General features: G+C 42.6%; 42 protein-coding genes (1 of these 42 cut by a window edge). 15 read left to right on the top strand and 27 right to left on the bottom strand.

The features are described from left to right. Positions 1-1,155, top strand: partial view of an LTA synthase family protein gene (locus tag MKY99_RS09550; RefSeq protein WP_339270126.1) — the 3' portion only. 732 nt of this gene lie to the left of the window's left edge; only the last 1,155 of its 1,887 coding nucleotides appear in the window; its start codon lies off the left edge, out of view; the stop codon is at positions 1,153-1,155. Positions 1,156-1,223: 68 nt separating this feature from the next. Here MKY99_RS09550 and MKY99_RS09545 read toward each other — a convergent pair whose 3' ends face one another. Beyond that, positions 1,224-2,945 carry an alpha-glucosidase gene (locus tag MKY99_RS09545; protein WP_339270124.1) on the bottom strand — a complete coding sequence of 574 codons (1,722 nt, stop codon included), beginning with the start codon at positions 2,943-2,945 and terminating at the stop codon, positions 1,224-1,226. A gap of 260 nt (positions 2,946-3,205) precedes the next feature. Between MKY99_RS09545 and MKY99_RS09540 the strand changes: the two genes are divergently transcribed. Next, a complete protein-coding gene (locus tag MKY99_RS09540; protein WP_339270123.1) occupies positions 3,206-4,213 on the top strand; it encodes a LacI family DNA-binding transcriptional regulator in 1,008 nt (335 codons plus the stop codon). Between the two features lie 39 nt (positions 4,214-4,252). On the opposite strand, the gene MKY99_RS09535 is transcribed toward MKY99_RS09540, so the two are convergent. Both MKY99_RS09535 and clpP read right to left on the bottom strand, forming a co-directional pair. Further along, a complete protein-coding gene (locus MKY99_RS09535) occupies positions 4,253-4,462 on the bottom strand; it encodes a hypothetical protein (RefSeq protein ID WP_339270122.1) in 210 nt (69 codons plus the stop codon). Positions 4,463-4,480: 18 nt separating this feature from the next. After that, positions 4,481-5,062 carry an ATP-dependent Clp endopeptidase proteolytic subunit ClpP gene (clpP, locus tag MKY99_RS09530; protein WP_042186692.1) on the bottom strand — a complete coding sequence of 194 codons (582 nt, stop codon included), beginning with the start codon at positions 5,060-5,062 and terminating at the stop codon, positions 4,481-4,483. Between the two features lie 182 nt (positions 5,063-5,244). Between clpP and MKY99_RS09525 the strand changes: the two genes are divergently transcribed. Both MKY99_RS09525 and MKY99_RS09520 read left to right on the top strand, forming a co-directional pair. Further along, a complete protein-coding gene (locus MKY99_RS09525; protein WP_339270120.1) occupies positions 5,245-6,144 on the top strand; it encodes an RNA polymerase sigma factor in 900 nt (299 codons plus the stop codon). A gap of 505 nt (positions 6,145-6,649) precedes the next feature. Continuing rightward, a complete protein-coding gene (locus MKY99_RS09520) occupies positions 6,650-7,540 on the top strand; it encodes an NAD-dependent epimerase/dehydratase family protein (protein WP_339270118.1) in 891 nt (296 codons plus the stop codon). A gap of 417 nt (positions 7,541-7,957) precedes the next feature. Here the strand turns inward: MKY99_RS09520 and MKY99_RS09515 are convergent, their stop codons facing one another. Then, positions 7,958-9,739: a methyl-accepting chemotaxis protein gene (locus tag MKY99_RS09515; RefSeq protein WP_339270116.1), complete on the bottom strand. Its 1,782-nt coding sequence runs from the start codon at positions 9,737-9,739 to the stop codon at positions 7,958-7,960. A gap of 247 nt (positions 9,740-9,986) precedes the next feature. Between MKY99_RS09515 and MKY99_RS09510 the strand changes: the two genes are divergently transcribed. Further along, positions 9,987-10,916: a MerR family transcriptional regulator gene (locus tag MKY99_RS09510; protein WP_339270114.1), complete on the top strand. Its 930-nt coding sequence runs from the start codon at positions 9,987-9,989 to the stop codon at positions 10,914-10,916. Between the two features lie 73 nt (positions 10,917-10,989). Here MKY99_RS09510 and MKY99_RS09505 read toward each other — a convergent pair whose 3' ends face one another. Together MKY99_RS09505 and MKY99_RS09500 are read right to left on the bottom strand one after the other, a co-directional pair. Continuing rightward, the gene (locus MKY99_RS09505; protein ID WP_339270112.1) at positions 10,990-15,081 is read right to left on the bottom strand and encodes a choice-of-anchor I family protein; all 4,092 of its coding nucleotides are present in this window, start codon (positions 15,079-15,081) and stop codon (positions 10,990-10,992) included. A gap of 92 nt (positions 15,082-15,173) precedes the next feature. Further along, on the bottom strand, positions 15,174-15,632 hold the full coding sequence (locus MKY99_RS09500) for a DUF2798 domain-containing protein (RefSeq protein ID WP_149643876.1): 459 nt from the start codon (positions 15,630-15,632) through the stop codon (positions 15,174-15,176). A gap of 137 nt (positions 15,633-15,769) precedes the next feature. Here MKY99_RS09500 and MKY99_RS09495 point away from each other — a divergent pair, with 137 nt between their 5' ends. Beyond that, positions 15,770-16,186 carry a MarR family transcriptional regulator gene (locus MKY99_RS09495; RefSeq protein WP_339270109.1) on the top strand — a complete coding sequence of 139 codons (417 nt, stop codon included), beginning with the start codon at positions 15,770-15,772 and terminating at the stop codon, positions 16,184-16,186. Positions 16,187-16,259: 73 nt separating this feature from the next. Here the strand turns inward: MKY99_RS09495 and MKY99_RS09490 are convergent, their stop codons facing one another. From MKY99_RS09490 to MKY99_RS09470, 5 genes are all read right to left on the bottom strand, one after another. Next, entirely contained in the window at positions 16,260-18,197 is a 1,938-nt protein-coding gene (locus MKY99_RS09490) for an FAD-dependent oxidoreductase (protein WP_339270108.1), read from the bottom strand. Positions 18,198-18,400: 203 nt separating this feature from the next. Further along, positions 18,401-19,213: a MerR family transcriptional regulator gene (locus MKY99_RS09485; RefSeq protein WP_339270106.1), complete on the bottom strand. Its 813-nt coding sequence runs from the start codon at positions 19,211-19,213 to the stop codon at positions 18,401-18,403. A 113-nt stretch (positions 19,214-19,326) separates the two neighbouring features. After that, a complete protein-coding gene (locus MKY99_RS09480; protein WP_042186676.1) occupies positions 19,327-20,370 on the bottom strand; it encodes a YeiH family protein in 1,044 nt (347 codons plus the stop codon). A 581-nt stretch (positions 20,371-20,951) separates the two neighbouring features. Beyond that, complete coding sequence (locus MKY99_RS09475; protein WP_339270104.1) at positions 20,952-22,931, bottom strand: ATP-dependent DNA helicase; 1,980 nt, start codon at positions 22,929-22,931, stop codon at positions 20,952-20,954. A 92-nt stretch (positions 22,932-23,023) separates the two neighbouring features. Next, complete coding sequence (locus tag MKY99_RS09470; protein ID WP_339270102.1) at positions 23,024-23,875, bottom strand: aldo/keto reductase; 852 nt, start codon at positions 23,873-23,875, stop codon at positions 23,024-23,026. A 190-nt stretch (positions 23,876-24,065) separates the two neighbouring features. Between MKY99_RS09470 and MKY99_RS09465 the strand changes: the two genes are divergently transcribed. Further along, on the top strand, positions 24,066-24,959 hold the full coding sequence (locus MKY99_RS09465; protein ID WP_339270100.1) for an AraC family transcriptional regulator: 894 nt from the start codon (positions 24,066-24,068) through the stop codon (positions 24,957-24,959). A gap of 106 nt (positions 24,960-25,065) precedes the next feature. Here MKY99_RS09465 and MKY99_RS09460 read toward each other — a convergent pair whose 3' ends face one another. From MKY99_RS09460 to MKY99_RS09450, 3 genes are all read right to left on the bottom strand, one after another. Then, complete coding sequence (locus tag MKY99_RS09460) at positions 25,066-25,287, bottom strand: hypothetical protein (protein ID WP_339270098.1); 222 nt, start codon at positions 25,285-25,287, stop codon at positions 25,066-25,068. 103 nt (positions 25,288-25,390) lie between these two features. Then, entirely contained in the window at positions 25,391-26,896 is a 1,506-nt protein-coding gene (locus MKY99_RS09455) for a dienelactone hydrolase (protein WP_339270096.1), read from the bottom strand. A 200-nt stretch (positions 26,897-27,096) separates the two neighbouring features. Then, positions 27,097-28,020 carry a 2-dehydropantoate 2-reductase N-terminal domain-containing protein gene (locus MKY99_RS09450; protein WP_339270094.1) on the bottom strand — a complete coding sequence of 308 codons (924 nt, stop codon included), beginning with the start codon at positions 28,018-28,020 and terminating at the stop codon, positions 27,097-27,099. Between the two features lie 148 nt (positions 28,021-28,168). Here MKY99_RS09450 and MKY99_RS09445 point away from each other — a divergent pair, with 148 nt between their 5' ends. After that, the gene (locus MKY99_RS09445; protein ID WP_339270092.1) at positions 28,169-28,720 is read left to right on the top strand and encodes a TetR/AcrR family transcriptional regulator; all 552 of its coding nucleotides are present in this window, start codon (positions 28,169-28,171) and stop codon (positions 28,718-28,720) included. Between the two features lie 61 nt (positions 28,721-28,781). Here the strand turns inward: MKY99_RS09445 and MKY99_RS09440 are convergent, their stop codons facing one another. Both MKY99_RS09440 and MKY99_RS09435 read right to left on the bottom strand, forming a co-directional pair. Beyond that, positions 28,782-28,928 carry a hypothetical protein gene (locus MKY99_RS09440; protein WP_339270090.1) on the bottom strand — a complete coding sequence of 49 codons (147 nt, stop codon included), beginning with the start codon at positions 28,926-28,928 and terminating at the stop codon, positions 28,782-28,784. A gap of 214 nt (positions 28,929-29,142) precedes the next feature. After that, positions 29,143-31,653, bottom strand: a complete 2,511-nt coding sequence (locus MKY99_RS09435; protein WP_339270088.1) for a DUF4855 domain-containing protein — start codon at positions 31,651-31,653, stop codon at positions 29,143-29,145. Positions 31,654-32,152: 499 nt separating this feature from the next. On the opposite strand from MKY99_RS09435, the gene MKY99_RS09430 reads away from it, so the two are divergent. After that, positions 32,153-32,299, top strand: coding sequence for a hypothetical protein (locus tag MKY99_RS09430; protein ID WP_223178916.1), 147 nt, complete (start codon positions 32,153-32,155; stop codon positions 32,297-32,299). Between the two features lie 315 nt (positions 32,300-32,614). On the opposite strand, the gene MKY99_RS09425 is transcribed toward MKY99_RS09430, so the two are convergent. The 9 genes from MKY99_RS09425 to MKY99_RS09385 form a co-directional block, all read right to left on the bottom strand. Further along, entirely contained in the window at positions 32,615-33,571 is a 957-nt protein-coding gene (locus MKY99_RS09425; protein ID WP_339270085.1) for a pectinesterase family protein, read from the bottom strand. 27 nt (positions 33,572-33,598) lie between these two features. Beyond that, positions 33,599-34,489, bottom strand: coding sequence for a prolyl oligopeptidase family serine peptidase (locus tag MKY99_RS09420; protein ID WP_339270084.1), 891 nt, complete (start codon positions 34,487-34,489; stop codon positions 33,599-33,601). A gap of 11 nt (positions 34,490-34,500) precedes the next feature. Then, positions 34,501-35,862 carry a glycoside hydrolase family 28 protein gene (locus MKY99_RS09415; protein WP_339270083.1) on the bottom strand — a complete coding sequence of 454 codons (1,362 nt, stop codon included), beginning with the start codon at positions 35,860-35,862 and terminating at the stop codon, positions 34,501-34,503. A gap of 22 nt (positions 35,863-35,884) precedes the next feature. After that, on the bottom strand, positions 35,885-37,006 hold the full coding sequence (locus MKY99_RS09410; RefSeq protein ID WP_339270081.1) for a glycoside hydrolase family 88 protein: 1,122 nt from the start codon (positions 37,004-37,006) through the stop codon (positions 35,885-35,887). Positions 37,007-37,115: 109 nt separating this feature from the next. Continuing rightward, a complete protein-coding gene (locus MKY99_RS09405) occupies positions 37,116-38,219 on the bottom strand; it encodes a glycoside hydrolase family 88 protein (RefSeq protein WP_339270079.1) in 1,104 nt (367 codons plus the stop codon). A 41-nt stretch (positions 38,220-38,260) separates the two neighbouring features. Beyond that, entirely contained in the window at positions 38,261-39,136 is an 876-nt protein-coding gene (locus MKY99_RS09400) for a carbohydrate ABC transporter permease (RefSeq protein WP_042186649.1), read from the bottom strand. 21 nt (positions 39,137-39,157) lie between these two features. Next, on the bottom strand, positions 39,158-40,126 hold the full coding sequence (locus MKY99_RS09395; RefSeq protein WP_042186647.1) for a sugar ABC transporter permease: 969 nt from the start codon (positions 40,124-40,126) through the stop codon (positions 39,158-39,160). Positions 40,127-40,230: 104 nt separating this feature from the next. Then, positions 40,231-41,793: an extracellular solute-binding protein gene (locus MKY99_RS09390; protein ID WP_339270077.1), complete on the bottom strand. Its 1,563-nt coding sequence runs from the start codon at positions 41,791-41,793 to the stop codon at positions 40,231-40,233. A gap of 177 nt (positions 41,794-41,970) precedes the next feature. Continuing rightward, positions 41,971-43,488 carry an extracellular solute-binding protein gene (locus MKY99_RS09385; RefSeq protein WP_339270075.1) on the bottom strand — a complete coding sequence of 506 codons (1,518 nt, stop codon included), beginning with the start codon at positions 43,486-43,488 and terminating at the stop codon, positions 41,971-41,973. Positions 43,489-43,667: 179 nt separating this feature from the next. On the opposite strand from MKY99_RS09385, the gene MKY99_RS09380 reads away from it, so the two are divergent. The 6 genes from MKY99_RS09380 (at position 43,668) to MKY99_RS09355 (ending at position 50,510) form a co-directional block, all read left to right on the top strand. Then, a complete protein-coding gene (locus MKY99_RS09380; RefSeq protein ID WP_339270073.1) occupies positions 43,668-46,013 on the top strand; it encodes a helix-turn-helix domain-containing protein in 2,346 nt (781 codons plus the stop codon). 529 nt (positions 46,014-46,542) lie between these two features. Further along, complete coding sequence (locus MKY99_RS09375; protein ID WP_339270071.1) at positions 46,543-47,259, top strand: rhamnogalacturonan acetylesterase; 717 nt, start codon at positions 46,543-46,545, stop codon at positions 47,257-47,259. Continuing rightward, on the top strand, positions 47,246-47,386 hold the full coding sequence (locus tag MKY99_RS09370) for a hypothetical protein (RefSeq protein ID WP_339270069.1): 141 nt from the start codon (positions 47,246-47,248) through the stop codon (positions 47,384-47,386). The genes MKY99_RS09375 and MKY99_RS09370 overlap by 14 nt, the downstream gene beginning before the upstream one ends. 35 nt (positions 47,387-47,421) lie before the next feature. Beyond that, on the top strand, positions 47,422-48,345 hold the full coding sequence (locus MKY99_RS09365) for a mandelate racemase/muconate lactonizing enzyme family protein (protein ID WP_339271570.1): 924 nt from the start codon (positions 47,422-47,424) through the stop codon (positions 48,343-48,345). A 17-nt stretch (positions 48,346-48,362) separates the two neighbouring features. Next, the gene (locus MKY99_RS09360; RefSeq protein ID WP_339270068.1) at positions 48,363-49,205 is read left to right on the top strand and encodes a sugar phosphate isomerase/epimerase; all 843 of its coding nucleotides are present in this window, start codon (positions 48,363-48,365) and stop codon (positions 49,203-49,205) included. A gap of 144 nt (positions 49,206-49,349) precedes the next feature. Further along, positions 49,350-50,510 (top strand): glycosyltransferase family 1 protein, encoded by a 1,161-nt coding sequence (locus MKY99_RS09355; RefSeq protein ID WP_339270066.1) that lies wholly within the window; start codon positions 49,350-49,352, stop codon positions 50,508-50,510. Here MKY99_RS09355 and MKY99_RS09350 read toward each other — a convergent pair. Together MKY99_RS09350 and MKY99_RS09345 are read right to left on the bottom strand one after the other, a co-directional pair. Further along, positions 50,482-50,946: a DUF2269 family protein gene (locus MKY99_RS09350; protein WP_339270064.1), complete on the bottom strand. Its 465-nt coding sequence runs from the start codon at positions 50,944-50,946 to the stop codon at positions 50,482-50,484. The two genes, MKY99_RS09355 and MKY99_RS09350, sit on opposite strands and share 29 nt — an antisense overlap. A gap of 148 nt (positions 50,947-51,094) precedes the next feature. Further along, entirely contained in the window at positions 51,095-57,283 is a 6,189-nt protein-coding gene (locus MKY99_RS09345; protein WP_339270062.1) for an SGNH/GDSL hydrolase family protein, read from the bottom strand. Positions 57,284-57,671 lie beyond the last annotated feature (388 nt).

Here is a 57,671-nt window from a genome sequence, read left to right as displayed (position 1 = left end):
GAATCTTTTCAGAATTTCCTGCTTGGCTTAAGCATTGACGGACAGGAAGTAACTCCCAATCTAAATAAACTTATTTCAAGCGAACATTATTTCAATAACTTCTATACAAATGCGGGGCAAGGAACAACATCGGATGCTGAGTTTGTTGTGAACACCTCTCTATATGTTCCTCATCACGAAGTAGCCACTTCGTCCAACTATATGACTAAGGAACTTCCAAGTCTGCCTAAGCTGATGAAAGCTAATGGATATAACACGGCCACCTTTCACACCAATAGCGTAGAATTCTGGAACCGCAAAACCTTATACAAGGTGCTAGGCTTTGATAAATACTACGATCAGTCCTTCTATGGAGATGATGATCATATTGCATTCGGATCTTCCGATGAGGTGCTGTATGCCAAGACTGTTCCTGAATTAGTCAAAATGGATGCGAAAGACGATCCTTTTTACGCGATGGTCATTTCTATGAGTGCTCATCACCCTTATAAAATGCCAGAATCTAAATTTAAAATGACGCTGCCTAAACGGTACGAAGGGACCTTAGTCGGCGACTATATTTTAGCCCAAAATTATGCGGATTACGCCATGGGACAATTTCTAGACGAACTGAAGTCCAGCGGGTTATGGGACGATAGCGTGATTGTCTTCTACGGAGATCATCAAGGTGTATCCCTGTATTCCCTTGACGGCAATGAGAAATCATTAATGGAAGAAATGGTCGGACACGAGTATGGATATACCGATATGTTCAACGTTCCTTTCATAGTTCATGCCCCGGGTATAGACCAACCTTCTGTGTATACCCAAACTGGCGGTCAGATTGACATCTTACCAACTGTAGCTAATCTGTTAGGTATTTCTATGAAGGACCAGCTCCACTTCGGAGAAGATCTGATGAATCAACAGACCAATCTGCTACCTGTTAGACATTTTCTTCCTACTGGTTCTTTTATTAATGACACAAGCTTGTACTTGACTGGTGTCGATTACGATGATGGAAATAACTATAACCTAATCGACGGCTCTGAAACTGAGGGCGGTTCGACACAAGCGCAATTTGATGCCGTTCAGCGGCTCCTGAATATGTCTAATAGTTATATTCTGCAACGGCCGGATTTATCTTCTACGGATGATGGCGAACAGAGCAAATAATTGATAATTAATAAAAAGAATGCCCCTTAGCCATTGGCCGAGGGGCATTCTTGCATTTATTAAAATAATTAAACCGTTGTTGCAGGCACACTCTTAAGAATTGCCTCTTGCTCTACAGGCGCGTTAACCAGCATATACACACGAGATTCGTAAGGGCGTAATGCCACTGTCTCGATCTTCTCGGCAGGGTCAACTTCATAGTTATTCAACAGCAACTCACTGGAGTCAAATTCCAAATCAAACGGAAGGTCGAACAGCGCTTCCTCTGAAGTCAGGTTTGACATGACCAGCAATTTCTCATTGCCAAGTGTACGAGTATAAGCGTAGATTCGTTCATCTTCAGGCAGGATCAAATCATAGGTTCCATAAACGGTAATAGGATTAGCAGCCCGAAGTGCGATTAGCTTTTTATAATGATGATAGATGGAATCAGGATCCTGCTTCGCACGCTCCACATTGATCTCCGTGAAATTAGGATTGACCTTCATCCAAGGCTTGCCGCTACTGAAACCAGCGTTCTCAGAGTCATCCCATTGCATTGGCGTTCTAGAATTGTCGCGACCGTTCTTCCAGATAACCTCCATGACTTCTTCATGTGATTTTCCGGCTTCTGTCTCTAAACGATACAGGTTCTTCATCGCCACATCATCATAATCATCCATGGAATCAAATCGTACATTAGTCATCCCAATTTCTTGACCTTGATAAATAAACGGTGTTCCTTGCATTAGGAAATACATTGTAGCCAGCGATTTGGCCGATGTCTTCCAATACTCGCCATCATTTCCCCAAGTGGAAACTGAACGTGGTTGGTCGTGATTCTCGATAAATAATGCATTCCAGCCTCTACCCTCAAGACCTTTTTGCCAGCGGGAAAGTGCTGATTTCAGCTGCAGAACATCCAAGCCACCCGTAACACTCTTATTCCAAAGAGCTAAATGCTCGAATTGAAAAATCATATTGAATTTGCCCTGCTCCTCGCCTACCCACATTTCCGCTTGATCGACACTAACACCACTCGCTTCACCAACGGTCATAATGTCATAACGATCAAATGTTTCCTGTTTCAGCTCCTGAAGAAAATCGTGAATTCCTTCCCGATTCATATGACCCGCGCCGGACGAAACGAACGGAAGATTATCTGGATTTGGCAGATCAGGAAGACCTGGAATTTTCTTAATATGTGAAATAGCATCCACTCGGAAGCCGTCGATCCCTTTATCTAGCCACCAATTGACCATACCGTATAATTCCTGACGCACTTCAGGATTCTCCCAGTTGAGATCAGGCTGTCTTTTGGAGAAGACATGCATGAAATATTGCTCTGTAGCAGGGTCAAGCTCCCAGATCGAACCGCTAAAAATACTCTCCCAGTTATTCGGTTCCTTACCGTCCTTAGGATCTCTCCAAATATAATAATCGCGTTTCGCATTATCCTTGCTGGAACGTGCTTCTACAAACCAAGGATGTTCGTCAGAAGTATGGTTAATGACAAGATCCAGAATCAGCTTCATGCCCCGTGCATGAACCTCGCTTAATAGCTGATCGAAATCAGCCATACTGCCGAACTCCGCCATAATATCCTGGTAATCTGAAATATCATATCCATTATCATCGTTCGGGGATTTATAAATAGGACAGATCCAAATGACATTAATACCAAGGTCCTGTAAATAATCAAGTTTTGAGATGACTCCCTGCAGATCTCCAACACCATCGCCATTGCTGTCCATAAAGCTCCGTGGGTAAATTTGATACGCTGTGGCTTCTTTCCACCATGTTCTGTTCAATGTATGCAGCTCCTTCGTATTCATATACCCTCTTAGGAAAATATTTTCCTACTTAATTCACAAATTAGTGATTTTCATAATAAAACTTAAGATTATCGACTAAAAAACTATCTATTTAGAGTTTATTCAAGGAAATTATTTTCCTATGCGATCATTATAGGATCTTTTATTTTCCTGGTCAATAACAATCTTTTGGATTCTTGAAGCTATCCGTGATATGCTTGCGATATATTCTAGAACGAATACAAGATTGGAAAGTTATGGTGATATTCTTGAAGGTAAAAATTAAAGATATAGCCAAAATGGCTGACGTTTCAATAGCTACCGTTTCAAGGGTTGTCAATAACAGCAAACCGGTAAACGAGGAAGTTCGTAAGCGTGTATTGGAAGCCATGAAACAAATGAATTACCGTCCTAATGTCATCGGTTCAGATGCAGGTAGACCGGATACACCTCTGATTGGTGTCATTATTCCGCAGAACAGTAATACCGTGCTTGATGATTTCAATATTGGCATACGTGATCTCGCCGAGCTATATGGTTATGATGTTTTGGTCGGGTTAACAGACGGAAGTGTTAATAGTGAACTTCATTATTTGAACTTATTCCACCATATGGGGACTGAGGGTTATATATATGTAGGCTCGGTTCCGAGTAAGGAGCACTTGGAGATTATCCAGAAATCCGGGTCACCTTGCGTGTTAGTTGGAGAACAATCTCAGATTGATTCGATCCCTTCTGTCCATCTGGATAATGTTACCGCCTCCTATGAAGCCGTTACTTATCTGATTCAAAAAGGACATAGAAGTATCGGCATGATCCGGGTATCTGGAGATAATGCAGTGGGTGGCGATCGATATCGCGGCTATCAACAAGCGCTTATGGATGCAGGCATTACCTTAAGAGAAGAATGGGTAGTAGAAAGTGGAATGGCCGTAGAAGATGGAAGTGACGCTATGCGCCGGATTAAGGATAGCGGGGAGCTACCTACTGCGGTTTTTTGCTCCACAGATTGGATAGCTGTAGGGGCGATGAATTTTCTGATTGATAACGGTATTCGGGTGCCAGAGGATGTTGCGGTGTTCGGATTCGATAATAGCTTTATCGCTTCTGTCGTTCGTCCCAAGCTGTCCTCGGTGGAATACTCCGGAACGGAGATTGGAATGACTGCTACCCGAACTTTAATCAAGCTGATTAAAGGGGAGACTGGTATTCAGCATCATGCAAATGTAGCTCATTATTTGGCAATTCGTGAAAGTACGGGTTAGGGAAAGCTTCCCTAACCCTATTTTAAAATCTGATAATGGTTATTGTGTAAATCCTACACGGGCGCGTTCCCGTCCTTTAGTATCTAGTGTAATGGAACAGACGGAAGTTATGGGAATATAAAGCTCCTCAAATTCTGTCCGATATTTGATAAACTTCTCAGTTACCGTTTCCAAAATGCCTTTTCTAGCGTTAGAGCCATCTACAAAATAAATGGTTACCTCTTTGCCCTGCAAAGCTTCCAGCATCATTCACTTCACTCCTTCGACTTACAGATTTGTGATAACTTTGTCGATAATCCCGTACTCCACTGCTTCCTCGGCTGACATGAAATAATCCCGATCCATGTCTTGTTGTACCTTCTCCACCGTCTGTCCGGTTCGGTCCGCTGTAATCTGGACAAGCACTTCCCGTAGCTTCAAAATACGTTTGGCTCTAATCGCAATATCACTGGCCTGCCCCTGCGCACCACCATGTGGCTGGTGAATCATAATCTCACTATTCGGCAGCGCATAACGTTTACCTTTAGCCCCAGCTAACAATAGAAGTGAACCAAAGGAAGCCGCCATACCTGTGCAGATCGTATTTACTTGCGGTTTAATGAGCTGCATTGTGTCATAAATACTTAATCCCGCTGTTACGGAGCCCCCTGGACTATTGATATACATATGTATATCTTTATCTGGATCCTCAGCTGATAAGAACAGCAATTGGGCAACAACACTATTCGCTAATTGATCCTCAATCTCCGCCCCTACAAACACAATTCGGTCCTTTAAGAGCCGCGAATAAATATCGTAGGATCTTTCCCCTTGATTCGTTTGTTCAATGACATAAGGAATGTACGCCATGCGTATGCGACCTCCATCCGTTTATTTTATTTGAAATCTACCCTGTAAACGGATTAGTCTATGGATAGGATACGTTAAGCGGGCAAAATATTATTTTTATTATTGCGTATCTTAATTTGGAGCTCATTCGTTTATTATTAGAAGTAACCGAAAGCACTTTACCGGAAAAGGGGTTATGCAGAGTGACCAGCCTTGAGAAGCTTAGCGCCGGCCATGAACCGGATGAGAATCATACCACGTCTTTGCAAATGGCCCTGAAGCGGTATTGCCTTACACTGACACAATCCCCGTGGGAAGCCGAAGATTTGGCTCAGGATACGTGGGTCAAAGCACTGGGCTATATGAGGACTTCCAAACATTCGAAGGAAATGAATGAACACAACCAAATGAACGATACAGGCAAAATGAACAATACAGGTCAACTGAACAATTCAGATCATATGAACAATTCAGATCATATGAACAAGTCAAATCTTACTAGTAGTACAAATTCCACAACACTAACGAATCACCCCAATCCCGAAGCACTGCTCCTGCGGATTGCCAGAAATACCTGGACAGATATTATGCGGCGAAAAGCCACGTTGTCACGAGTGCTGGAAATGGATCAACCACGGACAGAGGAAGCAGCAGAGTATGGTTTATTTGAGATTGAGGCTGCTTTTCAAGCCTTACAGAAGCATCTGTCTCCACTGCAGCAAGCAGTGTTCCTGCTCCGCGATGTATTCGAGCACTCCGGAAGCGAAGCTGCCGAAATCCTCGACACCACAGAAGGAGCCATCAAAGCTGCTCTGCATCGAGCTCGGCAAGCCCTCCGTTCAGTCAGACAAGAGCTTCTTCAATCTAACGGCCCCTCCATACTGCAGGATACGGAACTACAGATTGCCTTGAATCGTCTTGCATCCGCCTATGAACAAGGACAAATCGCCGAGTTGATTGAGCTTGTCCTTGCAGATGAAAGTCAAGAAACTCTAATGGCCGTGTCCAGCCAAAACTTCCAAAGCGTTCAACCTTTCCAATCTGGCGGATTCAGCTCTATGGGCTGGAACTATTCCGAGCCAGGAATGCGGATGGTGGCTTAGTCTTTCGTGACGCTATCTAGTAATACTGGAGTAAGCTTAGCTAAATGAAGCACATTACGTTACGTTATAACCGAACAAATATTAGTTTTGAAAAGTATGAGTTTGATGAGATAGGTATGTTTTGTGAGTTAGGTCAGTTTGATGAGTTGTATAGTTGGGTGATGTTTTAGCTTTGAGCTAGTGACGTTGCAAAATGTGCAACAGAATCCATGAAATCAACGCTAAAAAACGAATCTACTGCACTATCTGCAATAGATTCTTAATAAAAGTGACTTTTAAGTCAATTTCTCATCTTTTGATTGTATAAAGTGCAATAGAATCAAATAATGTCCTATATAGTTTAAATTCTATTGCATAAAGTACAATCACACTAATGAAATCTCCTCACATATCTTTATGCTTCATTCATCACCACTCATCACTCTTGAAGGTACAATTCCCCTGCTACGGAAACCTTTAATTAGACTTATAAATAAACATTAATGTTAGTTAGGAGTGATATTTTATGAGGAAAATTCTTATCTTAGGCGGCACGCGCTTTTTTGGAAAAAGGTTAGTTGAACGATTGCTACAAGATTCCATAAACGACGTAACAATACTTACACGCGGGGAAACTAGCGATTCCTTTGGAGATCACGTTCAACGGATCCATGCGGACCGTTTCCAAGCAAACGAGCTCGCTCAGGCGGTAGGAGATACACTATGGGATGTCGTGTTCGATAATATTTGTTATTCACCGGACGAAGCGGATCAGGCACGCCGGATTTTTGATGGTAAAACGAAAAGGTATATCCTCACCTCAAGTTTATCCGTCTATGATTTCAGCGAAGAAGCGCTGACCGAGGACATTTTCGATCCTGAAACTCACCCTATCCGCCACGGAGGGCGAAATGATTTCACCTATCAAGAAGGAAAAAGACTGGCGGAAGCCGTCTTCATGCAGCAGGCTAGCTTTCCAGTCGCTGCGGTTCGCTTTCCAATTGTGCTGGGCATAGATGATTATACGCGAAGACTTCATTTTCATATTGAGCATGTCCGTAATGAGTTGCCGATTGGTATACCGAATCCCGAAGCACATATCTCCTTTATCCGTTCGGATGAAGCTGCTGATTTCCTATATTGGCTAGGCTGCAGCTCTACTATGACAGGACCGTTCAACGCTTGTTCAGACGGTACGGTTAGAATTAAGGATATTCTCACAATGATTGCAGAAGAAACAGAGAAACACGCCATCATCCAGAAGCAAACCGCAGACGAGCATATGTCACCCTTCGGAATTGAACAATCCTGGTTTATGGATACGACAAAAGCCCGGTCGGCGGGGTACAAGTTTCTCAATCTAAAGAACTGGCTCCCAGAGCTAGTTAGCTCTCTGAACAAAACCTACGAGGAATAACTTCTCCCACACACAAGCCCTCTTCACTCATTCATCTATGTGACAAAAGCTACCCCTAAGTAGATATCTTCTGCGAAGGTGGTAGCTTTTTCATTTCACAAAACCTCTGCGAACATTTCAGATAACTGCACTCTATACAACTAAATCAAGCTAGCCAAGCTTATTCTCGACTTTAGTTGTATTCATTGCAATTAAAAACTAGCTAAACACCACTGACAGTCATTTCTCGGAGAAATAACTGCACTAAATACAACTAAACACTCTTTAAGGAAAACACATCCTTCAATAGCTGCATTAAATACACTTAAAGTGCAAAAAAGGTAGTTAGAAGAATCTCTCCTCTAAGCTACCTTTTTACGTTACAGAATTAGTGAATCAAGTCGCTTCCGATGTGCGGGCAGTCAATCAAATCTTCCCCTATGCGGAGATTGTCAAATAAGAGCGTTCTTCAGGTGTTTCATCGCCAGATGTGTCACTGTCATCTCCAGCGATAATCTCGTCTGCTATGTCCGAATTAATCTTGAAGACGTTGATTTCCTTGAATAATTTTTGCGAAATCTCATTTATCTCAACGGCTTGGCGGGCAATGTCGTGGATCGCGTTGTCCTGCTGCACACTAGAGGCATTCACTTCCTGAACCCCTGCCGCAGTTTCCTCAGCAATGGCAGCCACGTTGTGAACAGACTCTGCGAGTCTACGATTCATAGTCTGTGTCATATCTACCTTGTCATGGATTTGCCCAATCTGCTTACTAATCTCAACGATCGACTGATCTATCGCTTCAAAAGACGACAACGTTTCTGCCACTTTTTGATCCTGCTCTTCAAGATTTCCTTTGGTCTCCAGCATATATTGCTGAAATTCATCCATCCCTGCTTGCAGCTCGTTAATAATCTGACTGATATGTACGGAGGACTCTTTGGTCTGATCAGATAATTGTCTCACTTCATCTGCTATGACAGCAAAGCCCTTCCCATAAACTCCCGCCCGCGCTGCTTCAATCGCTGCATTTAGTGAGAGAATGTTGGTCTGGTTTGAAATGTTTGTGATCGATTTGGTAATTCTGGAGATATCCTTCGATTGGTCGCTCAATTTGGTTAAAGCAAGATATACTTTATTCACAGACTCACGTGAGTGCTCTGATACCTCGCGCAAAGCGATGACGGACTCGGAACCTTTTCGAGTATTGTGATTAGCCGTTTGACTTGTCGAGAGCATAACCTCGGTATATTCCGTAATTTCATGAACTTCCCGTTCCAATTCCTGAATCAAGCTTGCGCTCTGCTCAGATTGTCCGGCTTGCTGCTCAGCGCCTACAGAGATTTCCTGTATTGTGCTTACGATTTCTTGATTCGTATGAGCGGTGATCGATGAAGATTGTTGAAAAGAGTGCGAATAAGTCGCGAGCGAAGAAGCTACCGATTGGGTCTGCTGAAGCATCTCTCGAACCCGCAACACCATATGGTCGAAATGATGACTCAGACTTCCCAGCTCATCGTTATATGGCGAATTAATCTGCTGCCGCAAATCTCCCTCAGCAATATTACGTAGAGCAACTTGCAGCTTATTTATAGGGTTCAGGAAGGAACGAATAAGCATAACAGCAATAATAAGTGTGAAAATGAATACTAGTATTGCTGCATAAGCCCCCATAGAACTAGTCAGATTTAACAAATCAAAAGAATAGTCTTGAGCCTTTTCTGCGTTCTCTGCTGCTGCTGTATATAGTTTCTCATTGGTCTCCAGCATAGCTTTATTCATAGCCAATGCCTTCGTATGTAATTCATCAATTCGTTCCAGAACGGCCATGGGATCAAGCTGCTCATCCTTTAGGGTATTCACTAATCCGTCAAAATAGCCTGTATATCCTCCAACTTGATTATGTAACTGTTCTAACTCCTTAGACGCTGGCGAATCTGCTTCAAACTTCACTTTACCCAATTCTTCCATTAGCTTTGTCTGCTTGTCTTTAAAAGGTTGGGTAAATTCTAAATCGCTAGAACCCGCTAGAGAGGTCTCCACACTGTTCATTTCTTGAAGCAGTTGAGTAATGGTGGATACTGTAATTCTTTTTTCCATCTCCATTTTTTGTGTTTCCATAGAGATTTCTACTTGATTGATTTTATAGTTTTGGTATAGCGCTACCCCTAGAAAGAATAGTACCACGGCAGAAAAACTCAAGATCAACTTCCACTTCATTGATAGATGCATAGACCTAGCCTTCAACAATATCATCCTCCGTATAAAGCCTCATATGGCAATAGGTACTTTTTACTAATATCTAAATTGTAGAAGCTGTACATTAAATACCAGACACAGTTTTGTATGAGAAATGTAAATTTTGTCGAGTACACGTTCACAACTATCCTATTGCAATTGACGTAACGTTAAGTGCTAAAATACTTCTTATAGGGCGCCTTATCAATCAATAGAACGGGAGTTGTCTATGAGTGGATTTGTGACCATTGATAAGCTTTCTACGCAAATCGGACTGACGAGTCGGACGTTGCGTCACTGGGAAGCACAAGGATTATTTGAAAGCCACCGTGAGGCTAGCTCGGGTTGGCGAATTTATGATGAGCACGCAATTCTTGCCATTCAAATCACTGCATTATTAAGAAAGCTTGATATTAGTATTAAAGATATCGGAACCGTTCTAAAGAACATGTCCGTACAGTCCTTGTATGAAACACTTCTTCAGCAATCCGCTTCAATTCATAATGAGAAATCCAAGCTAACACAAAAAGATCGCGAAATCCGCTTCTTATTACAATTAATATCCGCACGTACGGAGGAGTCCATAACTAACCATTTGTTATTAGAGCTGAATGAAGAATCATGCAATACATTGGATGATTTGAATGAGAATGAGGAGGTTCTATCTATGACAACAATTAAACACTCTCCACCTATCCATGTAAGATTCATTACACTTCCAACTATGAGATTTGCTTATAACATTGCAGTCAGTACATCCCCAGAGGATGAAGCTATGCTACCTGTCTTGGAATGGTTGGAAGCTAGCCACCTCTTGGGGACGGCACGTTTATTTGGCGGGAATACAAATCCGCATCCTAGTGGTGAGAATAACCCTTATGGCTATGGATTCTGTGCCTCCATTCCTGAAAATGTAGAAATACCAAGCCACCTTAAAGAGATGCGGTTCGACGGCGGTCTCTATGCGATGACGGAAAGCAGTGATGATATCTACGGCTCATGGCAAGCACTGATGAGTTTTTTGGATAATAACCTTGATTATCAAGCTGACCACGATTCAAGATTATGTCTTGAAGAGCATATCCGTAACGATAGTCCCAAAGGCAGCGGAAATGAGTATGTATTAAATCTGCTCGAACCTGTAAAAAAGAGAGCTTAAAACAAAACGCTCTCCTTTGCCCATCATGGCATTGGAGAGCGTTTCTATTATCATCAAAAAATATGATGATCGCTTAAGATTGACTCAGCTTTAACAGCTTCGCTAACATTTGAGCTATTTCTTCACGAGTCGCTGTATCTTTTGGAGCAAAGTTAAGCCCCGTACTTTCTGCAACAGGCTTGCCTGAAATAATTCCTGCCTGCTGAGCAGCTGCGGCTGCTTCAAGAGCATAAGAGCTTATCGACTTCTGATCCGCAAAAGCTGAACTGTCGCCACTTACAGGCAATGTCCAGTTCATAGCTTTCGCTAATCGCACGATCATGACAGAGAGCTGCTCACGAGTTACATTAACCCGAGGATTGAACTGTCCATCACTCACGCCGGTAACAATTCCCTTGCGATTAGCCCACGCTACCGCTGCCGCATAATAATCGTCAGCCTTAACATCTGTGAAGTTTCCTGCTCCTTCTGCGCCCAGATTAACACCAGCCAATCGAGCTAGGAGCAAGGTAACATCTGCTCTGGTTAGTTGACTCTTAGCTCCGAACTTACCTTCACCAATGCCGGTAATTACATCACGAGCTGCCAAATACGTAATAGAATCTTTAGCAAAGCTGCTGCCAATATCAGAGAAGCTCACTTTGTTGTACCCTACTGCATACGTGGAGAATTGTGAAGTTTGGAAATTCAGTTGTCCCTTTGCTGCGTTATAGCTACTGCCTGCTAGTACAACCGCTTGCCCCGCATTCGTCAAATCATAAGCTACGACTGCATTAGCATCTTCATTTGCTCCTAGTGTATACGGCACTGTTATTGTTGCAAAACCAGCACCTAGATTAGATAGACGCTGACTGCCAGCGGAAATCGCCAGGTTTATTACTGGACGACTGCCAACCACAGCCTGAGCTTTGCCTTTCCCATCCGTGTCCACACTGCCGATGGACAGCTTAATGTCCTCACCCTTTGCTGCTGTGTGCACAGCCGAGAGTGCATTACGATCCAATGTTATCGTACTAGCTCCTGCTTCAACTACAACTGACTTTGCAATACTACCTGTAAGTGCCGCAAAAGCACTCGATGGGAAGTTAAGTAGAACTTCACCTGAAGCTGCATCAACCTTAGAGCGGAATATCAACTGACCATTAGCATTATTCGCCAGAGACCTAAGTCCCTCTGTAACCATATCCAAAGTAACGGAGGCAACTAACTTACCTTCTGCATCCGCTGAAGCCTTAACCTCTACGATAATCTTATTACCTTCTGTGGTTACAGCTGGTGTTGTCGCCTGTTTAACTGGATCTTTAGTCGTTACCGTTGTACCAGGTCCCGGATTTGAAATCACCGGATCTACTGCGGATACGGTCACAGTAGATTCAGCTACGCCATAACCATCTGCGCTATAGGCGGAGATAACCGCTGTTCCCTTTGCCAAGGGAGTGACCTTTCCGTTGTTATCAACGGAAGCAACACTTGGATTCGAAGAACTCCAAGTTACCACATTCGATCCACCCTCAGCAGGAACTACGCTAGCCTCAAGCGTTGCTGAAGCTTCGCCAACCTTCAATGACAAAGAAGTCCGATTCAGTGTTACCTTCGATACATTCAATTGATAAATGGCCACCGTACCACCAACTTCATTCGCTACGAGTACTAATGGCAATCCAGTCGGGCTTGATGTTGCCGAAATAAATTCGATACCTTCTGGACCAGTGTCCGTTTCAATGGTGTTCGCAGGTGTGAATTGACGTGTATTTATATAGTTCACAAAGTTCGGTTCCTCTGGATTCGTCACATCATAAGTCATCAGACCACCGATTCGCTCTAGACCAATAAAGGCCAGCGCTTTTTGTCCAACCTTGCCTACCTTGACATACTCAGGCTCCGGTCCTTTTTTGGTACTACGGTTATCCATGGTCGTGTTACTGTTGCTTGCATTGAAATATTCTGGCAGGCGTTCTCCGGTAATCTTTTCAAAGTCGCTGCCACTATCGTAGACCTGTTCCATAGAATCTGCTTCCCAAATGGAAAATGAACGGCCACCGTACAAGTAAATTCCATCATTGCCCATGTCAGACATAACTTCTACACTATCATATTTATCTTTATTTTTATTCAGAAACTTAGCCGCATCTGATTCCGGATCTAATGAGCCCTTCATTTTTTTGACTGAGCTCACGTTCACTTTACTATCCCATTCCGTTGCGTCACCTTCGTTGGCCGTGAACAGATAAGTTTTACCTCCGACCGTGTACTGATCTATACCATCAGGCATATACGTACCGAAGAATGGAACATTTTCTAAATTCACTTTATTATCTTTTACCAGGTCCAGAGCATTGTTAGGAAGGCTTAAGTCCTTGAAACCTAATCCTTTAACCCATAGAACCTGCTTGGAGGCAATATCGATGGCAGCAATAGCATTATTCTCTTGAAGCGCTACATAAGCAATGGTCTGGTCATCAGAAAGCACGACAAACTCCGGCTCCAGATCACGTATCGCATCCTTTTTTTCGCCTTTGCCCGTAATCTGTTTAGTTACCGGATCAGCTACTCCACGAATATGGACAAGATCGTCAATTACATCAGGGTTATCGAACTTCACCTGAATCGAAGTGTCCTTGAGCGTATCAATGATCGTTACACTACCTTCAGGATCACCGACAGTCGTGCGTGGTTCAGCTTCGTCCGCTGTCAAAATGTAACGGCCATCATCGGTATACTTCACCATGTCCGGTTGTACTCCAGCTTCATAAGAAGCCAACATTTTACCATCATAATCGAGTACAAGAACCTTACCGTTCTTCATAGCATCTTCTTCTTGAATGGCTACAGCGATCCGTTTAGTAGCGGTGTTGATATCTACACTCGTCAGGTCTCCGTATGTAAATCCATCCACTTCGGATAGCTGTTCTACATTAATACTATATTCTTTTTGCGGATTAGAAGGGTCCTTGAGATTCACAATATCAACTGTTGCAGGGTGAGATGAACCATTAACGAGGTAGAACTTGCCGTTATCACGGTTAAACTTCACGATCTCCGCCACGCCGCCATCTTTATTGGTCACGCCTACAGCGTATCCGCCGATCTTAGTTACACTAAGTAGATCTGGAGTCAAAGGTGCTGCGGCTTCCGCCACATTCAGTGGTACTATAGCTTCTGTCTTCTTCCGGGGTGTCGAACTGTCATACACTGCGATACTTACGGTGGCCGCCCCTACTTTCGTAGGAGTTCCACTAATATTCCCAGATGCTGCATCCAATGATAGTCCGTCCGGTAAACCCGTAGCTTCAAAAGAATAAGGCTGTACTCCCCCATAAACGGACAATGTTACCGAATAAGGCGATCCGAGCTTTGCTTCTGAAAGATTCTGAGTTGCGATGCCAAGATCGCCTACATTTATTCCCCATTGTCCATCTGCGCTGTTATGCGGCTTTGCCAAGGCCAAAGCTGAAGCATCTAAGGCATCAAAGCTAATCTGTTTGAAATCTGCTTTATTGTTGTCTGAATCTACGAAAGCAACGCGTCGAACGGACTTTTGTTTAGAAGTACCTTCCGCTTTCCCCGTAGGATAGTCCGTCTCGTATCCATCTATCTTAGCATTATCATCATTTGCTGCTACACCAATCATGTCCACGTAACTACTTGACATTGTTTGAAATGGATTCACAACCTGCAGCAAGTCTGTACTGCTTAGCAGAACAACCTTCATGCCTTTGTTATTAAAATACATCCCCGGCCAGGACTGATCGCCTTTGGCACTGATATCGTTTTTGTGATCCTTGTTGTTGGCATCATCGGTGATGAGATAAGAAGAATGAGCTTTAATGGTTCCGTTCAAATCCAACTTGCTCCATTGCCCAGCGAGCTTAGGATCCGAATATTGTACAGACCAACCTACTAAACTCACATCGGAATCAGTTGGGTTATATAATTCAATGTAACCTTTCGAGAAAAATCCACCTGATGCATCGGCAGTGTTACCCCCACCATAAACTTGATTAACAATAATATGAGGAATCTTCACATTGTATTGACCGTCTGCCGTATAAGGCGTACCTGATTGAACGGATGCAGCCACTGCTGGACCTGCCATCCAAGCGGAACCTAACAACATCTCAGCTGTAAGCATAAGAGAAACAATAGCTTTACCAGTGGGTTTCAAGTAGATTTTCACTCCTATTGATAGTTTCTATCAATATAGAGTAATAGTATTACCTAACCTGCAGATTTGCGTAATGGTGATGTAAACATTCTCTATGCAGTAGCAGGAGTTATTTTCACAAATATAAATCGTGTAAGAGGCCCGACTAATAGAATTTGCAGTGGAAGTGCAACAATGAAATTCTTACCTATCGCAGACAGATAAGCCATCGGTAGTGCTGAGGTGAACCCTACATGAAGAAGTGCGCCATAGAAGGACATAAACAGCACCATTCCGGTCACCATAAAAAAGGAGATGAACATGATTTTTTTGATCATCGGATCATTCTCTTTTACCAGCTTATGTGCGATCCCTTTCGCAACTTTCCCTACAACAAAGACATCCAGAATAAAAGCAACTACAAACGCAGGTACGTAGCCGATGATCACATCTTTAACTAACGTACCTGACCAGCCCTCCATCAGCGCTACATTGTAAATGCTCATACCCAGCACCATCAAAGCACACATGATGAATGTAAATAATAATGCTTCTTTTTTGTTTCTTCCCATCTTCAAGCTCCTTTTATCTCTCAGTATTGTCAACCTGGATTACAATATCACAGCCATTCGAACTAAGTCAACCAAGTTGACAATGAATACAAATGACTTATACTTGGATTAATGAGCGATGATTTAGGAGTGTTCACATGGATAACCATCTGCAAGAAATGAATCTTATTGATTTACTTAGTGAGAAACATCTAGCCCTACGTAAAATAGTGACTGACCAAGACCCGGACCAAATTAATAAGACTGAATCCCATATCCTAGCAGTTCTTGAAAAACATGAAATGCTCACAATCTCAGAAATCAGTAGAATTATTCATATTTCAAGACAGGGTACGCATAAAAGTATTCAAGGACTGTTATCCCTCAACTATGTAGAAGCCGTGGAGGTCAAAGGAAATCAACGTGACAAAAACATCATCCTTACCCAGAAGGGTATCGAATGCAATCAAAGAATGATGATCACCAAAATCGAATTAGAGCAAAGAATCGCTAACAAGCTTGGGGCAGCTAACGTAGAGCATCTCAAATCTTTGTTAAAAGAAGAATGGCTCTAAGCTCAAGCAAAAAAGACGCAGGGCTCCACCCTGCGTCTTTAAAAATCTTCAATTATTTTCCGGGAAATTGTCGTTAATTAGCTTTCAAAGCACTGTTTGCCGCGCTCTCCCCACCAAGACGACCTGAGGTAAAGGAGTACCCAATACCAACGCCGTTTCCAACATAAGTATCGTTAAACAACACGCCTTCAGATTCAAGACCTACAGCAAACAATCCTTTCACTGGCGTCCGTTTATCATTCAGAACTTGGAACTTTGTATTTACTAGCAAGCCCCCAACAGAACCCAAGTTATTGATTTCAGCAATGATTGCATAATATGGACCTTCTTCACCCATAGGTTCTAAATACTCAGCAGCTTTACCAAATTCAGAGTCAACACCAGTTTTTGTCGCTTCTTTATAACTATTGTAATTTTCTACAAACACGTCAACATCCATTCCTGCATTCGTAGCTAATTCTTCAATCGTATTTCCTTTGAAGCCATCTCCGTTCTCCACCATCGAATCAAATACTTTCCCGACATTTGCCCAAGGGTTCTCAAGTGTAAATTGATCCGCAAATTCAGCATAGAATTCCGGTGGCATTCCTGGAAGACTTGGTGCATGAACACCGTTCATTCCTTTGGTCTGAAGTGCATCCAATTGGGATTTCGAGACAATAACCATATGATAGGGTCCATTAAATGCACTTGTATTCGCTGCTGCAACCGAAGTTAGAGTCGCTGCTTCATCTCTGAATCTTGCGCCAGAAGTACCTACATTCATGAAATTCGGAAGATAAGTCAACATTAGTGGATAACTTGCTTCAAAAAGCTCATATTGTGCTTTTAGACCTTGTGTTGCTCTAGCTAATGTTTGGTGAAGCATTTGTCCACCGAAGTTGTCCGGTACCTTGGCTCCAGCTTCCCATGCCATTTCGAGACCTTCCCCTACGTTTTGTCCTAATCCACCGTTAACCCCTTCGAAACCAAAAGCCTCTTTAACCATCTCTTTATTTGCAGCATAACCACCCGTTGCCATTATGACACTCTTCGCTGAAATTTCTAGCGTTGTACCGTCTGCTTTCTCAGCGACTACTCCCGTAACTTCTCCAGCTTCATTCGTAATCAGCTTCTTGGCAGTCGTTTCTGTGATCACTTGTCCGCCATGTTGCTCAACCGATTCGGACAACATTTTCCGAAGGATCTCTTCACGGGTTTCATAAGCCGGCAACACATGTAATTGTTCGCCGAAGAAGTTCAGGAAGCTAGTTTTATATCCTTTTTCGGCTAACCAATCGTAAGTTTCACCGGATTTAGTAACATATTGTCTAATCGCTGCTGCATCCACTCTCCAGTGATTGTTGACAATCCAATCCGCAATTTCTTTTTCCACATTTACTTTTAGATTATTACTAGTAGCAGCAGAGGAGTTGTAGAACTTACCTGCCCAAGACAGATTACTTGCTCCCCCGATGACACCAGTTTTTTCTATAATAATAACCTTCGCACCTTTATCAGCTGCTGTAACCGCCGCAGATACACCGGATGCTCCAGCGCCCACTACAACAACGTCGGTTTCCAGTTTTTCTGTTTTCCCTTCACCGGCTTTTTTGACACCTCCAGCTTTGAGGACTTCTAGATTACCTCCACCTTTGGTTACGGCATCCTCTACAGCGGCAAGCATGGCTTCACTGGAAAGACTGGCACCACTAACAGCATCAACCGCCAAGGTTTGTCCTTCTAGAATTTGTTCTTTCATTTTTTCAAGTGCGTTATCGCCTAGGCCCCCTGTTTCCGATTGGCTTACAATCTTAATATCTTTAATTTTATCGGGCTCATCCATAGTTACTTCTACCTTAATAATTCCCTCTTTACCTTCCGCTTCCCCAGTGAACGTACCCGCTTTAAAGGACGATGACGACGAATTAGCCGACTCCCCATTTCCCGTACATCCGCTCAGCATGGAAACGATCAGCACCATACAAAAAGATAACATGAGCATTTTCTTAACGAAATTTCTGTTCCGCATTCTGTTCTCCCCCAGTGTCTAATATCTTATAACCTGATGCAGATAACGTGATAATTTTCACAAACTCAATGATTAATCAACAACGCAATCTGACAGGCTATATACCGAAGTCTAAACCTTGGTGCTGCACCAAGGTCAATGTATACTTTTTGTCCAACTAGAAAAAAACATCTGCTCAAAGAGCAGATGTTTAATAAGAGAAGCTATTGGATTGGGATATTCACTTCCAAATAAGATCTATTCTGGCCTTCGATTTTCTCAGTAAGCAATAATTTCCCGACCACATCTCCCGCTATGGCATAATGATTAGCCTCGATATAGTCGATCATGAACTCCAAAGAGTTCTTCGTGATATATTTTTCATCCGGACATAATATGGTAGCTGAGATACAATGACTTGGGCTAATATACTCTGCATATTCTTCGCTATCCATTTCGAATTTTTGCGCTTCTTCCTCTAGTAAGGTAAGGCCCCAGCTGTAATCAAAATTATTGTTTTCGCTGACAAAGTTATCTGTATCTTCAATTCTAAAAGAATAAAATGCATAAGGAAGTAAATCCATCCAAGTGTTGACCAAACTTTTAACCATATCATTTTTTATTAATGCATTCTTATCCGTTTGCTTTAGTCTGTACATACCTGGCAGTTGTTTAAGTTTACACGTATATAAAGAGGACTCTAATCCCCTGAGTTCTTTATGAATTTCATTCATCTTATTAAGCAGCATCGTCTTCTGCTTGATCTCTTCTTCTAAATTCAATGCTGTTTCTTGCATCCTACCCATAACTTGCTCTGAAGAAGACTCCTTCATGAGGTTTGCCACTTCCGGTAATGGAATTCCCATACTTCTGTACCATCTACTCATAAGTAAATCTCTTGCATCTAAATCATTAAAATATCTGTAATTATTGCTGTTATCTTTAGTGGGCCTAACAATATCATGTTTCTCGTATAACCTCAGCGTATCCGCAGTCACACCGAGAATGGAAGCAAATTCCCCTATGCAATATTTCAACTGATGTTCCTCCATCCATATCATGCATACCCAGCCACATGAAATGATACACAGAAGGACCATTTTTAGATATGAAGTAGTTCATTTCTTACGATTCTAATGTATGCAAAAGATCATGCCAGACCAAACCAGTGAACTAATGTAAATCCAACTAAGGACAACAAGACCGAACCTATAAGCCCTGCTGCAAAAGATTTCATCCCCAGTCGTCTAAATGCGGCCAAATCAACGTTTAAACCAAGTCCAGCCATCGCCATAGCGATTAGCATATAAGCTATCGTTACAATTCCATTTGCCACTGATGCTGATACGATCCCTAATGAATTCACACCACTGACGAGTAAGAAGCCTAGAATAAACCAAGGAATAGGAATGCTTTTCCATGAGGCTTTAGATTGTCCACCTTGCACTTTTCTTTCTGCACGATTGGTCCAAACCCCAATTAAGATAGCAACAGGAACGAGTAAGGCCACCCGAGTCAATTTAACGATAACCGCCATATCTACTGCTGCGCTCCCACCTGCATCTGCTGCTGCGATGACGTGAGCAATTTCATGTAAGGTAGCTCCAGAGAAAACCCCATAGCCTAGATTCGATAAGCCTAGTAAAGGATACAAAAATGTATATAGCAACGTGAATATTGTACCTAAAATTGCAACTATCGCTGCGCCAATCGCAGTTTCGTCGTCTTTGGCTTTGATTTGTGGGGCTATCGCCACCACCGCTGCCGCACCGCAGATCGCTGTTCCGCAGGCGGTTAAGATACTGAGTCGCTTATCAACTTTGAATAGTCGGGCAAGTCCGTATACAACAGAGATCGTAAATACGATCACAATCACAGCCAGTAGAAATACCCGTGGACCTGCAGCAACAATATCCATTAAATTCAACCGCATACCGAGCAGGATAATCCCTAGACGTAGCAACTTTTTGCTGGAAAAATCAGTGCCATGGGTGATCGTACCCGGCACTCCGACTGTTGCCCGCCAAATAATTCCGATTAAGATGGCAATGACCAATTGGCCCATAATAGAGAGAAATGGAAAGCCTGCTAAATATTTTGCGACTAATGCAATGATTAAGGTTAACCCAATCCCAAGTGCAAAACCAACCTGTTTCTTATTGTTCGATTGGTATAATCCCTGTGAATCCCCCATGTCGTGTACACCCCTTGTATGAATCTCTAGATGACGGAGGTATGTATTTCCCTTCCCCCATGAATCAACAATAATACGCCATGGCTCGAAAGTTAAATACCAATATACTATCCGTAAGATTAGTAATCCTTATGCTTGAATCCATGCAAAAACTCATTTATGTACATGAGCGCCATTTCATTATTAAATGTTATTCGCTCTCCCCATCTGCGACTGACAATGATCCGGCATACACTTATCCAATCCATGACCGAATTAGTGAATTCCTGCTAAAGTACATCAAATGTTCTGATATCCTCTTTCACATCGGTAAATACTGCAAAAATACAGCAATCCCCCCGCTTATCACTTGAAAATGAATTCTGACGCAAGTATTACTGCAGATCCGCATGAATAAGTCGGTTAGCGATTGCTTATATAAATAAAAGATGTATTTTTGCAGGTTTATCCTCTACCCGTCATCTCAATTAGCTACTTTATTTCCTCACATTCACACAAAAAAGCTCCTTCGAGAAGGAGAATGCCGAAGCATCCACCTCTCCAAAAGAGCAATTGTGTTCCTATATTAATTTTTTTTAAATTTACACTTCAAGCTTCTGGAGCTTAGTTCCCTTCGGGAGTACAGAAGTTATATACTCGTGAACGGGATGTTGTCCTTCAGCTTCCGCAAGCACCGTCACAATTCCTTGGTCCGTACCCGTTCTGATCAGACGTCCCATTCCTTGTTTAAGTCTTAGCAGCATGTAAGGTAAATCCACATCTTCAAAAGGATTGGAAGTCTCCGCACGTTTTGCCATAAATACAGGGTCAAGCGGAGGATAAGGCAGCGACCAAATGATCACATTAGATAGTGAAGGTCCTGGTATATCTAATCCTTCCCACAGTGTCACCGCACAAAGCACACTATGCTCATCCCGCTGAAAAGCTGAGATCAGATAGCTGATCTCTTGATCCCCCTCATAGAGGAAAGAATACTTGCTGGATTCTGCTCTCTGCGAGCTGAGCTGCTTGAACTGCAGAAGTTCTTCGCGAGTACGGAATAACAACAGGGCTCTTCCTTCTGTCTGCTGGATAAGCTTCAGGGAGATCTTCATTTTCTCAGCAAAATCACCGCTCTGAAGCTCAGGTACATAGATACTCATCTGGTGCTCATAATCATAAGGTGAGTCTACAGAGAAAGACAGGAAGTCGTGTATCCCAAGACTATCCTTCAAGTATTGGAATGATTTATCCACGGATAATGTAGCCGAAGAGAATACGATTGGCATTTTTTGCGTGAATAAGCTGTCTTGAAGTACTTCCTTAACATTACGCGGCATGACCGACAGCGTTAAGCCATCGCTATCTTCTGTCGCCCAGCAGATTAATGCACCTGAATCCTCAAACAACCTCAATGCGATCTCTATGGTCTCCAAACGTTCTTCCACAATCCGCAATTGATATTCATCAATCGTGTACAGTCCACTTTCGAATACTAATTCTTCTTCAATAGCGGCAATTACACTACGCATGCGATGCACCTCACGGATTAGCGATGCATTTAGCTCAATGCTTTTTCGATCCGATCCAGGAATGGTGCGGCATTGACGACGAATGTATTTAAACATTTGCTCACTTTGCATAATCGCTTCATCGATAAGAACAGCAAGCGTTTCACGAATCTCATTCTGTAACAGACGAGAGATTAGTTCTTCAAAGACAACATGCTTCATTTTATAGCCTAACGCCTTCATGGCGGCAGATTCTAACAAATGCCCTTCGTCAAACACAACTGCACAATGCTCTGGAAGCAGAGGAATTTGACCCTCTCGTTTACGCGCTTCATAAGTCCAGACATGCTCCATGTAATAATCGTGGGAACAAATGATCAGGTCGCTTGATTTCCGGTAATGATCACGGGACAACGTTTGTCCACAGCGATGACGCATATCACAAGTAAAACAATCCTGAAACGTATCCCAGTTGATCTTATTCCATTGTTCATCATTCAGATCTGGATAATCCCTACGGTCGCCATAGGCATGGAATTGCTGCATCGGTGCATGAGAATGTACAAAATCAGGTAAAGTACCATATAAACTCTCCAGCGGCAAGCTCCCATCATCATTGTTGCGAGCATGATCCAGCTTTTTCAGACACATATATTTATCTGGAGATTTCGCTAGTCTGGCATCAATATTCATATTCAGATGCTTCGCAAGCTTGGCAATATCACCCTCTGGCTTCACCAACTGCTCAATCAAGGACTCGTCCGCACAAGCGATAATCGCAGGTTTACCCATATACCGCGCATAACAAATGCTATATAACAAATACACTAAAGTCTTACCCGTACCGACCCCTGCCTCAGCAAAAATCGTCTTCTTCTCAGCAAAAGCTCGCTCCACCTGAAACGCCATGTAAATCTGTTCATCACGAACTTCAAATCCTGCCTCAGGAAGAATTTCATAGAATACATCGCCGACCCATTCCCCTACTTGCTCCATAAAAGGTCTGGTCCGATCATATTCAAAAGGATACTGTGTCGCCAACAAGCCTACCTCCAATATTTGATCAGGCATATCACGTTATGCCATGAAAAATAGAATCAACGGAAAAACTCTATTATCTCATAAGATTGGAGTAATTACAAAGTAGTTCATTCGAAAATATGTTAGATATCGAGTTTACGAGTACCAATCCATTTCACCATTTCAGGATCCCGATGTGAAAAGAACAAACTCTGATTCGTATCTAACGTAGCAATGGATGCCATATCCTCTTGGCTTAATTCAAAATCAAAGATATTGAAGTTTTCGATAATTCTTTCTTTACGAACTGACTTCGGAATCACAACGATTTCTCTTTGTGTGAGCCACCGTAAAATCACCTGAGCCACGGATTTATTATACTTTTCAGCTATGGATACCAGTAACTCATTCTGGAACAAATTATTTTTCCCTTCAGCAAAAGGTGCCCATGACTCGATTTGAACATTATTTTCAGTCATAAATTCCGCATTTTCGATTTGCTGGTTGAAAGGATGCGTTTCAACCTGATTTACAGCTGGGACTACTTCATTATGAAGAATTAAATCAATCAAACGATCCTCATGAAAATTACTAACGCCGATAGCACGGATCTTGCCCTCACGATATAATTCCTCCATCGCACGCCAAGAGCCATACACATCGCCAAATGGCTGATGAATTAAATACAAATCTAAATAATCAAGCTGCAATCGGTTCAGTGATTGTTCAAATGCTTTCTTTGTGCGTTCATAACCCGCATCTTGAACCCAGAGCTTTGTAGTGATAAATAATTCCTCTCTTGCTACACCACTCCGTTTAATTGCTCTACCAACTGCTTCTTCATTTTGATAAGAGGCTGCAGTATCAATTAGGCGATAACCTGCCATAATAGCGTCATAAACGCTTTGCTCACATTCGTTTGCATCTTGAATCTGAAAAACACCAAAACCGAGTATAGGCATTTCAACATTATTGTTCAAAACTACTTTTTGCATGATATTACCCTCCAGGTTTTCAATGATTGTGTGTAATTTCCCCTTGTACATCCTTATTATGTACCAGATGACAAAGCGACCGTTATCCCATTCTTGCCAAATGTTTGCCTAATCCTCTCACTACCACTTCTGTATCGTATGAATATGGACTATAATCAGACTATTAAAAATGAGGGAATGATAGGATCAAATGTCTGAAATAATCACTAAACAGCAGAACGAACTCCTAAAAATTATTGATTGTTACTCAGAACAGGACGGTGTTCACCAAACTGCTATACCGTCTTTATTTTTCATGCGTGACTCGAATGCGTCCATACCAAGACATGGAGTTTATAAACCTTCCTTTTGTATGGTGGTTCAAGGGGCTAAAGAGGTATGGCTGGCACAGGAGCGTTTTAGATACACCCCCTCCGATTACCTCATTGCATCCGTTCACCTGCCAGTTATCGCCCAAGTCACCGAAGCTACTCCCGATGTTCCATATTTAGGCTTCAAGCTTGAATTTACACCAAGTCAAATTTTAGAGGTTTTACAGAATACTGAAGTTCGAGTTTACGCTAAAGAAAATCCTAAGCGAGCTATGTTTGTTAGCCAGATGGAGTCTTCTTTAATGGACGCCGTCCTCAGGTTGGCTCGTTTGTTAGATCAGCCTAAAGACATTCCAGTGCTAGCTCCATTATTTACAAAAGAGATTATTTACCGGGTGCTACAAGGGCAGAATGGGATTGCATTGGAACATATTGTAATGGAAGGAAGCTCAACTCATCAAATCAAAGATGTTATTGAACATATCATGAATAACTATGCTAGTTCTTTTAAGATTGAGGAGCTTGCCGAAATAGCGAATATGAGTGTTTCTTCGTTTCATCGGTACTTTAAGGAAGTTACTGCAATGAGCCCTATTCAGTTCCAAAAACATCTGAGACTTCAGGAAGCCCGCCGGTTATTACTAATCGAGTCAGCAGATGCCACCGATGTGGCATTTCGAGTAGGCTATGAAAGCCCTTCGCAATTTAGCCGTGAGTATTCCCGGATGTTTGGTTTTCCGCCTAAACAGGATGTAAAGCGTCTGAAGGCATAACACGTTTAGATAAAACCTAATCTTAAATAGTAACTAACCCAAATAAGGGCGAGCATAGCTAACTGTAAGAAACGATAACTAAGTAAGACTAGTAGGCAGCCGGTCATCACGACAGCCAGATGCCGCAAGCTTGCAGGTCGATCAATACCTCGTCGGGTGCCAATAACGGAACTTCCGTCGTTGCGACTCTGAAATTCTGCGGTCCAACGACTCTAATTTGTTTCATATACCCTCCGTTCAATAGCAACAAGCTTGACGAGTCTGTGAGTCGGATCTTCAAGCAAATTAGGATTAACAGAACACTGCTTAAAGCGAATGGGAACATCATTCTTCTTAGACAAAATAAAAACTCCCCTTCAAGTAAGGGTTATTAATTAAACCTTTGTCTACTTGAAGAGGAGCTTATCAAAATCGGTAGCCTGTTACGTAATTTATAATAGTGAGGTTACGAACTTCACCTCCGGAAAGCCGCTATTCGGTCCTTTCATTAAGATTCCGCCTTTATTTTTCAGATACATATCGAAGAAATCAAGCATATAGGCATTAATAACGGAGTTTGCTCTTTCGGGAGCAATCTTTCCGGTAACGCCCAGTATTTTGAATATCGGAGTAATGAACTGTACGTCGGTAAAATTCAAATGCTCCGTATTTTCGATATAGAGAATCTTTCCCCCTTCGTCGACTGTCTGGCGCATCCGTTCAAGTTCCAACTTTTTATCTTCCGTTACTTTATCCTCCCACTCTCTTGTTGAGCCCATACGGTTAAGCTCTGAATCCGTGTAGACCCGGTTATCCATCACCATTTTTAATTTTTCAAATTCGCTTTCCGAGTTGATGAACAAAAACGGCTTACGCAGACCCTCTCTTTCACGCAAACGATAAAGCCCTCCATCAAAGTCTATTCCAACCGCGATTCGCGGATCGTAAGAGGCGTCATAGGCCGTCGCTCCGCCGATGGAATGACCGAATACACCGACATTACCGAGATTAATTCTCCCTTTTAGATGACTTGGAATCTTCCCCGATTGGATGAGCTCGAATTGGTCCAGCACAAACGCCACATCGTCGGTTAAAACTTTACCCAACTTGTCGCGATTACCTCTTTCTGTCTGGTAATCATGGTCAGGCGAGAATAAATCGTTAGTTGTGCTGGTCGTGATTCGACCGTCTGGAAACTTGGTTGCAAATGTATTGTAGGTGTGGTCAATCACTGCCACGATATATCCGTGACTCGCGAGATATTCAGCTTGCGCCGTGTGGAGGAACCTGGAAGAGCCGAAGCCGGGATTCGCAAGGATCAGTGGGTATGAAGTCTGTGCAGAAGAGACTTCAGCCCCCGAATAAGCATGACTGGATACGTACTTTAGGTGTTGTAAAGTAAACCCGGGAAGGCCATAGTTCGTAGCCATATAACGTAAAATCTGGGTATCTGGAATAAAGGGAGCGTACTTGCCAGTGCCATCTTGAGCCGGATACCATACCTGAACCATCAATTCTCTCTTGCCTGTCGCGGTTTTGCTAAATGTTTCATCCCGGTTTTGGTCTATGAAATGAAAGATTTTCGTGCCTACCTGCAACTCGCCGGTTGGCGCCGGAAAGTCGAATACAGGAAACACATATAGGAAGCACCCCGTTACGATTAGCCCAATCACGATAAAAAGGCGGCCCAGCACCCTACGAATTCGCGAGGCAGTCCGAGCGACTTTCCGCTTTATGAAAACGTCCATAAGCGAAAGCATAAGCATCAGGATCGTAAATCCGTATAAAAATACAAGCTGAACCCTGTATCCTTCGACAAGCAAATGTATCACTAAAAAAATGGAGCCTGCTCCGCTTGTCAGGAGCAAAGCAGATCTTCGAATACGTTGATTTAAAATGAACAGGAGTGCCAAAAAACTAACATTTGAAAAGAATAACAGCATTTCAAAAAACCTCACGACAAACTCCCCCTTAAAAATAATCCTATCAATGGGTTAGTATAGAGGAGCTGCTAGGTTGATGCCATTGATCTAGATGACAATCACCTAACACTTTTGTAAGGTTTCGTGACGATGGCGCAGTGCAATATGCTGATATGTAGGGGAAAGAAATGCCCCATCTGCCGCATGTCATGCCCAAGGGATATTGACAAAATTAATTACTGAACATGTATTTCCGATTTGATATCATGTTGACTTAAAAATTTCATTAAATCATTACTAAGCTGCACAATCTCATTGTTAGCATTATTCGCATAATCCGGCAACATCATATCCCTAACCATTTTAGTTCGTAGCCATATCATAAAAAAAAGGTCCAAAAATAAGTTTGGAAATTTAAGCACCATTTTAAGCATTGAAGGATCAATTGAAACGCCAGCTTTTTGTATTGCCCTTAGATACGCTTTTAAAATGAATGTTATTTTGCGTGCCGTCTTTCTAGTTCTGGCTGTTTTTTTGTCAATGATCTTATTCTCAGAATGCAAAAAGCTCAACATGGCAATGTCTGATACGGAATGTGTGATTAGATACGCTTGCATATCTTTTTTAATAACGTAGGGAAGCTTTGCAGTTTTAAATAATTTCGCAAGGTTTTCTATGCGTTCTGTCACTACACCATTAATTTCTCCAAATGCAGTTGCCGCTATAAACTTTGGTAGAAATCGAGCATGCAATACTCCGTCTTTAATCTGTCCGCCGAAGCCGGGAAAAGCTGGTAAAAGTCTATCCCCTACGATATCCAGCCACGAAGAAAATCCAATTGAATTACTAGTCATCGTAACTATATTTTTGCTTTGATTATCTTTGAGCGCTAACAACGCTGCTTCGGACCGATCATAACGAACGGTAACGAAAATAAAATCGTATACATCGTCATTTTCGAGCGTATCAATGACATTCACTTGTATCGATCTAACTGTACCTTTTTCTATATACTGCAGGCCATTTTCTCTTAATGATTTATATCTATTCGAATGTGCAAACAGGCTAACGTCAAACCCTGCTTCAATAAGCTTAATTGCGTACATGCTCCCGATGACACCTGCACCAAAAATTAAAATTCTATATTGTTTTGCTGACATATAAACCACCCCTACTTATTAATATTCCCTTTGGAATATCCGACAACGTGTTGTATGATGTGATTATAAATCTTCATTATTCCTTGATCAACCATCAGTTTTTCATGATTTGTCGGATGATATTCTTATTCACTAATAGGAGGGAAACATGAAAAAGCAACCCCAAATAACGGAGAAAACAAAACAAAAGTTTGTAGAAGTTTTTTGTGAGTTATATAGCCAAAAGCCGATTGAGAAAATTTCGATTCAGGAAATTTCGAATAAGTCAGGATATAACCGCAGCACCTTTTATCAATACTTTACTGATATTTACGAATTGTTAGACTCTGTTGAAAATGACCTATTGAATGAAATGAAAAAAGAATTGGCAAATAAAGAGCTATCGATGGATACAGTTCAAGATACGCTCTATTGTCTGGATAAAAAAGAACATCTCCTGGTTCTTAATGCCCTTTTGGGTGATTATGGAAGTGCCCGTTTTTTAAAACGCTTAAAAAAAGAAATCACTTTGGATCAATTAAAATTAAACGTTCCGCAAAACCAATCCTTAACGCCATACTTCATTGAGTTTTACCTGACAACTGCCCTTTCTTTATTTCGTCTTTGGCTCCAGCGTCAAAAGGATTTATCGTCAGAAGAATTTTTCAAGTTAGTAGAGAACCTATATTCAAAAGGGATTACACCCTATTTTAAAGAATGAGTCTGTCATTCAAACCAAATCCATATGTTGTATAACAATAAAAAAGCGCGCATAGGCTTGTTTACACAATATACTCCATAAAGACTGACCTACTCTTAATGGTCCGCATTCTGTAAATACAGACTTCTGCAAGTTTTTCTTCAGAGAAATTGCCTCTATTTGTGATACGGTTCACCGCGCTGTCTGTAATGGCAAGTTTTTGAGCCATCCTTTGCGGGAGTGTCATATTTTTCCAAATACGCAGTCCCGCCGACACGTGCCCACCAGCAAATCCGGTCAACTAATAGCCGAGATATTGGATATATTCCGCCTGACATGTGATGGGGTCCAAGCTAAACAAGCCCGGCACAGTGTTTCGTGCATGGGCTTGTTTTGTTATTTGGGATGAGAACCCCATATTAGGCTTTACGTATGCTAATGGATCAGCTGCCATAAACTTCGAACTCATAAAGAGAATACCAGTCGCCTGTGCCTCGATCTGTCGCATGCATCCTTATATACCTTGCATTTACCGGTTCAAAGTAGATATCGTCTATACCACCGTCTCCATTCGTTGTCATGTATATATCCGTCCAGTTGGTTGCATCGTTCGACACCTGAATCTTATAGCCCTTAGCATGAGCATACTCCCAGTTGAGTTTGACATTGTTGACGCGGGTTTCCTGTCCGAGGTCTACATAGATCCATTGCGGATTTGAATACAGGCTGGCCCATCTTGTCGTTACATTACCATCCACCGCTTTATCGGCCGTTAATGTAGATGTCTCGTTGGAAGAGGATGTTGCCGATTTGTTTAACGCTAGATTCGGTTTGCCATAAACCTGGAATTCATATAAGGAATAGCCATAGAAGGAGTAAGCTCTTTGGGTTCCGTACATTCTTACATACCTTGCATTTACGGCAGTAAAGAATATATCGTCAATCCCCCCGTCTCCATTCGTTGTCGTATACACATCCATCCAGTTGACAGTGTCATTCGATACTTGAATCTTGTAGCCTTTGCCATAGGCAAGCTCCCAATTCAATATAACTCGATTTATGTTATAAGCCTGCCCAAGGTCGATCGTAATCCATTGCGGGTCTGCAAACTGACTGGCCCATCTTGTCGTCACGTTACCGTCAACCGCATTATTCGGAGAAAGAGCTGCCTCTTGATTGGAAGATGACGTAGCTGTATTATTTAACGCCAAATTTGTTGTAGTAGCGGATCCGACGCTGTCTCCATATACTTGAAACTCATAAATAGAGTAACCATAGCTCGTGCCCCTCTCTGTTGCGTGCATTCTCACGTATCTTGCCGTTGTAGGCACAAAGCCTATATCGTCTACACCTCCGTTGCCTGTCGTTGTCGAATACACATCGGTCCAATTGACCGCATCATTCGATACTTGAATTTTGTAGCTCTTGCCGTAAGCATACTCCCAGTTAAGTTTAACGCGTTTGATGTTATTAGCTTGCCCGAGATCGACGTAAATCCACTCTGTACTTGAATACTGTTGGCTTGACCACCGTGTACCCGGCAAATTGTCAACAGCTTTAGCAGCGGATAGAGAAGAACTTTGGTTGGATGAGGCTACTGCCGATTTACCGCTTGCAAGATTAACTGGAATGGTATACGTTCCTTTAACAAATTTGTAGATATCTTCATACATCTGTCTCCCGTCATAAACTCCGTTTACACCGTTGTTATTCTTGTTTTTATACAAGTTGTATATCCCAAAAATATCTTGATACCAACCCTTGACCGCTCCCGTCATGTATCCGTATTCTACGCCGGCCTTTAAGTAATTATCGAATCTGTTTTTAAAATCGGGGTCGAACATCGCTCTTTCGTCAAACTCCATTTCGATGCCCTTATTATATGTTTGAGCTTGAGTCGATACATTCGTCATTCTCGAATAATCAGTCTCCGGAACGAAATAGTGATTGGGCTGCTGGATGCTAAAATCGATTGCATAATTATTCCGGTTGTTGCTTTGTCCGGCACCAAAGTATGGAATCCAGGCAAGTTTCAGACCAAGCGTATGAAGATAGTTACCAGAGTTATTAATTGCATTTACTTCACCCGGATTGCCGGGATCAATATCTTCATGGAACCAGTAGAAGCCTTTTAATTCAAGGTTGCTGTATTGGGCTTGATTCCATCTGCTTAATACGGTGTCGATATACCATTTGGTTACCTTCGTCATATTGCTAGGCATCGAATTCAGATTTTCGCTGATTCCGTCGTTATCGACATCTCCGAAATTGGTGATTTCGCTATTAGGATAAGGCAGCATAATATATACTTTGGATTTGTAATTTGTTAGGTTTAGTGTGGTTGCAACTTGCTGGGTTGCTTGATTGAGGGCATCGAGCTGTTGATTAGAGGTGAAAATGCGGTTTATATACCATTCCCAATCCGCCTTATAGGTCCACTTGGCAGGGTCCGCTGTATCACCAAAATCTCTATAGTCAGATGTGTTGATTCCTAGAAATAGAAATGAATCGAAAAAGGTGTCATCCATCACATTATTACTGTTGTAGTGCGCAACATAGGGCAAAAGCGTATTCTTGTCATACGTGCCGATTTCTCTTCCCTCGTATGTCGTTCGTCCACCGTAATATCCAGTATAAAGCAAAGCCATGTTCTTCACATTCCCAGATGCCGCGGTATTTGGTGGGAAATATCCTGTTGCAGCAGCAGCGGCAAGCGGCTGTTCTAAGTTAGACTGGGGTTGTTGCTCGAGATCAGGATCGGACTTTTCTTGTTGTCCCTGCTGATTAGGAACTTCAAGTAAAGGCTGTTGATCCTCCTGCCCCTGCGAAATCTTCGGCGACCTATCCCCTTCTCCCTTCACTACTGATGGTTGAACAGAAAAAACAATCGATAAGATTAACACAAATGATAACAGCAAGGAACTTCGTCTTGGATACCTCTGACTTCGCTTCATCTTTCATCCCCATTTCTTAGGTTTAAATGATTTTAACAAGTCTGGTACATGGTCTTGATCCGAGTGTCCATTTTATCCAAGCTCCAAACGGCCCCTTTACGACTAATTCTATGAGGCAATTTTATGCTTGAAAATAGATATCTGTTTACTTTCATATACACCTTTTTACAAATCAAAAAATGAACCGATGCACCTTTCTCTTGTTTCTTCGAAATGTGACCTACGCACATATATTCAAACCCATACGCCGCAAGGAATTCAAAAAAAAAAACTTGCCCTTATTTGTGGTACGGTTCTCCGAGATTGATCTTAAACCTCCTACCCATTAGCTTAATGAACCACTCCATTTATTAACAATTATATTGCATATTCCACAAAGAAAAATCTAATGCCATTTTTTTGCGCTATTTTAATCAAATCGGAGCTAACTTTAGAAGAATTAAATAATTTTTATTCAAAGTATCGCGAGAATGAGTGGAGCTACGTAGTTGAAAAGCAAGTGAGTAATAACATTACCTTTATTGAACATCGTGATTTGAAATTCAAAGCATTGAAAGCAGAGGAACAACTAATCAGCTATTATATTGTTTATACTTGGGGCAGTAGTGACTATCCATTAAGTGATCTTGATATACGAGGGCATTAACACTTAAAGCAACAAGATATTTTTTTAGTATTAAGTAAAAGGGCGGAGAAGAAATGCATTGGAAAAAGTATTTTATTCTATTGCTACCAACGATAATAATTGGGCTATTTTTATTTTACATTCTTCCAGCAATCCAAAGGCCTTATGTTTTAATAGTTCCTATGGTATTTTGGTTGATCTATTACTTTTGGAGATATATTGAAAGAAAACAAAAGAATAAATGATAAAGCGCTCATTCATTAAAAAACGGCAGCCTAGGACTTTGTTTCACTCGTCCAGGGCTGCCTCTTTTTTTAGACAAGTCAATTACAGTACCTACTTCCAAAAATCCGACCCAGCAAAAACAAACTTTTTATCCAGCGCTTCTCCCCCATCCTCAAAGCAATCTGCCCAAGGAACACGCTTCTTACTTAGGAGCGCAGCATCCTTCACATCATATTCCTGATATCTTACAGTTTGCTCATTCGCTGAGTTATTCCAGTTGTCCCAGCCCAAAGGATGAATATGCGAACCCATCTGACAACCCACAAATACAGTCTTAGCGTACTCACGCCAAGGACGTCCTAGAAACACTGAAGTAATATCAGGGTCGGCTGTTAAGAAGCAATTCTTGAAAATAAAACCATGTGACTGTCGCTCGGGTGTCGAAGCTGCTGTTATATACCCTGCTTGATTCTCGCTATGACGCAAGCTTCGGATCTCACATTGATCGAAATAAGCCGTTGCACCGCCAAAAATAAAATCAACCGTTCCTTCTATATAACAATGCTGATACAACTGGCGATAATGGATATGATGATCTCTCAGTGGAATGCCTCCGAATGCCCCTCGCTCTCGTGGAGCAGGCGGCAAAGGTCCTGTAAATAACGTGTCTTGATACCCTTTGAAGGTACAATGTCTGAACACGGTTTGGTCGCAATGTGCATAAACGGCTACCGCCTGACCAATATGTTCTCCCTGCCCAGCACTGTTGGTAATCACCAGGTTCTCTAAGACCAGGTCGGTACCTCCCAGAAATAACGTTGGTGTAGCAAACGTATTGATTTCTTCACCCGCTTCATCACGCTCTTTGGCATAACGATTCATGGTTATTTCCACGGTTCCAAGTCCAATGATCGTAAGATTAGAACGGTAAATTCTAACTGTCTCATGGTAGACACCTGACAAAATATAGAGCGTATCCGCTTGGCTAATTGGCTCACGCTCTAGCGAATTTATCGCCTCTTGAATCGTGTGATAATCGCAACAGGATTCTTTGCCTACTACTAGCATCGGTGGCTAAGTTCCTTTCTATGGATTTTAGAGATGCTTCGCCAAAAATTGCTGCCATAAAGTCCGCATTTCCAAGGTCTCCATATGCCCACCACTAGAAATGACAGGTTGCCAATGTTCTGATTTCCCTGCCGTTTGATAAGCTTCGGACAGCCCTCTATCCAAGAGTGCTACTCCTTCAGTGGGACATAGCCGATCATTTCTGCCTACTAGGCTCATTCGCGGGCGGGGAACGATCCGCTTTTGAATATCGAGCGTTGTGAAATACTTCAATAACCCGGGCACATAAGAATAGTAACCATGGTGATCTAGTCCTCTTACCGCAATTAGGGTATGTGCATCTACTTGACCACAAATATCGACAATCACCCCGACTCGTTCGTCTAATGCAGCCAGCCACCATGCCATCAAACCACCCATGGACATACCGATTGTTGCGATTCGTGACGTATCAATATCCTTACGTTGGCACATGTAATCTAGCATACGAATATTGTCATATAGCATCATGCCCCACATGACCTGCCCCTGCCACAGCATTTCCTTCACTAACTCACTCTCAGTTCTACCACCACGCTCATTAAATCCCCACATGTCGATACAACAAGCAGCGTAACCCATCTCTGTTAAGACTTTAGCAAAAGAGGGCTGTTGCAAATAGGAACTACTCCGAACAAACTCGTTACGTCCATTCGCGTAATTCCCTCCATGAGAATGATTAAAGACAACTAGTGGAAACGGCCCTTCCTTATCCAAAGGGATTGCTACATAAGCAGGCACTTGTTCAATTCCATTAAGATCCAGTAAAAGAGATTCCAGACTATATCCGTCCCGCTCCTCTTGGTTCATCACAGTTACGGCAATCGGCTTATCCAACGGAAGATCGCCCAACAGTTCCTTCAGTTTATCAGGCTCCATGGTTCCCTCCCTTACGGACACACATTCTGTTCTGTAGGCGAAACTGTAACTTGTTCAACTAGTTTTTCTGGCTTGCTCGTGTTCTTCGAATGACAATTCATGATCTCTATCGCTTCGCCATTTTCAATATAAAAAGCAGGCCCTTCATGATTCTGGATGCTCACCTGATGAAATTGCACATCCCTTGCATTGCCCAGAAAAAATCCGCGATTGTTCATGTTCTCGATCCCTGTCATCATATCCGGATGCCCGGGAACTGCATTGCGTGCCATGGAGATATCAATATTTGTAAAAGTAATCTCCGATACATACTGCTCTGCAAGTCCATATAAGAATCCCGCAGATGCATGTACATTACGTGCGGTAATATTGGCGAAATGAATTCGTCTAAAGCATGGCGTTTCATCTGTAATCGGATAAGGGTTTTTGTCCCACACATACTTCTCTTTCCCGCGAGGTCCACAGAAATAGTATAGATTTAGTGTGAACGGACAAATGACGTCTTCCATTACAATATTACTGATCCGAATATCTTCAATCGTCCCTCCGCGTCCACGTCTTGATTTCATTCGTATGCCACGATCGGTTTGTTTGAATACACAGTTACTAATGGTTACATTACGAATATCTCCGCTCATTTCACTTCCGAGTACAACTCCCCCATGCCCATGAACCATGGTACAATTGGTGATCGTAATATTCTCGCATGGAATGCGCTCTTTCGTATCTTCAGTTCCCGCTTTGATAGCAATGCAGTCATCACCTACATCAATATTACAGTTACTAATCCGAACATTCGTACAAGATTCTGGATTAATACCATCTGTATTCGGAGAATCAGCCGGGTTATTAATGGACAGATTATCAATCGTCACATTGTAGCAGCCCACAGGATTAACGGTCCAGCTTGGAGAATTCACTAGCGAGACATCCTTAATCGTTACCCGCTGACAGCTATCAAATCCAATCAAAGTCGGACGGGGGTACTTGAGCTCTTCAGGGCGGTTCCGAAATACATCCCACCATGCTTTACCATTACCATTAATAGTTCCGCTTCCGGTAATCGATATATTAACTAAACCTTTGCCATGAATACAAGGCGTATGAACCTGCTGCTTCACCCCTTCCCATCTACATTCCACCGCAGGGTAATTCACCGGATTCGTACTGAATGAAAGAATCGCTCCTGGATTTAAATTTAATTCAATATTGCTTTTCATAACAATCGCACCCGTATAGAAAGTACCTGCTGGCACATTAACGGTTCCTCCACCAGCCTCACTTGCCGCTTCAATCGCACGCGCAATCGCTTCTGTCGCTAACATCCCGCTATTCTTAAGCGCTCCAAAATCCTCAATATTATATACGGACATTTTATAGCACTCCTATTCTATATCAGATCCAGCCTCTTAATTGTTCGTACTCCACACAGGCTTGCAAGAAAGCACCGACACCCTTTTGGTCGTTAGTGACAATAGGCTCACTAATGTAATAAGCGAACGTGCCGTCGCGTTGATCTGCTCCACCTAACCCTGCTACTTGGCAATTCTTATTTAGATTGACCCATCCTTCTTTGGTCTCAAGAACAAACTCTGAGATAAGTCCTTGGAAGGCGAGATCTAACGGTTCGTACCAACTAGCCTCTAATACGCCTAATCGAATACCTTTCGCCATAGCATACACAATCATGCTAGAAGCGGAAGCCTCAAAGTAATTCCCTTTGCGTTGCCCCAGATTCACTACTTGATACCAGACGCCAGATTCAGGATCCTGATATTTCTTCACAGCTGATAAAGTATCGTTTAGAATACGCACCAGCTCTGGATAATCGGAATGCTCACTCGGCAATAACTCTAGAACATCTACTAAAGCCATAAGATACCAGCCAAGTGAACGCGCCCAAAAGTTTGGAGAGCATCCTGTCTTGCGGTCACACCAAGGTTGAAGACGCTGTTCATCCCATGCATGATATAGCAGACCAGTTTCCGAATCCTTCGTATGCTTCTCACACAAGATAAATTGTTTCGTAACATCTTCAAGCCCCTGCCCTTCTTCAAAAGCTAGCAAGTAGGCTAAATAGAAAGGCGCACCCATATAAAGACCATCTAACCAGATTTGATAGGGATAAATATTTTTATGCCAAAAAGCACCTTCAGAGGTTCGCGGATGTGTCTCAAGCTGCTTTCTAAATAAGGTAGCCGCTTGTTTATATTTTTCCTGCTTGGTTTCTTTATATAGCGTAAATAATAATTTCCCGTTGTTAATGTGATCGATATTGTATTCATCTAGGCGATAACCCTTAACGCTGCCATCCTCCTGAATAAAGTTATCCATCTGATCTTGAATGAATTGCAGATACTTCGCATCACCGGTTTGCTTCCAAAGCCATTCAAATCCATTCAATACGACACCGTAGTCATACGTCCAGCTTCCGTTGTAGCCTTTATCTTCATAAAGCTTTGGTGTCCTCGCCATGATTGAGTCTGCTGTGCGGATTGCCCAATGTGATCTCTTCATCCCAACCCCCTGATTATCATTAAATTTAAGAATATCTTCCCACAAAATAATAGGACTTGATTCTCAGTCCCAGAGAATCAAGTCATTGTCTAGTAAGAATTCAATCGAATCACCCTTGGATTAAGCTCTCCATCTCAACACAAGCCATCACCAACGCGCCTACGCCATGTAAATCATTTTTAACTTTAGGTCTAGTGACGTAACTCTCGTAATCCCCAGCCGAAGTACCGATACAAATGTCCGGCAAAATCAACCTATCCTGCTCATCCCACTGAATGATTTGGATTAACCCTTCATACCCTTTTCTAGCCGCGGCTGTAGCGACTTCCACATCGCTTACAATGCCATGCTTCACTGCTTTGGCAATCGTGTAGACGAATAAACATGAACCTGAGGTCTCCAGCCAATTATCCGGCTCATGCCCCTTATCTACGACCTGATACCAAAGTCCACTTACCGGATCTTGATAACGAATAAGGGCATCAACAAAATCACGTAAAGTAGAAGATAATTCAGCTCGGGCTGGGTCTTGGACGGCCAACAGATCAAGAAATTGCGACAATGCGAGACCATACCAGCCCAGCGATCTGCTCCAAAATTCCGGTGAGCACCCTGTCTCCGGGTTTGACCATGGCATCCGGCGACTCTCGTCCCAAGCATGATACAATAACCCGGTTGTCTCATCTTTCATATACTTACGCATTAACATCTCTTGATGCAGAACTGTATCACGTAAGCTAGGATCGCCATAGACATTAGCATATTTTAACGAGAATACGCCTGCCATATAAAGCCCATCTAACCACATTTGGTTAGCATATTTATCCTTATGCCAATACCCACCTTCAGAGGTTTTGTTTAACGTAAGCAATAAATTCCTCAGCTTCTCCGCAGCAATGCGATACTTGAGTTTACCTGTCCGTTTATGAAGATTAAACAGCAGTTGTCCAGCTTGAACAGCATCCAGCTCATCGCGGGCGAAATAAAAGTTACCATATTCATCTACCAAATCATCCACGTATTCCTGAATATAGTTAATATAGCGGTCTTCTTGATAAGCATTCCACAAAAGCTCCATCCCACACAGAAATACACCTTGATGGTAATGCCAACGATGTGCTGGAGGAAGCTCTCCCGCTCTATAAATATCCATTAAAGAATCGCATGCCTTTTTTGCCCAATCCATTGGTGTTGTTGGTATCCTGCCAGTCATCTCCAAGCTCCTTCCAAAGAATAATCTCTCTCTTCCTCTTATTAGCCCTTCATAGAACCTAACATGGCACCTTTGGCAAAATGCTTCTGTATGAATGGATATACACAAACTATTGGTAAAGTAGCAACAACGATAACAGCCATTTTAATTGTTTGGTCTGGCGGTGGAACAGTTGTATCCAGTGTAGAGCTGTGATCCATACCGCTGGCAAGGACAACAATTTGTCTGAGCAAAACCTGTATTGGCCACTTCGAACTATCATCCAAATACAGAATCGCATTCATGTAAGTATTCCAATACGTAACCGCATAGAACAATCCGATAGTCGCTAACGCAGGTAAGGATAATGGCAATACAATTCGAAATAATATTCCGAAGTCGTTGCAACCATCAATTTTGGCCGACTCCTCCAGACCTTCAGGTATATTTTGGAAAAAATTTCTCAAAATGATCATGTTAAACGCACTAATTGCTGAAGGAAGAATAAGCGCTGCATAACTGTCTATTAGTCCCAATTCCTTTACCACGAGGAAGGTTGGGATCATTCCACCATGAAAGAGCATCGTGAACACAACCATAAAGTTAACCACTTTACGTCCATCCAGATCTCTTCTGGTAAGAGCGTAGGCCATCAAAGAAGTTATAAACAAGCTGAGGAAAGTACCTACTGCCGTAACACCAATGGAAACACCCATGGCTTTAAATATTGTATTCGTTGAAAAGATGAACTTGTATGCTTCCAGACTCCATACCTTTGGGATCAGTACAAACTTACTAGAAGCTAGTTCTGCACTCGTTGTGAAAGAGCCTGCTACAACGTGAACAAGGGGGAGCACAGTTATTAAAGCAATGATCGCAAGCAGCGTGAAGTTTATAGCAGAAAAAATTCTGCCACTGATTGTTTTATCTTCTACCATTTCTATTCCTCCCACAACATATCAATAAACGCCTTCTTCTCCCATTTTCTTAGATGCTTTATTCACCAACATAACCATGATCAAGCCCACAATTGATTTGAAGAATCCAATGGCTGTACTGTAACTAAACTGCCCCTGTCTCAGACCAGCAGTATATACATACGTATCGATAATTTCCGCAACTTCTCGATTCATGGAGTTAAGCAGCAGAAACACATGTTCAAATCCAAGATCCAGAACGGAACCAATTTTCAAAATAAATAATGTGATAATTACGCCTCTAATCGCTGGAAGTGTAATATGCCAGACTTGTCTGAGTCGTCCAGCTCCATCCATACGTGATGCTTCGTAAAGTCCTGGATCAATGGCAGCTATGGAAGCTAAATAAATAATCGTTCCCCAGCCTGCTTCTCTCCAAATCACCTGAATAATATACATGGGCCTGAACCATCCAGGATTCAGCAGGAAATTAATTTTTTCAAATCCGAAATAGGAAAGTAGCTCGTTGATAATTCCTCCATCCATCGTAACCATTACAAAAGAAATGGAGACGATGATAACCAACGACAGAAAATGGGGCAAATAGAAGATCGTCTGAAAGGTTCTTTTGAAAAAGCTGCCTTGAAGTTCATTCAACATCAGGGCAAGAATAATCGGCATTGGAAAATAGATAAGAATGTTTAATCCGAAAAGCACAAGTGTGTTCACTAAAATATTTAAGAAATCCGGCTCTGTGAACAACCTGCTGAAATGCTTCATTCCTACCCAGTTACTGCCTGTTATTCCTTGATAAGGTTTGTAATCTTGAAAGGCGATAATTAGTCCGTACATAGGAAAATATTTAAAAATAATAAAATATAGCACTCCCGGTGTTAGCATGACGTAGAGCCATTTATTTCTCCACAGACGCTTTTTAAGTTCACTGCTGCTCTTGTAAGTCTCACGCTTTATTTGTGGAGCTGGACTGGGCTGTGCGGTGAGTTCCTGCATGATTCTCTTCCTTTCTCCTTCTTTATTCAAACTCTTTATTTCTCCATGTGACTATGAAGAGAAAAGGTTGTTGAAACAAAATCAACAACCTTTTCAGCTAGGTTTTATTTCTTATACAATGCGTTGTACTCATCAATAATCTTAGCTCCGCCACGGTTCTTCCAGTTCTCAACTTCTTTTTCGAACCCTGCTTTGTCGATCTGTCCATAGATATATTTATAAGTTGCATCGGTAATAATCTGTTGAAGCTCAACACCTTTTTCTGTGTACGTAGCCGAATCCATCGCAGCTGTTGGATCTGGTACCCCCACCTTGACATTCTCAAGAACCAATTGATCCGCATGAATTCTTCCTGGCAGCGTGTTATAGTTCTCGTACATTCCATTGGTTTCAGCTTCGCCGATAACGCTGTCCTTATATCCTTTTACTTCACGTTCAATCAATTCTTTGTCATCTGTAGCTTTTGCTTTACCGTCTTCAACGGTATAGTGAGTACCCTCGATTCCCCAATACATCAAATTAGCTACTTCTGGGGTCATCATTTGATCAAAGAAAGCAAGAATCTTCTTGAGTTCTGCCTCATCTTTTACAGCAGATTTTGGGAACAAGACAACATTGTTATAGCCTGGAATCATCCATTGAGCATACTTTCCATCTGGACTTGCAACCATACTATGCGCATCCAAAACAGCATCAGGGTTATTCTTAATAGTATCTTTATTGAGGGAATCAATATCTTGCATGGAGCCCCCAATATAGAGTCCACCCTTTCCAGCCTTAAACATATTTACAGCATCTGTTTTACTGGTAGCAGCGAAATCTTGATTAATGTATCCGCCATCACGAGCTTTTTTGAAGAAGTCCATCGTGTCGAAATATTCATCGAATGTAAATTCAGGCGCTAATTTTCCATCCTTCTCTCCCCAGGTGTTCGGTGTTCCGAACCAAGAAGAGACAGTTTTGAAAGCTCCATAGGTTAACTCATTACGGTCAATAATACCTGTAGTATCTTTCTGTCCATTACCGTCTGGATCTTGTTCCGTGAAGGCCTTAGCCATTTCGAATAATTCATCTACATTTGCTGGTGCAGCAAGTCCTAATTTATCAGCCCAGTCTTTTCTGTAAATGATACCTTGACGTGCTAGAGGGCGGCCGATATATAAGGTGTACAGCTTGCCGTCCACTTTCGTGTTATTCAGAATTTCTGGTTTCAATTTACTCAAATTAGGAAACTCGCTTAATAGCGGACCTATTTCCCAGAATTGTCCGTCTTTTATCGCTTCTTTCATCTGAATGAAGGTTGTCTGATTCTTCAAGTACGTCACTTGCGGCAGTGAGCCGGTTGCAAAAGATGAATTAAGTTTTTCTTCATAAGTATCAGCCGGGAAAAATTGATAGGTCAGCTTCGTGTTGGTCAATTTTTCAAGTTCAAGCTTAATCGTATCAGGCGGGGTCTCTGGAATATTTAATGGAAGCATAATCTTAATTTCTGTTGGTCCTGCTTTCACTTCTTCTTTAGGTGCTTCTGTCTCAACTGGCTTAGTAGTGCTCTCACCACTTGCAGTTTCAGAACTTGCTTGATTGTTGTTGTTACCACCACATCCAGCTAACAATGTGCTGAACGCTAACAGTGCCGTCAACAACATGGTGAAGGATTTCTTCTTCATACCATTTTGACCTCCATAATTTGTATTGGTTACGAGTTCCACGTTACATCGTCGGCAAGGTTACGAAAACAATCATTTCCCCATAAAGCCCCGTTCTTAAAGGGATCTGATCAAATGATTATGGTGATAACACAAAAAAATCCACCGCGTCATCCGCAGTGGATCAAACTAACCTATTTACTTTTCTATCCCAAGCTCAGCCTCACCATATTCCTTAATAATCTGATCTCCTCCGCTAGCTCTCCATTTCTCAACTTCCTTCTGGAATCCCTCAGCGGTTATATTGCCTAGTATGTAATTGTACGTAGCATCCACAATGATTGTAGACAATTCCACATTTTTCTCATCATAGGTGGATGAGCTTAAAGACACGGTCGGATCGTCGACCAGAAAAGATTCATTATCTTTACTTAGCTGATCCGCAAGTGAGGTCAATTGCTCCTTCTGAGCCACCTCCATAATGTTCTTATTACTAATATCTGCAATCATCAAAGAATATAACGGATTTACTTCTTGCACCCGCAGTTCTGAGGTTTCCTCGGGAAGAATGATTTTTCCACCCTCAAGCTTATAATGGCGCCCTTCAAACCCATACATCATTATATTCGCTACATCTTTATCCATGGTTCGATCAAAGAATTCGAGTACCTCGCGGAGTTCATCCTCCGTAGCAATGGCTTTTTTGGAGAAGAGATAGAGTCCATTATAATTGGGTATCGACCACACCTTATATCCTACTGGCCCTTCGATCCGATTGATTAACGTAAGTTCTGCCTTTGGATTCAAATTCTGAGCTTCAATAGACAGCCGCTTTACATCTGTCATACTGCCAATAAATACACCAGCAATACCATTAATGAACTTATCACGTTGTACTTCTTTGCTCGTTAAGGCGAAATCCTGATTAATAATTTTCTCATCATATAATTTCTTCATGAAATTCATGGTGTTCATATACTCAGCGGTCACAAATTCAGGAACGAATTGATGATTCTCTAGTTTCCAATTATTCGGGGTGCCAAAATACGAACTTAATGTCTTGAATACCCCATACACAAGATCATTTCGATCGACTAATCCGAAGGTATCCTGTTTGCCATTCTGATCTGGATCGTTGTATGTAAATTGCCTCATAACCTCATACAGTTCATCCAGTGTCTGTGGATTATTTAAATGGAGATTGTCGAGCCAATCCTTACGAATAATGACCCCCTGTCTGGAAGAGGGGCGTTCCGTATATAGGCCATAGATCTTACTATCTACAGAAGTCTGCTTAAGAATAGCGGGGTTCAGTTGTTTAAGATTGGAGAACTCCTGAAGATAGGGGCCGATCTCCCAAAAGGCATCCGAACGAATAGCATTTTTCACCAGATTATAGTCTGAGAATTTTACAAATGTGACCTTTCCCAGGGAATTGGTCGTAAGCGCCGTGTTCATCTTATCCGTGTAGACCCCCTCTGGAACCCACCTTATATCGAGCTTCACACCTGTCAGTCTTTCGATCTCTGCCATAATCTCTTTCGAAGGCTGTTGTGGAAAATGAAGGGGTGCCAAAATTGAGATGCTCGGGGAAGATACTACTGGGCCGGCTTCGGCAGATTCCTTATCGTTGCAAGCGCTTAAAAAAGAGAAAGCGAGCATGGTAAATAAGCAGAAATACTGCGTTGCCCTTTTACCCATAGATACTTTAGACATTTCTGTGGCCTCCTAGGTATTGTAAGGATTATCACTCTATATCTTGAAAATTTTACAATTTATAAGCATAATTAGAGCTAATGATTATCACAGAACGAGATGATTATTGTTATTTCATACCAAGTTACATACACTTAGATTAAGTGTCTACTTCTACATAAGTAAAGGTGCTGAGTCCCGTGAGACCATTAAGCTTTCTAAGTAAGCTAACGATGTTTGCCTTTGTAATTAGCACGCTGCCTGTGTTGTTCATCGGTTCTTTTTCATATTTCACATCTTCAAAAGAAATTCAAAAAAACGTTAACAACAGCAAAATGGAATTAATCTTACAAATCACCTCAAATGTAGAACATAAGTTAACAACTGTCAATCAAACATTAAACCAAGTGATCAATTCTAGTGTATTAAAAAAAGCACTAAACAACCCTTTAAATGAAACCGATTTCATTTTATACAATGATTTAAGAAACGAAATTCGCAATATGCAGTCCTTCGATACGAAGCTGGAAGATGTCATCTTATTAAATCAGCAGCAAAATTGGATGATCAAAAATTCTGGTGTATATCGCTTAAATGAGTACAAGGACCATGCGCAGCTCACCAACCTGATGAATATTGCCGAAGATACCTCGTGGATCCTGAACCCGTCCTCCATATTTTACAGTGAGGAAAGCATTAACGTCACAGGCTGTAACTACAGCATTAGTCTTATCAAGAAACTCCCAACCAATAAGCTGCAAAAATATGGGCTTGCCTTAGCTAATATTCCTGTCTGCAGTCTTCAGGATTTCATTAACTCGGATGTACAGCCACTCGATGATATTATCGTTCTGGATAAGACAGGTCGATTCCTGCTCCATCCGGACCGCAATTTGATCGGGAAACCAATGAAAGAAGGCGGATTTACAGAAGATTCTTTCATTACTAATCCATCTAAACTTTCAGGTCAGTTTAAGACCAGGATCCACAAGAAGGATTACTCCGTCACTTACATGCGCTCTCAGATGAATGGCTGGGTCTATCTTTCGGTTACATCCATGGAAAGTTTAACGAAAGAATCCAAAAAAATTAGCCTGTTTACGATATTCGTGTGTAGCTTTATGCTTCTATTGTCTATTCTCTTGGCATGGATCGGTTCAAGACGGATGTACACTCCCATTGAAAGACTACTCAATCAAATGGGCCAACGCAAACCGGACATTAAATCCAGACACACGAATGAATTTCAGATTATTGGAGAACAAGTTCATTCTTTATTCCAATCCAAATCACAGCTGGAAAAAGAAGTCCGTCAGCATATCCAACAGGTGCGTACCTTCTTCCTAATCAATGCTTTCCATGGCAACGTTAAGAAGCGCGATCTGCAGGAAGAGCTGGAACAATTCGGCTACCATAAGCAGCTCGAAGAATGGAAGACGATGGCTGTGATTACGTTGTCGATTGATTTTGCCGATGATTCCAGCTATGAGAAAAAAGATCTTAATCTCTTATTATTCGCTGCCCACAATATAATCGAAGAGTTAGTCTGCCCTGAACAACGACTGGCACCTGTAATTATGGATCATGCAGTAGTCGTATTATTGGGGAGTCCAGACAGTGATACCGAGTCTTTTCACAAGACATTATATTCATTAACGGAGAAGCTGCAGCAGGAAATAAACAACTACCTAAAGCTTCAGGTGAGCATTGGTCTGAGCCTTCCCTTCAACACCTTCGATAAATTATCCACGGCTTACAGAGAGGGACTCGAAGCACTGAAGCATCGGATCAAACTTGGTAAAGGTGTCATTATCCAGTATGAAAATATTAACTCTGGCAAGCACTATCTGAATTTGAACTACCCTACTCATAAAGAAAATGACTTACTGGACGCTATCAAATTAGCTGAAACAGATAAAGCAAAGGAACTCATTCATTTGCTCTTCAAATCTATCTTTGCTCATGAGCTTTCACCACAGGAATACCAGATCCCGTTGACGCGCTTACTCAATAATTTACTCATTATGATGCAGGAATCCGGTATTAGCTTAAATCAAATTTATCATGCCAATGGTTCCATATTTGAGGAGCTGCATGACCTTCATACTGTGACTGAAATTGAAGATTGGTTCTGGAGCATGGTCATTTATCCGATGATCAAGATTTTTAATAGCAGACAAAATGCGCAATACCACAACATCTCTGAGAAGATCATCGATTTGATACAACATGATTATGATACAGATCTTACTTTAGAAGAGTGTGCTTCGCGTCTGCATTATAATGCCAACTATATCAGCAGCGTCTTCCGTAAGGAGACCCAGTACTATTTCAGCGAATATTTAACGATGTACCGATTTAAAATGGCGAAAAAATGGCTGAAGGAAACTGACATGCCCATTAAAGATATTGCAGCCAAATTAAGATATAACAACTCTCAGAACTTCATTCGCTCTTTCCGTAAGCAGGAAGGCATGACACCCGGACAATACCGGGATCACAACGCTGGCACAAAACTTAAATCCACCTTTGACGAATCAATGTAAAAAGAGAGAACTATTGTTAAGGTGGAACAAGCATAAACGCCTTCGGCGTCCTAATATGGACGGCAAGCGTTTAAGCGAGAAATATAAGACATAAAGTATCGTGTGAAACTTATACTTTCTTATATTTTCACAAAAAAGAGTCTCTCTTTTTTTCTGAAATATGTTAACGTGTGCAAATAACCTTTTAAGGAGGAATTGGAACATAATGTTGAGCTTCCGTGTACATTCCAACCATGCAGAACAAACCGAGCTCTCTCTGGAAACCTCACTACTCACCCTTTATCCCCTTGCAACGCCTGGGAGACCGCCCAACACAAGCTGAGCTTCACGCCTACTTCTCAGAATCACAGATGACTTCAATAACACCTCCAACTTTTATATGGACTATTGCAAATGATGCCAGCGTTCCTGTGGAAAATAAGGACGGCATGGTTTAGGGCTTGCTAAAGAACATCCTCATTGCCAGCAATGGCTTTCCCTTTCTGAGAAATGGCTAAGTAAACACCACTACATTCAAGGAGAAGATCCTATGACACCCACATTATTTATCGCGGGAGATTCCACTGCGGCTATCAAAGGCGCTGGAGAAAAACCTATGACTGGCTGGGGAGAATACCTGCAAGGTTATTTTGGAATTTCTGTTCGAATCGAGAATCGCGCCATTAATGGTCGCAGTACCAAATCCTTTATAACTGACGGCCGTTTGGAGGACATCCTTAAGGACTTCAAGGCCGGTGACTACCTCTTCATTCAATTTGGACATAACGATGAGAAAAAAGAAGATCCTTTGCGTTACACTGATCCCGACACTGACTATCGCCGAAACCTAATTCAATATATTGAAGCTGCTCGGCAGTTAGGCGGGACTCCGGTTCTACTTACTTCTGTAAGTCGCCGCCGCTTCAACTCCGATGGAGAGCTTGACCCGCTTGCTGTAGGCGCTTATCCCGAGGCCATGAAGCAGGTAGCTGAAGAAACGCAAACACCGCTGCTTGATATTTTCGCAGCTTCGCAAGCGCTCTATCATTCGTTAGGTGTTGAAGAATCCAAAAAGTTATTCATGCATTTGCCTGAAAAAGCACATCCGAATTACCCAAATGGAGTTATGGATGATACTCATTTCTCTGATCAAGGTGCTCAGCACATCGCCAGACTTGTGGTTCAGGCTATTGAACAATCTACTGCCTTACCATTAACAGACTTACAACAACTACTACAAGGAGTGATCACAGATGTCTCTAATTAAAGAAGTTATTACAGAGTACTATCGTATCCCTTTGCCGGAAATCATGGAGGACGCTAAACACGGACTGCACACTCACTTTGAAGTTCCCATTGTCAAAATTAGAACCGATGACGGTCGTGAAGGGTAGGTTATACCTATACTGGCGGATTTGGCGGCAAAGCAATCTGCTCACTAATTGCGAATGAATTAACTCAGATTTTAATCGGTAAGGATGCTAGCTGTGTGGAAAGTATCTGGGAGCAGATGAACTGGGGAATACATTATGTTGCTCGCGGGGGTCTGGCTAGCTTCGCCATTGCAGCATGTGACATCGCTTTATGGGATTTACGTGCGAAGAAAGCAGATGAACCGCTTTACAAACTTCTGGGTGGCGCAAGCAATGCGGTCAAATGTTATGGTGGAGCGATTGATTTGAATTTCCCATTAGAAAAGCTCCTCCTCAACAATCAAAAATACTTAGATATGGGCCTGCAGGCTGTCAAAATTAAACTAGGCCAAAAAACATTAGCTGAAGATGTGGAACGAGTGGCTGCAGTGCGCCAATTAATCGGTCCAGATGTGGCCTTTATGGTCGATGCGAATATGAGCTGGAGTGTAGAAAAAGCGATTAAAGCCGCTCGTGAATTTTTGAAATACGATATCCTCTTCTTAGAAGAACCAACGATTCCGGAAGATTATGCCGGCTATGCGCGTATTGCAGAAGAATCAGGCATTGCTGTTGCAGGCGGAGAAAACCTTCGGACCTTAACCGAATTCCATCACATGCTGCAATATGGCCATGTAGATTTCCCTCAACCGGATGCTTCCAATATAGGCGGAATTACGGGCTGGTTAAAGGTAGCTCACTTAACACAAGCCTATAACCTTTCCGTTTCCACACATGGGATGCAGGAATTACACGTTAGTTTATTAGCAGCTATGCCAAATGCAGGTTATCTCGAAATGCATAGCTTCCCTATCGATCAATACACTACACGTCCGCTAGTGATTAACAAAGACAATGGGATGGCAGTTGCGCCTGAAGTAACAGGCACTGGTGTTACCTTTGACTGGGATAAATTAGCACCTCACAAACAACAATACTAATAGGAGCGATCGATCATATGAGTATTCCTCTGCACCTAGGTGTTCGAGCACATGATTTCACACAAGTTCCATTGAAGGATTTAATTGAGAAGCTTCAGTTTTATAATTTCGCTCATATTCAGTTTGCACTTAAGAAATCTTTTCCTGACAGCACTCCGAGTCTGACTGCTATAAGCCCTGGAACAGCTAGTTATTACGGAAATGCCTTTAGACAGGCTGGTATTCAGATTGCGGTGCTTGGCTGTTACGTTAATATTGTAGACACCGATCCATACAAACGGGCACAAGCGTTAGCCGAGTTCAATACCCATCTTCGCTTGGCCAGAGATTTCGGCGCCAGTCTAGTAGGTACGGAAACCGGAAGTGTGGCACTTGGGTATACCACAGATAATTTTACAGAAGAAGCTTTTCAACAGGTCGTTACTTCGGTAAAGCTAATGGTCGCAGAGGCCGAACGTTTTGGTGTGACGGTAGGTATTGAAGTAGGACTTCATCATCCGCTGTATTCCGCTTCCTTAACTCGCCGACTGCTGGATGAGATTCCTTCTAATAATCTTCAGATCATATTGGATTGCGCAAATCTAATGTCACCTACAAATTACTTGCATCAGGAAGCTATTATTATGGAAGCTTTGAAGCTCTTAGGAAATCGAATTGCCATCATTCATTTAAAAGATTTTATCGTGCAAGATGGATCCATCAAAATTGTTCCTGTAGGTCAGGGCTGGCTTGAGTTCGAGCCGATTCTCCGTTATATGAAATACGAGCGTCCGCATATTCAGGGCATTTTAGAGAGTACTCCTGAATTGCATCTAAGAGAAAGCATCGCTTTTTTACAGCAGATATATGAAGAAGTGTAAATATAAGATCACATACAAAAAAATCCACTGTACACCCCATTACCGTGTGCAGTGGATTTTTATATTCTGTTTAACATCCGTTTGACCTCCATGAAATAATGGGCTGTTATGATCAAGACATCAAGAGTACCTGGGAGGGGTTCTATGCGTCTTGCTTTATTTACAGACACATTTCTTCCGCAAACGAATGGTGTCTCACTTACGCTTCAGCGCTTAACCACTCATTTGAACCGGCGAGGTATCGAGCATCTGCTATTTTCGCCGAAATCTGCTCCTGAAGACAGTTATGCCGATCCCATACGTCCCATTACCAGTATCCCCTTTTTTTTATACCCGGAATGTAGACTCGCGCTACCGAATATGTCCTCCATCCAGTCAGAGCTAAAAGCGTTTCGACCCGATCTGCTTCATTTGGCTACTCCGTTCAATATCGGTCTATGCGGCCTTCGCTATGCGCGAAAGCTTGGCCTGCCTCATGTCGCCTCCTACCATACCCATTTTGATCGCTATCTTAAATATTATCGAATGAAAAAAATTGTTCCTCTTTATTGGAAGTACATGAAGTGGTTTCATCGGTCCTGCGATGCTACCTTCGCGCCCTCCAATGAAACACTCGATTCCCTCCAAGCTCAAGGTTTTCAACGTTTGAAGCTTTGGTCTAGAGGCATCGACTGCAATCTCTACACTCCGAAAAAACGCAGCCATCAGGTTCGTGATCGTTACGGAATTACCGCACCGTTACTACTACTATATGTAGGAAGAATCGCCCCTGAAAAAGATATTAACACCCTTGCTCTCGCCATGCAGCAATTGCCCGAGTCTATGCAAGCTCAGGTACATTGGTTAGTTGTTGGAGACGGGCCCTTATTATCAGAGATGCGGTCGCAGGCGCCGCAAAATGTCACGTTTACGGGCTACAAACACGGTGAAGAGCTTGCCCAATTGTATGCCTCGGCTGATCTATTCGTCTTCCCTTCCAGTACGGAAACCTTCGGTAATGTTGTCCTTGAAGCCATGGCCTCTGGACTTCCTGTTCTCGCCGTAAATGAAGGCGGGGTAAAGGATCTGGTTACATCCGGTCGCACCGGAATAATCACCCCACCTCGTTCCCCGGATGCTTTTATTCGTGAGATTTGTGCATGTATAGAGCAACCCCAAAAGCTGGCTGCTATGGGTTATGAGGGGCGACAGCTGGCGCTCGGCCGCTCGTGGGAGAGCATTTTTGATGGACTCATTCGCGATTATGAAGAGATCATTGAGAATAGACGCTTCGATCTTATACCGGCTTTACTACCATTAATATAATAATGACGATAGTGAGCACATGTACAGCTGCTTCTAGCGGAGCGATCTTGTTCATAGCGGCGGTGTAGCCTACAGGGATTTCGTCGCCTTCACTCACCATCACGAGCTGGGTCAGCTTTTTCAATCGAGGCTCAACAAATCCAATAATAATGACTTCTATCACGATAAAAAATAATAATGAAAGATTGATCCACAACACCGACAAGCCCATTTTATCAATGATCATTAACAAAATGCCTGTAACGATCAGGGTAATCCCACCCGTTTTAGGGAATCTGTTGATTGTCTTCATCATGCCAAATACAAAACGAAGCTGGCTGCCTGTCTTGGCAGAGCTTGTCAGTATTGGCAGCACAAAAGCTGGTCCAATTCCCACTATGGCCGCTATAACATGTATGACTACCACAATCTTAGAGATAATATCCGTCAATTCCATGATTACAATCCTCCCTATCATTCGTTGTTTAGATTCATATGACGATGATAGTGGAAATAGTCTTGCAGAATCCTTTAAATCTTAGATAACCTCAAAAAGCGCCTAGCCGGATATTACCGACGTAGGCGCTTTTTTAACTATTGCTTAATTATTTTACCGAGACTTTCATAACTGTACTTTCACTAACGCCTTGATCATTCATCAGTTCTACACGGTATTCATAAACACCCGGAGATCGATTCGTGATCGAAGTAGAAGCCGTTTGGGCATTCGGAGTATTTGCTGTTAAAGTCTGTGTATCGATCAGCACTCCATTCTCATACAAGCGATACACTTTGCCGTTCATCCCCCACCATAGATTCATGGTCACTTTATACTCTCCATCACCATCCCAGTTGTCATTAGATAACACTGGCTTACCTGGCGCAGCATCCTTCACAGTAACCACATGAGAAGTAGATACCGTTGTTCCAAAAGAATTGGTTAGCTCAGCCGTGTAGGTGTAGGTACCGTTTTCTTTTCCAGTAACACTAGTCACTGCGGTCTGTGCGGTTGGGGAGTCGTCACGTAAGGTTTGCGTGTCAATCAAGGTACCGTTCTCATAAAGCTTGTAGACCGTACCGTTATTGCCCCACCACATATTCATTGTGATTTTGTAATCCCCGTCCAAGAGTCCTGTATCCTGCCCATTGTTATTGGATAGAACCGGTTGTCCCGGAACTCCTGTTGCCTTCTGAGGACCACTTACGACCACAATTACTTGTTCAGTCGTCGAGAGTCCAGCGTTATTCACAGCTGTTGCGATGAACGTATGCGATCCCGCAAGTCCTTTGAGTGGAATCTCATCTCCATAGACAACTTCTTTTCCATCAAAGGTGATATCCAGACTACGAATACCAGACTCAGGATCTTCTGCTACGACCTGTACCTTCAAGATATCCGATTCACTCATTTGAATAGAAGGTAAACCAGTGATTACAGGCGTCGTAGTGTCCTCTGTTTCCACAGGCGAGCCTACATATTGAATTTTAGGTGCTGCTGGTTGTTCCATGCCTTCGCCAAGAAAAAATCCAGGATGCGGAGGTTGATTATAACCCGCGTTCTGCCAAGCCACTCCCAGTCGGTAGATCGGATCATGCATCAAAGTGCGAATACGATAATCTGTCATATCCGTTGTTGTATAGATTCGTAATTCAGAACTGTCCGTTGCTCGCCAGATCACTTCTTCACGCCAATCCCCGAACAGATCCGCCTGCAAGCTTGGATTCGCCTTGGTGCCATTATTAGAAGAGGCTCCAGTTGCCGTCAACAAATTAGCTGTTGTCTGGTTCGTATAATCCCACTTATCCACTCGATTAGAATCCAGCAATTCACGTAAAAGATCACCGTCCCACCAAATGCCAAAATTCGTAGAAGAAGGCAGCTTATTCGTGATTAGCTCTCCCTGTGCACTATATATGCCTGTAACAGGAATCTGCACCTCATTGGTAATCGTTGCAGCCCATACCTCTTCACCGGTATAATGCGGGTCAATATCTGCTGACATTCCGCGTCCAGTATCAATTCCCGTGAACACACCCCATATGGTTTCCCCTGTAGCTGCATCACGCATTTCAATACCATACTTGGAATCGGTATGCTCATGTACATCAAAGACCTCCAACCCCGGTCTGGTAGGATCAAGATCTCCGAAATGGATCGCATCCCCATGACCAAGCTTTGTATTATACAGTGGCAATCCATCATCATCGATCGCCATCGCGCCGAAGGTTATTTCGTCCTTGCCGTCACCATCTACATCTCCTACTGAAAGGTTATGGTTTCCTTGCCCTGCGTAATCGCCATACCCTTCTTCATTACTATCAAATCGCCATACCTTCTCTAGCTTACCTCCGCGATAGTTATACGCTGCAAGTACAGTTCTTGTGTAATATCCACGGCTGAAAATCACGCTTGGCTGTTCACCATCTAAGTAAGCTACGGCGGCTAAAAAGCGGTCCACCCTATTACCATAGGCATCGCCCCAAGCACCTACGTCACCACGCGGCGGATCATAACTAACCGTATCCACAGCCCGGCCTGTTGCCCCTTCGAACACTGTTAAATACTCATTGCCGAGGAGCACATAACCCGAGCTATTGCGATAGTCTGCACTAGCATCACCGATCACAGTACCTTGACCATCAACCGTACCATCTGCTGTCTTCAGCATAATCTCAGCACACCCATCACTGTCCAAATCGTAAACCATGAATGGTGAATAATGCGCGCCAGCACGGATATTAGGCCCTAAATTTATCCGCCATAAACGTGTACCATCTAGCTTATAAGCATCCATATAGACTAGTCCTGTGTAACCTGCCTGGGAATTATCTTTGCTGTTCGAAGGCGACCATAACATGATGATTTCGTACACCCCATCACCATCCACATCCCCTACACTTGCATCCCCTGCACTATACGTATAAGGCTGACCATCTTTGGTGTAATCATCTGCTGGTTTTTGCAAGGGGATAGATAGGTATTGCTTCTGCCATACGCTGAATTCTTCCGAAGCCGCTTTTTCGACTCCATTGATTACTGATGTAATTCTGTATTTGGCGTCAGCTGTACCGAAAGTGTCGAGATAGTTCGTGCTTTGCGTAATTAACGAATCATTTAGCTTCTCTTCCCCACGATACAGATTGAATCCAATCGATTCTGAATCCAGACCTAACATCCGCCAGCTGATATAAACACCCGCATCTGTCTTAACCGCAACATGCGCACGATCCAGCGCTTCCATCTTCCGGTATAGCGTTGTCACCGCTGAGGTTTCCAGCGAAGCGGAAAGATCAGAGATACCGCCTGCATTTACCGAGGCAACTTTGTAATAGTAAGGAATTGTACTTAAAATGGTCGTGTCTGTGTATGAAGCTTCGAATGATTTGCCGATTAGAATGAACTCACCATCCGCGGATTTCGCACGATAAATGTTGAACATCCTTGCATCTGATACCTCATTCCACGTAAAGGTCACATCATTTTTGTTCGTAGATTGTACTGCTAGACCACTAGGTACGGCTGCTTTTGCTACAGCTGGATCAATCATAGACACCTTTAAGGCATTAGATGTTACGGATTCCAGTCCCGTGCTGTCCACCGAAGTTACCGTATAGATGTATTCCATACCGATATCCGCAGTGGTATCTGTGTAAAGCGGCTCTGTTGTATCGCCCAGCAGCTCTGAACTATTCGCAACCGTTGCCTGACGATACACTCGGTATTTTAGCGCACCATCCATACCATCCCAAGAAAGATTAGCTGTGATAGGCTCATTGTTTAAGTCCAGACTACCCAGTTTCAGATTCGTTGGGGCTAATAATAGCGGTGTGATTTCCAGTCCATTGAGATGAGCCGTTGTGCCACTAAAAACAAGATTCATCTGACCGTCTTTGACAGCGATCTGGTTATACAGCTTCTCAGCAATATTTTCCTTACCTGAAGAGACTGTTCCATAATCTTTGCCTTCAATCGCTACATTCGTCTTGGTAGAACCAATCCAATCTCCGGTATAGGTCTTAACGGAATAATAACCATTCGGTAAATCAACTTTAAATTCATACGAGCCTCCAAAATAGATCACGAAATCTCTACGAAGGGCATCAGTTGCACTACCGCGATCTCGATCACTCATACCTTCACTTGAGGACAAGCCATAACCACGTTCTGTTGTATAAAGTACATTACGGTTCACTTCCGTATAACCTGCGGCAACGGGTGAGCCAACAGGTCCAAAATCATAACGATATTGAGCGGACTTCGTAGTCAGCTTAACTTCATCTGAAGGCTCAGACTCACCTAACCCATTTACTGCAGTTACTCGAACGGAGTAGCTGTTACCTTCCGCCATTCCGCTTAATGTTAAAGTTGGAACAGTAGCAGTTCCCGCCAATGCGTAAGCAGTTTCAGCTTCGGACGCTAGCTTACGATAGATTTTATAAATATCAGCACCCTCTACTTTATCCCATTTCAGTACTGCACCTGCATTACTGATACTTCCCGCCACAAGACCTTGTGGCTTGGCAGGCACTGTTTCTGGCTGCTTAATGTCCTGTACAAAGCTGGAGAGTGGAATGTTTAATTGCTCTATTCCTTTGGCCAGCAGACGAGCCATTTGAATCGCTCCGTACTCTTGAAAGTGAGTATCGTCTGCTGACCCATTCGGGAAAGCACCATATATCCCTGCATCGAGGTGAAGGAATACAGAGCGTGTAGCTGCAAAACCGATCGAATTGTAATAAGCGACACTTAGCGCGCTAAGATCAACCAATTCCACATGCAGCTCATTGGCTACCTCTTTCATCGCCTGCACATATTCAGGGAAACTCACATTAAATTTTTCCGTGGCAGCATTATAATCTCTGCGGCCCATCGGGGTCACCAGAATCGGAGTCGCTCCTCTTTGTCTGGCACCCTCGACATACGTTTTTAAATAATTTTTGTAATCTGCTGGAGAGGCATACCGATCAGGAACACTGATCGTTGCGTCATTGTGGCCAAATTGGATAAGGAAATAATCACCTGGCTGTATCTTTCTCAGTACTTCATCCAGCCGCCCCTCTGCAATAAATGACTTAGAGCTGCGGCCTCCGATAGCGTGATTCTTAAAAGTTACTTCCTCACTAAAGAAATCAGGAATCATTTGTCCCCAGCCAGCCTGTGGTATCCAGTAAGGATCGTAAGTCTGCACAGTTGAATCACCCGCAATATAAACTGCAGGCAATTCATTAGCAGGACGATCTGGCTGCTTAGTAATCACCAGTGCATTAATATTAGGCTTCATGCCAGAGAATACCAAGTTCATTTGTCCATCCACCACAGCGATGTCAAAATTCATTTCCAAATACTGACCAGCTGTTTTACTTGTCTGCTGAACTTTTTGGATCGATTCTACTTTGATGCCAATGTCTGTGTCTCCGGCGCTATCTCCAGCGATAAGTGACACAGTATAGTCACCATTCGGTAAATCTACATTAAAGGTAGTATCCTTAGGGACTACCAAATCCGATCGCAAAGGATCAGTGGTTCCCCGGTCTACACCAGTTACCTTTGATATATCCGTAAATCCATATTTAACCGCAGAGGAATAAGATACCCCTGCATCGACCTTAAGATAACCTTCCGCCGCAGCACCTGGGCCAAAATCAAAGGAATATACATTTCCTTCTGGCAATGTTACAGGTGGCGTGTATACCATACTTTCAACTTTGTTAGATAACTGCGATTCTCCTTGGGCATTAGCAGCTTTTACCCCATAATATTGGCGTTTAGAGGTATCCACTGCTACATCCGTAAATGTCGCCGTCTCCGACTGGCCAATCTCCTGTAAGGATCCATCTGCTGAATCAGACCTTAAGATTGTATAACGGGTAGCTCCCGCCACGTTGTTCCAACTTAGCTGAACAGAACTCGCACCCACGCTGACAATCGAAAGGCCCGTTGGTACTGCCGGAACCTCTGCCCCCGGAATTTCATCTACCGTCACAGGTGCACTCAAAGCAGACTCCTCACCGCTGCCTTTAACAGCAGACACATTATAAATGTAGCCACTGCCTTCATTTACGTCTGAATCCACGTAGTTGTTCGCAGCAACTTGATCTATCGATTGAATGGTCCCGCTAGGAAGCTCTGTCCGATAAATATTGTAATAGACTGCTTCTGTCACGCTGCTCCACCCGAGGGAGACCGCAGTGGGCGAGAGATTCGTAACCGCTAAGCCCTCAGGAGCCTGCAGTGGACCCGGCACGATTTGCTGAATCATAAGTCCATTTAAATACCCGCCAACCCCTGTACCCGTGATGCCAACGGTTAGTTGACCGTCTTGGACAGTCGTGCGGTAAGTGGCTTGATTTACAGCCTGCTTGCTGCTTATTGAACCAGCCGTAACACCTTCTAAGGTAATTGTAGTTTTAGTTGTACTTGTGCCTGCCAATAAATCTCCTGAGAATACAGTCACATCGTAATCCCCATTAGGAAGATCCACTAGAAAGGCGTAGGACAATCCCAGTACAAAATCATTAGTCAGTTCATCTCCGCCCGAGCGATTTCTTGAGGCAACCGCCTGATCTAAACCATATCCTAGCTCCTTCGTATACAACTTTGATTCATGCACAGCTGTATAACCACTCATTACAGGACTTGTTGCCGTTCCAAAATCATATCGCAAAGTTATTGGACCTGAATCCGCACTGGCTGGTTGCACTCCAAATGTTGTAGAGGGAAATAGAGATGAACAAATGAAGACCCACGACAATAACACAATAAGTATTTTATTCCCCATTTTATTTCTCTTCATCTTCCGTGCTTCACCCGCTTTCTTATGATTGAAAGAACTTAGTACGCATCTGGCCCTTTTGTAGTAAACGCTTACAATAAGCTTCATTGTCATTCGTTCTTCAAATATAAGTTCACTTCGTGCGCGTATCCCCTCCTCCTTGCTCAGACACTTTTCTGGATAATTATTTCCAGATGCACTCATATCCAACACGATACTACCACCTAAGTTTCACTATGAACATTTAAAAAACAGAGTTTATCATACACTAAACCGTTCAATTCACTCGCCTCTAGTTATAAAATCCTACGATTTTGTGACAAGCTGGGACATAAAACCCAGAATACGTCTATACATTTTTAATTTCATTTGAGTAAAATCATTTCAAAAAACAGCAAAAAGACCTCCT

The organism is Paenibacillus sp. FSL R5-0470 (assembly GCF_037975205.1).
In the GTDB taxonomy this organism is placed as follows: domain Bacteria; phylum Bacillota; class Bacilli; order Paenibacillales; family Paenibacillaceae; genus Paenibacillus_AQ.
The sequence above is the reverse complement of the archived record's forward strand: the minus strand, read 5'-3'. Positions and strand labels throughout refer to the sequence as shown.

What these genes read in the sequence shown, in the direction of transcription:
- MKY99_RS09395 (WP_042186647.1), bottom strand. Translation starts at nt 40,126, where the DNA reads ATGCAGGAACTCACCGCACAGCCCAGTCCAGCTCCACAAATAAAGCGT.
- MKY99_RS09400 (WP_042186649.1), bottom strand. Translation starts at nt 39,136, where the DNA reads ATGGTAGAAGATAAAACAATCAGTGGCAGAATTTTTTCTGCTATAAAC.
- MKY99_RS09420 (WP_339270084.1), bottom strand. Translation starts at nt 34,489, where the DNA reads ATGGAGCCTGATAAACTGAAGGAACTGTTGGGCGATCTTCCGTTGGAT.
- MKY99_RS09385 (WP_339270075.1), bottom strand. Translation starts at nt 43,488, where the DNA reads ATGTCTAAAGTATCTATGGGTAAAAGGGCAACGCAGTATTTCTGCTTA.
- MKY99_RS09410 (WP_339270081.1), bottom strand. Translation starts at nt 37,006, where the DNA reads ATGAAGAGATCACATTGGGCAATCCGCACAGCAGACTCAATCATGGCG.
- MKY99_RS09355 (WP_339270066.1), top strand. Translation starts at nt 49,350, where the DNA reads ATGCGTCTTGCTTTATTTACAGACACATTTCTTCCGCAAACGAATGGT.
- MKY99_RS09445 (WP_339270092.1), top strand. Translation starts at nt 28,169, where the DNA reads ATGAAAAAGCAACCCCAAATAACGGAGAAAACAAAACAAAAGTTTGTA.
- MKY99_RS09470 (WP_339270102.1), bottom strand. Translation starts at nt 23,875, where the DNA reads ATGCAAAAAGTAGTTTTGAACAATAATGTTGAAATGCCTATACTCGGT.
- MKY99_RS09405 (WP_339270079.1), bottom strand. Translation starts at nt 38,219, where the DNA reads ATGACTGGCAGGATACCAACAACACCAATGGATTGGGCAAAAAAGGCA.
- MKY99_RS09350 (WP_339270064.1), bottom strand. Translation starts at nt 50,946, where the DNA reads ATGGAATTGACGGATATTATCTCTAAGATTGTGGTAGTCATACATGTT.
- MKY99_RS09535 (WP_339270122.1), bottom strand. Translation starts at nt 4,462, where the DNA reads ATGATGCTGGAAGCTTTGCAGGGCAAAGAGGTAACCATTTATTTTGTA.
- MKY99_RS09450 (WP_339270094.1), bottom strand. Translation starts at nt 28,020, where the DNA reads ATGTCAGCAAAACAATATAGAATTTTAATTTTTGGTGCAGGTGTCATC.
- MKY99_RS09520 (WP_339270118.1), top strand. Translation starts at nt 6,650, where the DNA reads ATGAGGAAAATTCTTATCTTAGGCGGCACGCGCTTTTTTGGAAAAAGG.
- MKY99_RS09475 (WP_339270104.1), bottom strand. Translation starts at nt 22,931, where the DNA reads ATGCCTGATCAAATATTGGAGGTAGGCTTGTTGGCGACACAGTATCCT.
- clpP (WP_042186692.1), bottom strand. Translation starts at nt 5,062, where the DNA reads ATGGCGTACATTCCTTATGTCATTGAACAAACGAATCAAGGGGAAAGA.
- MKY99_RS09480 (WP_042186676.1), bottom strand. Translation starts at nt 20,370, where the DNA reads ATGGGGGATTCACAGGGATTATACCAATCGAACAATAAGAAACAGGTT.
- MKY99_RS09465 (WP_339270100.1), top strand. Translation starts at nt 24,066, where the DNA reads ATGTCTGAAATAATCACTAAACAGCAGAACGAACTCCTAAAAATTATT.
- MKY99_RS09360 (WP_339270068.1), top strand. Translation starts at nt 48,363, where the DNA reads ATGAGTATTCCTCTGCACCTAGGTGTTCGAGCACATGATTTCACACAA.
- MKY99_RS09370 (WP_339270069.1), top strand. Translation starts at nt 47,246, where the DNA reads ATGTCTCTAATTAAAGAAGTTATTACAGAGTACTATCGTATCCCTTTG.
- MKY99_RS09435 (WP_339270088.1), bottom strand. Translation starts at nt 31,653, where the DNA reads ATGAAGCGAAGTCAGAGGTATCCAAGACGAAGTTCCTTGCTGTTATCA.
- MKY99_RS09460 (WP_339270098.1), bottom strand. Translation starts at nt 25,287, where the DNA reads ATGATGTTCCCATTCGCTTTAAGCAGTGTTCTGTTAATCCTAATTTGC.
- MKY99_RS09510 (WP_339270114.1), top strand. Translation starts at nt 9,987, where the DNA reads ATGAGTGGATTTGTGACCATTGATAAGCTTTCTACGCAAATCGGACTG.
- MKY99_RS09540 (WP_339270123.1), top strand. Translation starts at nt 3,206, where the DNA reads ATGGTGATATTCTTGAAGGTAAAAATTAAAGATATAGCCAAAATGGCT.
- MKY99_RS09440 (WP_339270090.1), bottom strand. Translation starts at nt 28,928, where the DNA reads ATGGCTCAAAAACTTGCCATTACAGACAGCGCGGTGAACCGTATCACA.
- MKY99_RS09500 (WP_149643876.1), bottom strand. Translation starts at nt 15,632, where the DNA reads ATGGGAAGAAACAAAAAAGAAGCATTATTATTTACATTCATCATGTGT.
- MKY99_RS09415 (WP_339270083.1), bottom strand. Translation starts at nt 35,862, where the DNA reads ATGTCCGTATATAATATTGAGGATTTTGGAGCGCTTAAGAATAGCGGG.
- MKY99_RS09390 (WP_339270077.1), bottom strand. Translation starts at nt 41,793, where the DNA reads ATGAAGAAGAAATCCTTCACCATGTTGTTGACGGCACTGTTAGCGTTC.
- MKY99_RS09515 (WP_339270116.1), bottom strand. Translation starts at nt 9,739, where the DNA reads ATGAAGTGGAAGTTGATCTTGAGTTTTTCTGCCGTGGTACTATTCTTT.
- MKY99_RS09345 (WP_339270062.1), bottom strand. Translation starts at nt 57,283, where the DNA reads ATGAAGAGAAATAAAATGGGGAATAAAATACTTATTGTGTTATTGTCG.
- MKY99_RS09375 (WP_339270071.1), top strand. Translation starts at nt 46,543, where the DNA reads ATGACACCCACATTATTTATCGCGGGAGATTCCACTGCGGCTATCAAA.
- MKY99_RS09425 (WP_339270085.1), bottom strand. Translation starts at nt 33,571, where the DNA reads ATGCTAGTAGTAGGCAAAGAATCCTGTTGCGATTATCACACGATTCAA.
- MKY99_RS09490 (WP_339270108.1), bottom strand. Translation starts at nt 18,197, where the DNA reads ATGCGGAACAGAAATTTCGTTAAGAAAATGCTCATGTTATCTTTTTGT.
- MKY99_RS09495 (WP_339270109.1), top strand. Translation starts at nt 15,770, where the DNA reads ATGGATAACCATCTGCAAGAAATGAATCTTATTGATTTACTTAGTGAG.